The following is a 56,824-nucleotide window of genomic DNA, read 5'->3' on the forward strand; positions in this document are numbered from 1 at the left end:
CCAGTTCAGCGCTCATGTCCGCGATCTCGACGCCCTGGTAGGGCCGCGTGGCGATGGCCGCGAACCAGGTGGCCACCTTGTCCGCGCCGACGACGGGACGCATCGCCTGGCGCACCTTGCCGCCGCCGTCCGTCCACAGTGTCACGTCCGGCGCGAGCAGCTGCATCAGGGTGTTGATGTCACCGCCGGTCGCGGCCGCGAAGAACCGTTCGGTCACCTCGCGCTGCCGGGTGCGGTCGGTGTGGAAACGGGGGCGCCGGGCCTGCACGTGCTCGCGGGCCCGGTGCGCCGCCTGCCGCACCGAGGCCTCCGACCGTTCGACGGCGTCGGCGATCTCGCCGTAGCTGAAGCCGAACGCCTCCTTCAACACGAACACCGCGCGTTCGAGAGGACTCAACGTCTCCAGCACCACGAGCACCGCCATCGACACCGTGTCCGAAAGGTCCACAGTGGACGCATCCGCGGTGTTCGTCAGGATCGGCTCCGGCAGCCACGGACCGACGTAGGTCTCCCTCCGGACCTGGGCCGAACGCAGCCGGTCCATCGCCACGTTCGACACGATCCGCACCAGGTACGCCTTGGGGTCGGCCACCTGGGACCTGTCCGAAGAGGACCACTTCACCCAGGCGTCCTGCACCGCGTCCTCCGCGTCGGCCGCGGTGCCGAGAATGCGGTACGCCACCGAGAAGAGCAGGTTGCGGTACTCGCCGAAGACGTCGTTCATCGGTTGAACCGGCCACCGCGCGGCCAGACCGAGCCCATGCCGGGCACGCTCATCAGCCGGCGGTACGTGGGCCACGGCGAGGAAGTCACCGTCTCCTTGTACCAGACGGCCCTGCGACCGGTGAGCAGAAACGACCTGGGGCTGCTGTCCGGCCTGGTGAACTGCACCACGGCGTCGTGGCGGCCCAGGCTGACCGGCGTGTGGTAGTAGCCGAACCGGAACGGCTTGGGCTGCTTGCCGTGCAGTTCCCGCACGATCGACTCCGCGGCGTGCACGCCGGTGGGCATGCCGCTCTGGCAGGTGCCGTGCAGGACGCCGTAGCCCTGCCGGATCAGGGCCGCGTCGCCGACGGCGTAGATCTCCGGGTGCGACACCGACCGCAGCGCGGCGTCGGTGACGATGCGCCCGTTCCCGTCGACCTCCAGCCCGGCCGCGGCCGCGAGCGGTGACACCCGCACCCCGCTCGTCCACAACACCACGTCCGCAGCAACGCTTTCGCCGCCCACCAGCTCGACGGAGTCCGGCAGCACCTTGCCGATCTCGGCACCGCTGCGCACCTCCACGCCCAGCCGTTCCAGCGAGGCGTCGAGGTACGCCTTGGCCTTGGCGCCCAGCGTCGCGCCGGGTTCCTGCCTGCCGAGCAGCACCACCCCCAGTTCCGGATGCTGCTCGGCGATCTCGGCCGCCGCCTCCACACCGGTCAGCCCGCTGCCGCACACCGCGACCGTGCGGGTGCCTGCGTCAGCGAGCCGCCGCGCCAACAACTCCGCTTCCTGCCTGCTGTTCAGGGTGTAGGCGTGGTCGTCGGCGCCGGGAACCGCTGCGGTGTCGGCAACCCCGCCCAACGCGTAGACCAGCGTGTCGTACTCCAGCACCTGCTCGTCGTCGACGCGAACGGTGTGCGCGGCGGCGTCGATGCCGGTGACCCAGCCGCGCACGAACTCCACACCGGTGTCCTTCAGCAGCTCCGGGATGCGGAGGTCGGCGACCTCCTGCCCGGACGCGGTCTGGTGCAGCCGCAGCCGCTCGGTGAACCTCTCCGTCGCGTTGACGAGAGTGATCCGCACGTCGTCGCGGCGCTTGGTGCGCGCCGCCGTGATCACCGCCGACATGACGCCCGCATATCCCGCACCGAGAATCACGATCCTGTGCACGGCCGTTGTCCCTTCTCCAGATCAGATGACGACCACGAGACGGGCGTCGGGAGAACGAACGTGACATCGCGTGACGGGCGTCACATCCGACGGTGATCCGGCGTGCTGGACTACTTCGGCGCCTTCACGCGGAGCACGCCCGCGAGCGCCTTCTCCGCCAGGTAGGTGTCGGTGAAGTAGTCGCGGCAGCTGCCGCTGGTGTTGCTGCTGCCACCGCTCAGAACACCCTTGGCGGCGATGCTGCCGTCGCTGCGGATGGTGTAGATCGGGGCACCCGAGTCACCGCCCCGCGTGCACTTGCCGTTGCGATGCGACCTGTGCACGCCCTTGACGATCTCGTTGTCGCCGTACTTCGCGGTGACGTTGGTGGCCATCACCTTGAACCCGCACATCTCGCCGGTGATCTGGCCGCCGACGCAGTAGCGGTCGCTGAGGCCGGACGGCCCCCACTTTGCGGTGACGGTGCGGAAGCTGTTGGAGCCGGGGCCGCCCTTGTAGATCAGGGTCGAGGACGCCTTGCCTGCGGGCATCTTGATGGTCGCCAGGTCACCCGAGTAGTAGGACTGGCCGTTCCACTTCACCGAACCCGTCTTGTTGTTGTAGTTGTCCGCGGTGACCTTGCCCACCGAGCCGGCGTTGGACGAGATGGTCGCGTTCATCGACGTGCAGTGGCCCGCAGTGAGGATGTACGACTTGCCCTGGTGCACCCAGCCGAACGCCTTGGTGCAGTTGCCGCTGTCGATCTCGGACCCACCCGCGAACGGGCTGTCGTCCCAGTGGCGCTCCTTCTTCACCGGCCGGACCAGGTCAGGCTGGTGGTACAGCGCCACGCGGTCCGAGCCGTACCTCGCCGCCAGTGCCTGCCGCAGTTCGAGGGACGCGGTCGACGACTCGACCAGCACGCGGTTGTTCGGTGCGTCGACGTAGGCCGACACCAGGGACGCGGCACCGGGCAGGTCGTTCAGCGTCAGCACCTCGTCCCGCGCCGCCTCCAGCTGCGCGGCGCTGTACTTCACGGTGGTGAAGTTCGGTGAGATGGCGGTGGTGGCCTGCACGGACAGAGCGGCGGCACCCGACTCTTCGACCGGGTTCGGCTCGACCGGCTCCTTCACCACCGGAGGCCCTTCGATCGTGCCGTCGTCCGAGCCCAGGTCCGGCTCCGACGTGGGCACGTTGTACGGCTCACGTCCCACTCTGACCGACTCGGCCGACGCAGTGGCCGTGGCTGTGGCGACGACCTTGCCGCCGGCGACGTACGGGACCGAGAGGTCAGCCGGGTACGCCCCGGCGCGGTCGGACGCCGCCGCCAGTGCCATGCGCTGGGCGTGGGTCAACGGTGCGTCGTTCTCGTGCGGGTCCTGCGTGATGACCGCGACGGCGGTCGCAGTGGCCGGCACGTCGACCGCCACGTCGGCCGTGGCCGGGCTGGACAGGACCACCGAGGCGGTGGCGACGGCGAGGCTGATCCTCGCCACTCTGGCTCCAGTTCTCACGAACACCCTTTCCGAACCACGTAGAAATGTGGGGCGAACGGTCGCACCGGCGTCCAAAACAAAACCAGGACGGATCTTGAATCGGCTGTTGGGCGCGCTGCCGTGAACCCGATCGGGGCGTTCTGCTGATAACAGGGCGAAGACCCTTCGCTCGAAAGGCCACCATGACAGCAACCGACGCGGAGCTCATCGAGGCGTCGCTGCGCGTGCCGGAGAAGTTCGCCGTGATCTTCGACCGGCACGCGCCCCACATCCAGCGCTACCTCGCCCGGCGCCTCGGTCAGCAGGTCGCCGACGACCTGCTCGCCGAGACGTTCCTCGCGGCGTTCACGAAGCGCGACCGCTACGACTCCTCCCGCCAGGACGCCCGGCCGTGGTTGTACGGCATCGCCACCAACCTGGTCGGTCAGCACCGGCGGGAGGAGGTGCGCCGGCACCGCCCGCCGTCCGCGGGGCCGCCCGTCGACGACCACGCCGACCGCGTGGCCGCGGACGTCACCGCGCAGGCCATGCGGTCGATCCTGACCGGCGCGCTGGCGGCGTTGTCCGCCGAGGACAGGGACGTGCTGCTGCTGGTCGCGTGGGAGCAGCTCAGCTATCTCGAGGTCGCGGAGGCGCTGACGATTCCGGTGGGCACGGTGCGGTCCCGGCTGAACCGCGCGCGCCGGAAGGTCCGGGAAGCGTTGGGAACCAACAACCACAGCGAGGTCGAGGAGCTGCTCAACAATGGATGACCTTCAGCTCGTCCGGGAACTGGACGACACCCCCCTCAAGTCCGCGGACCAGCTCGCGTCCGCCCGCGCACAGCTCGTGGCGGGCATGAAGCCGCGTGGACGCAGCCGCGCCGGAATCATCGCCATCGCCACGATCGCCGTGGCGGCAACGGTGACCGGCGTGGCGATGGTGCTGCCGTCCACCACGCAGCACGCGCCCTACCCCGAGGCCGCACCACCCACCACCACGACCCCGGTGGACACGGCCGTGCAGCTGCTGAACCACGCCGCGGCGACAGCCCGTTCGAAGCCCGACGTGGTGCCCCGGCCAGACCAGTTCTACTACGTGCGCGACGGCGACTGGGAAGCCTGGTTCTCCGTCGACGGCACCCGCGACGGCCGGGTCGGCAGCGGCAAGAACGAGGCGCCGACCACCTTGCCCGGCTGCGTCGGCGGCCGCAAGAAGGTGTACGACAAGTTCGACAAGCCGACGGGCGACTTCGAGCCGTGCACGCCGTCCCGCGCGTACCGGGACGACCTGCCCACCACGGCCGACGGCATGCTGGAGTTCTTGCAGGGCAACGACAAGAACCGACCCGTCAACTCGTACGGCAAGGACGTGCAGTCCATGTTCGCCCAGTCGTACCTGCCAGGGCCGCAGCGGGCCGCACTGTTCGAGGCGGCGACCCAGGTCCCGGGCCTGACGGTGGTGCAGAACGTCTCGTCCGGCCGTCCCGGCATCGGGATCACCTGGCCGTTGCCGGCGGGCTCGGCGTCGTGGGCCAAGCCGAACGTGATGGTGTTCGACAAGGAGACCTACGTGTACCTCGGCACGAAGGACGAGCCGCAGGACGCGGCCGGGTTCGTCGACGCGGTGGGGGACCGCCTCTAGCCCGCGCCGGGGGAACGTTCGCCTGGTCGGTGAGCGTTCCCCCGCTCTCGAGGCGGTGGTGTCGATCTCACACCACGGCCTGCCGCAGCGCCTCCAGCAACTCGGGCGCGCGAACTCCGGCCGGCAGATCAACAGGTCCTTGAGGTAGGGCCTCTCGTTGCCGTAGGTCAACGGCGTCCCGCGCTCCTCCCCGCGGACCGAGTCCGGCTGCTCGCCGTCGCTGTCACCACCCGGCGGCGCCAGGCCCGCCCCTTCCCGACAGACCAAACCCAGCCGCCTACCAACCGACGACACCAGGCCCGCACCCCTCCCGACAGACCGAATCCGGCCGCTCGCTCCAGAGATCACCATCAGGCGGCGGCGCTAGGATTCCCTGCGCAGACGCGGCGAAGGGCTGGCATGGCACTGACCGACGAGGCGATCACGAAGATCCGGGCCATGATCCGGTCCGGCGAGTTGCCTCCCGGTGCGCGTCTGCCACCCGAACCCCAGCTGGCCGCCCAGATCGGGTTGTCCCGCAGCGGCGTGCGCGAAGCGGTCAAGGTCCTGGAGGCGGCACGCGTGCTCGACGTGCGCCGCGGGGACGGCACGTACGTCACCAGCCTCGGGCCGGGCCTGCTGCTCGAAGGGGTCGGCCTCGCGGTGGAACTGCTGCGCGACGACACCCTGCTGGAGGTCATGGAGGTTCGCCGCCTGCTGGAGCCGATGGCGACCGGACTGGCGGCGATCCGCATGTCGGCGGAGGACCTCGACGCCCTCGGCAAGAACCTCGAGGACATGCGGGCCGCCCAGGACGACGCCGAGCTGCTGATCCGGTACGACATGGCGTTCCACCGGACCGTCGTCACCGCGACCGGCAACGAGACGCTCGCCTCCCTGCTGGAAGGGCTTTCCACCCGGACCGTCCGGGCGCGGGTGTGGCGCGGTCTCATCGAGGCCAACGCCTCGCACATCACGCTCGCCGAGCACGAGGCGATCTACCGGGCCCTGCTCGCGCGCGACCAGCTGCTCGCGCAGTCCACCGCCATGGTGCACGTCAACACCTCGGAGGCCTGGCTGCGCGCGATCCTCTCGAACTCCTGATACATCGGATCAATCTTCGCCCTCACCACCTCCGGCCCGCGGACGCAGTCGATCAACGACAACGATGTCCTGCCGTGTCACCGCGAGGGCAAGACCAGCGATAACCGTTGTAGTAAAAGAAGTTTACCGAGCGGACACCTGCCCACAGCGCGGTCATCCGATCGACCCGAACCGCGGAGCCTGTAGAGACGCTGCCGTTGACGGTTCATGTTTCCTCCCCCTAACGTCAGATGTCTCGCGTGTTACGGCTACCGCGCCGATCGGGAGGAACCGTCATGTCACCAGCTCCTCACAACCGTCGAAAGTTCCTCACCGCGTTAGGAGCGGCCGGAGCGGCAACAGCCCTGTCCGGCACGTTCGACGTGCTGCGTTCCGCCCCGGCCGGCGCCGTGATTCCCGGGCCGACGAGCTACTCGCCGACCTGGGCGTCGGTCGACCAGCACCCGCCGGCACCGGAGTGGTTCCAGGACGCGAAGTTCGGCATCTACTTCCACTGGGGTGTCTTCAGCGTCCCGGCGTACGACAACGAGTGGTACCCGCGCAACATGCACATCGACGGGCAGGCGGCGAACACCCACCACAAGAGCGTGTTCGGTGACCCGGCCGCCTGGCCGTACCACAACTTCATCGACGGAGCGCGGGACAAGAACGGCAACTTCCACCAGTTCGCGCCGAAGCTCAAGTCCGCGGGCGGCAACTTCGACCCCGTCGAGTGGGCACAGCTGTTCGCCGACGCCGGTGCGAAGTTCGCGGGGCCGGTCGCCGAGCACCACGACGGGTACTCGATGTGGAACAGCACCGTCAACGAGTGGAACTCCGCGGCGCGCGGCCCCCGGCTGGACCTCGTGCGGCTGCACGCCGACGCGATCCGGGCCAAGGGCATGAAGCTGATGGTGGCGATGCACCACGCGTACAACTTCACGGGCTTCTACGACCACGTGCCCACGCAGTCCACCAACACGTTGAAGAAGCTCTACGGGCAGCTCGGCACGGCCGCGGAGAACCAGCTCTGGTACGACAAGCTCAAGGAAGTGATCGACAACTTCCAGCCCGACATCCTGTGGCAGGACTTCAACCTGTCCGCTGTGGACGAAGCGCAACGGCTCAAGTTCCTCGCGTACTACTACAACAAGGCCGTGGCGTGGGACAAGGAAGTCGTCGCCACCTACAAGGACGGCTTCAACAACAGGGGCGAGGTCTTCGACTTCGAGCGCGGCGGCCCCGCCGACATCCAGAACCCGTTCTGGCTGACCGACGACAGCATCTCCAGCTCCAGCTGGTGCTACACCGTCGGCATCGGTTACTACTCGCTCAACGCCATGCTGCACTCGCTGATCGACCGCGTGAGCAAGAACGGCAACATGGTCCTCAACATCGCGCCGATGGCGGACGGCACGATCCCCGCCGAACAGCGCACGATCCTGCTGGGCATGGGCGACTACCTCAGGCGCTTCGGTGAGTCGGTCTACGGCACCCGCGCGTGGGCCGCGTACGGCGAGGGACCCACCAAGATGGGCGGCGGCTCCTTCACCACACCGCGCGCCGGCACCAACACCGACATCCGCTTCACCCGCAACAAGGCCGGCAACGCCCTCTACGCCACCGTGCTCGGCTGGCCCGGCAGCACCCTGAACATCACCACGCTGTCCTCCTCGCGGATCAACCTCGGCACGCTGACCTCGGTGCAGCTGCTCGGATCCACCGCGGGCACGTACACGAACCTGCCGAACCGCACCCAGGACAGCTCGGGCCTGCACATCGCCATGCCGTCCTCCAGCGCACCGTTCACCGCCTCCGCGTACGTCGTGAAACTGACGTTCTCCGGCCAGATCCCCGCGTTGGGCGCGGCACCGCTGCCCACCGGCTGGGCCAGGATCAGCAACGTGACCAGCAACCTCGCGCTCGACGGCGGCGGCAGCGTCGCGGCGGGGTCGGTCGTCAAGCAGTGGACGTGGGACGGCAGCCCGAACCTCCAGTGGCAGCTGGTCGACGTCGGCGGCGGCTACTACCGCCTCGTGAACCGCACCAACGGCCTGGTGGCCGACAGCGCGGGCGCGACGGCCAACGGCGCCAACGCGGTGCAGACCGCGTGGAACGGCAGCCTCAACCAGCAGTGGCGCCTCAACCACCTCGGCAACGGCCGCTACCAGATCATCAACCGCGGTACCGGCACCGCGCTCGACGGCGCGGGCAACACGACCTCCGGCTCCACGGTGATCCTGTGGACCCCCAACGGGAGCACCAACAACCACTGGACGATCTCGGCGGTCTGACCGCTCGACGACATCGACCACGGCCTTCCGCCCTACAAGCCGGGAGTGCTGACCCTGCAACGCTGACCGGTGTGCGGACGTTGGTATCCCAGCGCCCGCACGCCGCACCTTTCCTGCGACGGAAAGGAAACGTCCGATGCGGGAAATCGCGGCGAAGGACCTGCGGCGGGTGCTCGACCTCGTCCACGCGGTGCACGAGAACACCACGTCAACCGTTCTGCCACAACAGGTTCTCGCCGGTGTCGCGTCGCTGGTCGGGTGCGACTCGGCCTGCTACGTGCGGCTCGACCCCGCCACCGAGCAGGTGACGATCCTCGCCGACGAGCCGTTCGGCGGCGACATCGGGCGGCGCCCGGAGTTCGCCCAGGTCGTCCGCGAGCACCCGGTGTTGCACGCCTACCAGGCGGGGCTGATCGCCAGGAACACCTCGGTCGCCCTGAGCGACCTGGCGGACCGGCACCAGCTCTCCCGGCTCCGGCTGTACCAGGACTTCCAGAGACCGGCCCGCATCGCCGAGCAGCTCTTCAGCGTCGTCGTCACGGGCCGGTCGCACTCCACCGCGCTGGCGTTCCACCGCGGACGGCGTGGCGTGCGGGCCCGTGACCGGTCACTGGCCGACCTCTTCTCCCGCCACCTCGCTCACGCGGAACGCCAGCGCGACCGGGTCGGCAGGCTCACCGCGGCACTGCGCACCCTGACCAGGCACGACGAAGGCCTGGCCAGGGCACGACCACTGCTCGACGACCTCACCGCACGGGAACGCGACGTGGTCGAACACCTGGCCGCCGGTCTCACCGACCGCGAGATCGCCGGCAGCCTCGGCATCAGTCCCCGCACCGCCGGCAAACACCTGCAGAGCATCTACGCGAAGCTCGGCGTCGTGAACCGGGCCAGCCTCATCGCCGCGATCCACCGGCAGCGGTGACCGTCAGGCGAACGCGCAGACCGCGATCGTGGTGGCCCGCCAGTCGGCGTTGTACCCGTCGTCGTACTCGTGCGCCGTCACGAGGGTGGCGTTGGTGTTGGGCACCGAACCGGTGATCAGCACCTGGCCGAGCGAGTTGATGAAGTCCCACCCGGTGGAGATCAGCCGTTTGCCCGCCGGGCACTGCTGGAACTCGAACGACGAGGTCGGCGAACCGGGCACCGACGAGTTCTGCGGAAACACGACCTGCAGCCCGCCGGGGTCGGACGCGCAGATCGCGAACGCCGTGATCGACCAGGCTCCGGCGTTCCCGGTCTGGTCGGCGAACCCCTTGGTGTGGCTGGAAGTCTCGCCGGGGAACACGTCGTCGATGCTCACCTCCCCGAGCCCGCCGGTGATCTGCGCACCACCGCCGAGCGCCCGCCGCCCTGTCGGGCAGGTCGCGCTGAGCTCCGTCTCGAACCGCACCGCGGTGGTGGAGATGGCGTTGGTGATGATGTAACCGGACGGCCGGTTGGCGCACACCGCGAACGCCGTCACGCTCCAGTTCGCGGTCGTGCCGTCCTCGTCTTCGTACGCACCGACGAAAACACTGCCCTCGCGCGGCACGACTTCGTCGAGCACGACATCGCCGCCGCCACCGTTGATCCGCGCGCCGGTCCCCACCACGACCTTGCCCGCCGGGCAGGAGGCCGTGGCGGACTTGAACTCCGCGGAGTTCGAGGCGCTCGTGGCTGGCGGCGCGATCTCCAGGCCGGGCACCGCCGCCGAGGCCGGACTCACCAGTCCGACCTGGACGGTCAGCAGCACCAGCAGTCCTGCCACCACACGACGTCTGTGACGTCCGTTCATCCGTTGACTCCCCCGCTTGCTCGATCAGCCGGCACGTCCTTCGTGCCACCAAGATGAGCGCACGTGGGCCCGCACCGCCGCCATACGCAGTTGTGCGCAGGTTCAGCGGAGCTGGTCGTCCGTGTAGTACCCGGACTCCACCAGAACCTTGTGGTAGTTGGACTTGTTGACGCTCACGGGGTTCAGCAGGAACGCCGGCACGACCTTGACGCCGTTGTCGTAGTCGTTGAGGTTGTTGAGCTGCGGCGGCGTCCGCCCCTTGAGCACGGCGTCGGCCATCAGCGCCGTGACGGTGGCCAGCTCGCGGGTGTCCTTGTAGATCGTCGAGTACTGCTCGTCGGCGATGATGGACTTCACGGAGGCGAGTTCGGCGTCCTGGCCGGTCACGATCGGGAAGACGGGCCCGTAGCCGTTCTTGTTCAGCGCGGAGAGGATGCCGAGAGAGATGCCGTCGTACGGCGAGAGCACGCCGTTCACCTTGTTGCGGCGGTACGACGAGGCGAGGATCTCCTCCATGCGTTTGCGGGCGGTCTCGCCGTCCCACCGCAGCGTCGTCACGGCCTGGAATTCCGTCTGACCGCTGCGCACCACCAACGTGCCGTCGTCGAGGTACGGCTTGAGCACGGACATGGCGCCGTTGAAGAAGAACGTGGCGTTGTTGTCGTCCGGCGAACCGGCGAACAGCTCGATGTTGAACGGTCCCTTGGCCGCGATCGGCTGCCCGTCGGCGGAACGCAGTCCCAGCCCGGTCAGCAGCGACTCGGCCTGGTACACACCGACCCGGAAGTTCTCGAACGTGGCGTAGAAGTCGACGTAGGGGCTACCGCGCAACAACCGGTCGTAGGCGATCACCGGAATCCTGGCGTCCGCGGCCTTCTGAAGCGGCTGCGACAGCGCGGACCCGTCCACCGAAGCGATGATCAGCAGCTTCGCGCCGGCGGCGATCTGGTCCTCGATCTGCTTGGCCTGCTTGGGCACGTCGTTCTCGGCGTACCGCAGGTCGACCCGGTGTCCCTGCTTCTCCAGGTCGCGCTTGATGTTCTGGCCGTCGTGGTTCCAGCGCTCCGACGAGGTGGTGGGCATGGTGACGCCCACGAGCGCCCCCTGATCGGCCTGAACTCGCGGCTCTGCGGGCGAGCCGCACGCCGCCACCAGCAGCGCGACCACCGGCACCACTGATCTGGACAACCTCATCCTGGCTCCTACTGCCGGATCAACACCGTTGTTGACGATCACCGCCGGGCACGCCGGAACACGCTGGACGTGTGATCCGGGCCACGAGCGGCTGTGAACGTTAACAAGCAAAGGGTGGCCGATCAAGCGGTGAGAGTGGATCCCGATCGATGTAGCCGAAGGCAGTGGAACACGGACGCTTCGCCCACCGATTGCGGGTTCAGTCGGCCTGCCCAGTTGCGATCATGTGACCGTACTGCCGCTTCGCCTCCAGATACGCCCGAGCGAACTCACTCACCGGCACGGTCCACGTCTCCCGTTTGACCTCGATGCCGTTCTCCTGAAGCGCATGCACCTTCGCCGGATTGTTGGTCAGCAGCCGGACGCTCGTCAGGCCCAACCTGCGCAGCAGTTCCGCCGCCGCCTCGTACGATCGCGAGTCGTCGGGCAGGCCGAGGGCACGATAGCTGGTGAACGTGTCCGTGTGGTGCTCTTGGCTGTAGGCATAGCCACGCGCCTTGTTGCGCAGCCCTTCCCCGCGACCCTCCTGGTCGAGGTAGATCACGACACCGGCACCCTCAGCGTCGATCATCTGGAGCGCGGTGCGCAGCTGCTCCCTGCAGTCGCAGTCGTCGGACTCGAACACTTCGCCGTAGACGCACCGAGAATGTACGCGAACCAGGCAGTCGTTCTGCGGATTGCCGTACACGGCAGCGGTCGCGGGGCTGTGACCAGAAGGGTCCTCGGCTCCGAGCACCTTGACCGCGAACTTGTTTCCCTTCCGCCACAAGGTGTGTTCGAACATTTGCTCAGTCATGAAGTTTTTGCTCCAGGGATGCCGACCACCCGGTCCACCTTCTCTTGCGCAGGCATCGAGTCAGCGACTCCGCCGTAGGACTGCGAGGCCGCCATCGCGGCAGTGGCCCATTTGAGGTCTTTTTCGTCGATCTTGCGGTTCTTCTCCAGCAGCTTGAGGATCAGCGCAGCGCTGAAGGCCTCTCGTGCGCCGGGGGTGTCCCTCATCGCGGCCGGGAACTGGGCGATGTTCGCCTGGATGTACTCCGACCGGATCAGGCAGCCGAACTCCTCCGTGATGCAGACTCCGTGCACTCCAAGGGTGAGCAGGCTTTGCGCGAGTTCTTCCACGGTGATCTCCCGTTTGGCACTGGGAAGCAGATCGCGCAGTTCCGCCTGGGTGCCGATGAGGTAGTCGATCTTGGAGAAGTGTTCGTAGAGCACCTGAGGGTTGGGGAGAGCCGGCGAAGGGCGCACCACGACGAGAGGCTTGCGGTCCTGGTCGCCGATCGACTCCAGCGCGGACGACACGACCTCCGCCTGCGCCTCGAACGTCAGCACGACCGCGTCCGTCGACTCCAGGACGGCGCGCACCGCGCTCGCACCCACGTCCAGCGGGTCCAGCCTCACTTCCGCGGAGTTCATCCACGGGACGTTGGCCGATCCTCCGTTGCGCAGCAGGAAGACCGCGACGACCGGGTTGCGACCGGCGGCGATCTTGATCAGGTTGACCCGCACGCCCTCGCGGACGAGGTACTCCAGCAGCTGACGACCGCGAGCGTCGTCACCGACAGCCGCGATCAGCTGCACGTCCATGCCCAGGCGCGCACTGGCGATGGCGTGGTTGAGCCCCTTGCCTCCGGGGCTTTCCTCGAACACGTCGGTCGGCGCTGCGCTGCTCGCGGTGGGCAGGTGGTCAACCAGGAAGATGAAGTCCATGACAGCGGAGCCGATCACCGCCACGGTGGGGCGGGAGTGGTCGGGCTCGGCGACGGTGGCGTCCAGCACCGAGCTGCCGACGCAGAGCTCGGCGAGCCTGCCCAGCGACTCTTCCTCCAGAGTCAGACGCAACGTGCGCACGGTCGGAGGCTTCGGAGGACGGCTCTCCCCGAGCAGTTCGTGCAGTTCCGCCCAGCGCGCGACGAGGAGGTTTCTCCGCACACCGACGTCGGCGGCGTAGAGATCCTCCAGCTCGGGGTGATCGGGGAACCTCGCAGAGAGGATCCCGAGCGAAAGCGCCACGTCCACGACCACCAGGTCGGTCACCTCGAGCTGACCTGTGATCACACGGACGGCTTCGACAGCGGCCTCGGCCGCAGGCGTGTCGGTGGTGCGGACGACCTGACGGACGATCGGCAGGTCGAGCAACGGCGCCACGTCGACCTCGGTCGAGTGCAGCCTGTCCGCGTTCAAGCCGGACCGCGTCCGCAGCCGCACCAGCACGCTGCGCACTCCGTCGACACCTGACATGGGACCGACCATCGCGACAGGTTACTCCATTCGTGGCGCAGTTGTCGCCAAGTTCCGGCAGTTGCCGGTCACAGTCTGACACCTGCTCTAACAGCATGCCCACCAGAGGTAGCTACCGACTCTTGTTGCACTCGAAAGGCGATTGCCCGACAACTGTCGTCCACTTTTTGACAATTGACTGCCTGAATCGGCAACTGTCAAACTCACGGTGCAGGAGTGCCGACGTCGGGGAGGCCACCATGCGGCAGCTGCGCACCATCTCAACGACGTTCGCGATCACCGCGACCGCAGTTCTGACCCTCCCGGCGTGCGGTACCGATACGGCCCAGTCCCCGCACGGGCAAGGAGATCAGATCGTCATCGTCGCCACGGCGACCGCACACGAACCGAGGCCGTCACTCACCCCGCGCGGCACTGAACTCCTGGAATCCGTCGCGCAGAGCCGCAACATCACGGACGGCCGCAGCGGCAGGAGCAGCGTCGCAGTGGTCGCCTCAGCCGATGGCGAGGTGCACGAGACGATCACGCTCACCCCCAGACGGGCCAACGGCGCGATCGAGCACGGACTGCAGCGCGACGCTCTCATCGAGCGGAACCTGGAGCGGGTCTCGAGTGCCGTGCACGCGATCGGGGCGCGGAAACCGGTGGATCTGTTGGAGGGAACCGGCGACGCGGTCCGCGGCCGCGCCCCTGGCCACCTGATGCTCATCACCAGCGGACTGAGCACGAACGGCGGGTTCGACCTCCGCCAGGTCGGCTGGGAAGCAGATCCGGCAGCGATCGCAGAGCAGCTGCGGTCTCGCGGACTCCTGCCCGACCTCACCGGGTGGCGCGTCCTGTTCACCGGTATCGGGGAGACCGCCGGCACGCAGCCTCCGCTGACAATTCCTTCCCGCGAACGCCTGAACGCCTACTGGACAGCCATGTGCAAGGCGGCGGGTGCCGCGTCATGCGACATGGACGAGAGCCGGACCGACCACACCGCACCGAACTCGGAGGTGGCCGTCCCGATCGTGCCGGTACCCGGCATCACCTCCGTCACCGGACCGGAAGGGACGGAGCGCACAACACTGCTGAACGACGTGCTGGGCTTCGCCGGTGACTCGGCTGAGCTCTCACAGCCCGCACGCGAACTCCTCCGGGAGTACGCCGCACGGATCGCCGCGAAGCTCGCGTCACAGCCGAACGCCGTCGTGACGGTGCTCGGCTACACCGCAGACCCACCGGATTCGACGGAGTGGGGACGAGCCGAGCTGTCGAGCCGGCGCGCCCGCGTGGTCGCGGAGGCGTTGCGCGACGGCGGTGTCCGTCACCGCATCGATCACTCCGGCGGTGGCAGCGCTCCGGGAATGACCGCGATGGCCACGGGCACGTTCGACGAGGCGATCGCCGGCCAGATGCGCAGGGTCGAGATCACCTGCTGATCCACACCGATCATCAACTCAGACGGGAGGCACGTCATGCACGACAACGACAGCACGCCCAACCTTCCGGTTCCGCGTGACACGGTCAGCGGGTACCACCGCTCCGAGATCGCCACGCGTGCCCGCCTCGCCGTCCGGATCGAACAGCTGCACGCCATGGCCGACGCGGTCATGGATCGGCAGGTGATCGGACCCCGCGGTCACGTGCTGACCATCAGCGAGGTCCAGCAGCGCGCCGACTGGGCCGCTGAACGAGTCGACATGGACGAGGTGCGTGGCAGCCGCCGTCACTTCCCCGTGTCCCGTTCGGCCAAGCTGCTGTCGCTGGGTCTCGTGGTGGTCGTGGACTTCCCGATCATGTTGTGGCTCGCCAGTTCCGTCTTCAACGTCGACTGGTCGGACCCTCTCGGGCTGCCACTCGCAATCAGCTTCGTGATCTCCGTGCTCGCGACGGGAGGTGCCGCGGCGGCGCTCTACCACCTCGGCCACGACCAGCGGGAGAACAAGGACGACCACCGGCAGCTGACGTGGTCGAAGATGTCGGCCGGGTCCAAGATCAGCCTCGTCGCGGCCATCGCGCTCGTCCTGCTCATCGCGGTCGTCATGTTCGTCCGTGTGTACTCCGAAGGCGTGTTGAGCGGACTCGACGGACTGGCGGTGCTTCTGGCCGTGCTCGTGGCGTTCGTCATGCTGATCTCGGCGGGGCTCGTCTTCTGGACGGCTTTTCTCGACGGCTCACTGGACCGCGACGATCTCGAACGCTACAGCCAGATCGTGCTGACCCACGACAACATGAGGAGGAAGCTCGTGGACGAGGCGGACAACCTCGAAGCACAGTACAAACGGCTGCTCTACAGCGGAGAGGACCTCAAGACCTGAAGCCGTGCCGGTGGTCCGCGCCAGGCGGGCCACCGGCCCGCCATCCACAATAGACATTTCATCGCAGGCATCACTCTTCCCGACCAGGTGCTTTGTGGACCACTCACAGTTCAGGCGAGCGTGACGTCAGCGCCTCCGCAGGCGCTCCTCAGGTCACCGTTCGGCCACTTGTCGGATCGTTGCCGCCGGTAAGCCAGAAGATCAGATCCGCGCGGCGGCAGGTACAACACAGAGGCGGGCGGCCAGATCGCGCACCGTCCATGAACGTTCTCCGCGTAACCGCAACCTGTCCACTAGCCATCGCCACCACCGATACACCGACGCATCGGATACACTTGTGTATCGAGAGGTGGTGGGCCGTGGCGGAGAAGCGGGTGACCAAGCGACGGGCCGAGACGCGGCAACGACTCCTCCAGGCAGCGCTGGAAGTGTTCGCCCAGGAAGGTTTCGGCCGCTCCACCGTCGACCAGGTGTGCGCACGTGCCGGATACACGCGCGGCGCGTTCTACTCGAACTTCGCGACCCTGGACGAGCTGTTCCTCGCCGCGTGGGAGCACCGGTCGGCCGAACTGATCACCGGCATGCGGGAGGCGCTCGAAGTCTTCGAGCAGGCCGCGGTCAAGGACGTCCACGGCGTCGTCACCCACCTGCTGCGGGCCGTGCCGCTGGACGAGGACTGGTACCGCGTGAGCACCGAGTTCACCGCTCACGCGCTGCGCAACCCGCAGCTGCGCCGGACGATCGTCGAACGCGAGCAGGCCATCGCTGCGTCCTCGATGCCCTTCCTGCTGGCGGCTCTGGCCGAGATCGGGCGCACGGTGCCGGATCCCGAGGCGCTCGGCCAGGCTCTCATCGCCGTGCACGACGGCACGGCGCTGCAGTGCTTCAGCGAACCCGGCAACGTCGTCGTCCAGCAGCGCCGGACCTCCTTGTTCGCCAACGTCATCACCGCGTACAGCATCGAAAGCAGGCAGCCATGAGTGACGAAGCAGACGTGATCGTGGTCGGGGCCGGGCTCGCCGGCCTGGTGGCGACCTACGAGCTCGCCAGGGCGGGACGCCGGGTGCTGGTGCTCGACCAGGAGAACCGCGCGAACCTGGGCGGTCAGGCGTTCTGGTCGCTCGGCGGCCTGTTCCTCGTCGACAGCCCCGAACAGCGCCGCAACGGCATCAAGGACTCCTACGAGCTGGCTTTGCAGGACTGGCTGGGCTCGGCCGGGTTCGACCGCGACGACGAGGACCACTGGGCCCGGCAGTGGGCACAGGCCTACGTCCGGTTCGCCGCCACGGAGAAGCGGCAGTACCTGCACGACCTCGGGCTGCGGTTCACTCCCGTGGTCGGCTGGGCCGAGCGCGGTGGCGGTGTCGCGGACGGCCACGGCAACTCGGTGCCGCGCTTCCACCTCACCTGGGGCACGGGTCCGGAGGTGGTGCGGGTGTTCGCCGAGCCGGTGCTCGACGCCGAACGCCGCGGGCTGGTCCGGTTCGCCTTCCGCCACCAGGTCGACGAGCTGGTCGTCGAGGACGGCGCCGCGGTCGGCGTGCGGGGCACGGTGCTCGAACCGTCCGATGTGGAGCGTGGCAAGGCGTCGTCGCGGGTGGCCGTGGACAGCTTCGAGCTGCGCGCCAAGGCCGTGATCGTCACGTCCGGCGGGATCGGCCACAACCACGACCTCATCCGCACCAACTGGCCGGTCGACCGCCTCGGCCCGTGCCCGGAGACGATGATCGCCGGTGTGCCCGCGCACGTCGACGGACGGATGCTCGCGATCAGCGAGACCGCGGGCGCCACCCTGGTCAACCGCGACCGCATGTGGCACTACACCGAGGGCCTGCACAACTGGGACCCGATCTGGCCGAACCACGCCATCAGGATCATCCCCGGCCCGTCCTCGATGTGGTTCGACGCCACCGGCAAACGCTTGCCCGCGCCGAACTTCCCCGGTTTCGACACCAACGCCTCGATGAAGGCGATCCTCTCGACCGGGTACGACTACTCCTGGTTCGTCCTCGACCAGACCATCCTCGGCCGCGAGTTCGTGCTGTCGGGATCCGAGCAGAACCCCGACATCACCGGCAAGGACATCCGCAAGATGCTGGCCAGCCGCGGCGGCAAGGGTGCTCCCGCCCCGATCGAGGCGTTCAAGAACCACGGCGTCGACTTCGTCGTGGCCCGCACCGTCGAAGAGCTCGTCGCCGGCATGAACAAGATCGCGCGCGGCCCGCAGCTCGACGCCGCGCAGATCGAACGGCAGATCGTCGCCCGCGACCGCGAGGTGGCCAACAGGTTCTCCAAGGACCTCCAGCTGATGGCCATCGCCAACGCCCGCCGCAGCTGGGGCGACCGCCTCGTGCGGACCACGAAGCCCCACCGGATCCTCGACCCCGCCCACGGCCCGCTGATCGCCGTGCGGCTCAACATCCTCACCCGCAAGACGCTGGGCGGAATCCAGACCACCCTCGACTCCCAGGCGGTGCGGGCCGACGGAACCCCGTTCCCCGGCCTGTACGCCGCGGGCGAGGTCGCCGGATTCGGCGGCGGTGGCGTGCACGGCTACAACGCGCTCGAGGGAACGTTCCTGGGCGGCTGCATCTTCTCCGGACGCGCCGCCGGCCGCGCCCTCGCGCGCACGCTGGGCTGAGCTCAGCCGAGGATCTCGATCTGCCGGGTGCGGGTGGTGTCGTGCCACCCGCACCGCTCCGGCGAACACCGGGTTTCCACGTGCAGCCCGTGGTGGGCGACGTCCTCGCGATCAGCTGTGGACAGCGGCGCGACCGGTCTCGTTCCTGGTGATCAGCCGGAGGAGGGAGAGCCTGGTGACCACGCCGACGACCTGTCCCTCGTCGAGCACGGGCACGCTCAGGACCTCGTACCGGCTCATCGCGTCGAACAACGCCGCCGCGGGCGTGTCCGTCGTGGCCACGAGCACCGGCTGCGACATGACGTCCTGCACGTGCGGTGAGGCCACGCCTTCCTTGCCCCGCAACACGTCCACCGCCGTGACGACGCCCAGGAACACGCGCTGGTCGGCGACGGGGAGCATGGTGAGGCCGAAGTCGTCCATGAGACCGGCGGCGTGGCGGGCGAAGTCACGCGGCCCCACCGTGATGAGCGGGCGGACCATCGCGTCGGCGGCCTTCATCGCGCGGTCTCCGCGAGCTCGCGGTCGGTCACCGGGATCACGACGATCGGCGCGTGGGCGTGCCGCACCACGTGCATGCTCGTCGAGCCCAGGACGATCTGCCGGATCCGGTGCCCGGTGTGCGAGGCGACGACGAGCATCGCGGCACCTTCGGACGCACGTTCGAGCGTCTCGGCGGCGTCACCGCGCAGGCTCTTGCGGACGATCTCGGGCATGTTCTGCCGCCGCGACCCGGCCGCCTGCAACGCCTTCTCGACGACGGCCTCGGACTCGGCCTGGGCCCGTTGCGCGGTCGTCTCGGCCCAGTCCGTGAGCGCCTCGAAGTTCCAGGCGTTCACGACGTGCAGCGGGCATCCCCGCACGACGGCCTCTTCGAGTGCCCATTCGAGGGCTCGGTCGGACGCGGGTGTTCCGTCGACACCCACCACGATCGGCTTGCTGCTCATGACCTTTCCTCCTCGGTGTTGTCAGCTGGTCCGCAGGCGGCGGAGGAAGGGGTCCGCGGGCTCGGCCGGTGCGACGCGCACTCGCGCGTCCACGACCACGCATCCCTCGTCCGTCAGCACGAGCGGGTTGATGTCGAGTTCCTGGACCTCCGGCAGGGCGCCGGCGAGCTCCGCCACTCGCAGCAGGACGTCCCGCACGGCCTGCTCGTCGGTCTGCGCGAGCACGTGACCCGCGGTGCGGAAGCCGTGCATCAGGTCGTCGGCGTCCGCTGTGGACAGTGGCGCCAGTGCCGCGGCACGGTCGTCGAGCAGGTCGGTGTCCACACCACCGAGCCCGGTGACCACGAGCGGCCCGAACTTCTCGTCGGTCACCACGCCGACCAGCAACTCCCTGCCGCCGGACGCCATCGGTTGCACGAACACACCGCGCAACCGGTCGCCGAACCGTTGCCGGAACGCGTTGAACGCTGCCGCCACACCACTCGCGTCGGTCACGTTCAGCTCCACGCCGCCGCCCTTGCTCTTGTGCAGCAGGTCGTCGGCCACCGCCTTGAGGGCGACGGGGGTGTCGTAGGCCTGTTGTGCCGCAACGGCGTGCTCTTCGGTCGTCGTGAGCGTCCCGCCCAGCACCGGCAGCCCGAACGCGGTCAGCAGCGCGACCACGTCGTCCGGCGCCAGCCAGCCCTCCTCTCCGGCCACGACCGCCTTCGCGGCGTCGAGGTCGATCCGGTTCAGGCGCGCGAACTCCGTCGGCCGGGACAGCCATTCGGTGCGGTCCACCAGCCGCGCGAGTGCCGCGGCGGCACGGGCCGGCTCGGCGTAACAGGGCACGTCGCCCGCGAGCCGTTCGGTCTGGCCGGTGCGCACGGCGAGCACGGGCTTGCCGTCGACGCCGTGCACGCCCCCGGTGGGGTCGCCGAGCGCGGTCGGCACCGTCACGGTGATCACCGCGTCGACCGCGGGATCGGCACCGACGACGTCGAGGCAGCGGGCGAAGGTCTCCTCGTCGACGACCGCGGTGGTGTCGACCGGGTTGTGCACGCTGGCCGTCGCGGGAACCAGCCGTGCCAGGGCCTCGCGGGTTTCCTCACCGAGCGCGGCGAGGATCAGTCCGTTGTGGACGCAGGCGTCCGCGGCCAGCACACCGAGTCCACCGGCGTTGCTCAGCACCGCCACCGACCGTCCACTCGGGAGCGGTTGCCAGCTCAGCGCCATCACGGCGTCGGTCAGTTCCGGCACGCTGTCGACCGCGATCACGCCCGCCTGGCGGAACAGCGCGTCCCTGGTGACCGAGGGCGTCGCGGTGGAGGCGGTGTGCGACGCCGCGGCACGTTGTCCGGCCTCGCTGGTCGCCGCACGGATGGCGAGCACCGGTTTGCTCGCGGCGACCCGGCGGGCGATGCGCGCGAACTTGCGCGGGTTGCCGAACGATTCCAGGTACAGCGCGATGATCCGGGTGTCCTGGTCGTGCTCCCACCACATGAGCAGGTCGTTGCTGCTGATGTCGAGCTTGTCGCCAGTGGAGACCAGGTTCGACAACCCGAGGCCGAGCCGCCGCAGCTCCTCCTGCACGCCGATCGCGACACCGCCGGACTGGGTGACGAGCCCGACGGCACCCGCGTGGTCGCGCTCGCCCGCGAACGTGGCGTTCATCCGCACGTCGGACGAGCTCGTCGACACACCGAGGCAGTTCGGGCCGACGAGCCGCATGCCGTGCCCGCGGACCGCGTCCAGCAGGGCCTCGGCGTCGACACCGGACGAGATGACCACCAGCGCCCGCACACCGCGCCGGCCGCATTCCTCCGCGACGGCGGGAACGGCCTTCGCGGGCACGCACAACACCGCCAGCTCGGGCGCTTCCGGCAGCTCGCTCACCGAGCCGTAGCAGTCGACACCGGCCACGGACTTGGCGTGCGGGTTCACCGCGTACAGATCACCGGTGTAGCAGCCCTTCACGAGGTTGCGCAGGACCGCGTGCCCCACCGAGGCCGCCGACCTGCCCGCGCCGACGACGGCGATCGAGGCGGGACGCAGCACGTGGTTCAGGCTCGCGACGTCGGCGACCGACTCGCGTTCTCCCACGGCGTCGAGGTACCGGTCGCCGGGTTCCAGCACGAGCTCGACGTAGACCACCTCGCCGTCGGGCACGATCGAGGTGACCAGGCCCATGTCGGTGAACACGCGCAGCATCCGGCCGTTGATCGTGAGCACCTCGGCGGTGAACCGGCGCACGCCCCGGCCGCGCGCCAGCGACGCGAGGTGTTCGAGCAGGAGGGTTCCCACGCCGTGGGCCTGCTCGGTGTGGGAGACGACCAGCGCGACCTCCGCGAAGTCCGTCCGCCGCACCACCACGTAGCTCGCGGCACCCAGCAACCGGTCCTCGCGGAACGCGCCGAGCACCACGTGCCGGGGCGCGTCCGGCGAGACCATCCGCTCGACGAACTCCTCCAGCTGGTGCGGCGACGTGCTGAAGAACCTCAGGTACCGGTCCTCGACCGGCAGGCCGCGGTGCAGCGCGAGCAGCGCCGGCACGTCACCCGGCCCCAGCTCGCGCACCGTGACGACCGAACCGTCCGTCAGCAGCGCCGCCGCGTTCACAGCAGCGGTCCAGGAGTCAGCGGTGCGGCGGCGGCAGCGGGTGCGTGTTCCCGTTCCCGTTCGGCCTTCGGCTCACGGATCACGACGACCGGGCACGAGGCGTGGTGCACGCAGTGGGCGCTGACCGAGCCGAGGATCGCCCCGACGACCGTGCCGTGGCCGCGGCTGCCGACCACGAGCAGCTCGGCGTCCTTCGACGCGGCGGTGAGCACGTCCCTGGCGTCGCCCTCGACCAGGATCCGGCGGATCTCCACGCCCTCGAACCCCTGCGTCACGGCGTCCAGGGACTTGCGCGCCGCGGCTTCGAGTGCCGGCGGCGAGATCTCCATCATGATCTCGGCGGGCACCTGCCCGATCATCACGCCGTAGTCCCGGTGCCACGCCGAGATCACGTCGACCCGGCACCCGCGCCGCCGCGCGTCCTCCACGGCCCACCGCAGCGCCGCACGGGCGGCGGGCGATCCGTCCACTCCGACCACCACGGGCCGGGACTCGTTCTCGCTCATGCACCTCAGGCTTCCGCCCGGTGCCGCGGCGGGTGAGTGCCCGCGGTCCCCCGCCGTCCGGGACCTTCGTCCCCGGCCCGGCCGGGCCGGGGCGGATGGGCTCACCCGGCTCGTGACGTTGGCCCCTCCCACCGGTCCAGGCCCGCGCTGGACGCTGGTCCGGAGCGATGGGAGCGGTCATGAGGGCACCTGTGATCCTGGTCGGCGTCGACGGTTCGGCGGAGTCGCGCACGGCTCTGCGTTGGGCGCTGGAGGAGGCGTCCCACCGGGGTGCGCGGGTGGAGGCCGTGCTGGCCCACCACCAGGAACCGGTCGTCGTCCCGGCGGTGCCGATGGGCCTCAACCCGTACGGCGAGATGCCGCAACGACGGCACCCCGCCCGCGAGCTCCACGACACCGTGCGGCAGGTGCGCTCCACGATGCGCAACGCGCCCGACGTCGCCGAGTGCGTCGTCGTGGGTGACGCGGCGGACCACCTGGTGGAGGCCTCCAAGCACGCCGACCTGCTGGTGATCGGCACCCGCGGCCGTGGCGCGATCCGTGAGCTCCTCTCGCACGGCGTCGCCGCGCGCTGCCTGCGCCACGCCGAATGCCCGGTCGTGGTCGTTCCCGCGACGGCGACCTCACGAACGCCGGGGAGGCGATGAAGATGCACTGGTACTACGGCACTCCGATGGGCTGGGGCGGGTTCGCGATGATGGCGCTGACCACGGTGTTGTTCTGGGGCGGGCTCGTGGCCCTGGTCGTCGTGCTGCTGCGCCGGCACCCGCAGGCTCCGCAGATCGGCTCCGCGACCCGCATACTGGAGGAGCGGCTGGCCAGGGGCGAGATCGACACCGACGAGTTCGAACGGGTCAGGAGGACCCTCGATTCCCGGTGACAGGGCCTTTGGTCCCTGGGTACCACCGGCCGTCCCGCGAGATCGTGTCGACGCAACGGTTGAGGAGAGGTGGTCGCAAGTGGTGTCGCGTGTCTTCCTGGTGGACGATCACGAGGTCGTCCGGGTCGGGATCAGGGAGCTGCTCAGCGCCTCCCCCGACCTGGAAGTCGTCGGCGAGGCGTCGTCGGTGACCGAGGCGCTCACGATGGTCCCGGCGACCAACCCGGACGTGGCGGTGCTGGACGTGCGGCTCCCCGACGGCAACGGCATCGAGCTGTGCCGCGAGCTGCGGTCGCGCCTGCCCGAGCTGAACGTCCTGATGCTCACCTCGTTCACCGACGACGAGGCGTTGTTCGACGCGATCATGGCGGGCGCGTCCGGTTTCGTGCTCAAGCGCATCGTCGGCACCGACCTCACGGCGGCGGTGCGGACGGTCGCGGCCGGACAGTCCCTTTTGGACGCCCGCTCCACCGCGGCGCTGCTCAACCGCATCCGCCGGGAACGCGAGCAGGGCGACCCCGTCCGCGCGCTCACCGAGCAGGAACGCACCGTGTTCGACTACATCGGCGACGGGCTCACGAACCGGCAGATCGCGGAGAAGATGTTCCTCGCGGAGAAGACCGTGAAGAACTACGTCTCGCACCTGCTCGCGAAGCTCGGGCTCGAGCGCCGCACCCAGGCCGCCGTGCTGTCGTCCCAGCTGCGCAGCAAGCCGACGCAGCACGACAACGAGACGGGCTGAGCGCCGCTAGCGCCTGTATCGAAGTCCGATCCGCGACAGCCGGGTCGGACTTCGATACAGGCGCTAGTCCAACGGGACCCTCCACGTCACGCGCGTCCCGCCACCAGGCTCCCCGGTGACGGTGAGGGCCCCGTTCAGCGCGGCCGCCCGCTGTTCGAGGTTGCGCAGCCCGCTGCGCGCCACCTCGGGCGGCATGCCCAGCCCGTTGTCGACCATCGTGATGATCAACGCGTCGCCCGCCTCGACGGTGAGCGTCAGCTCGGTCGCACGGGCGTGGCGCAGCGCGTTCGTGACGGTCTCGCGCACCACGGCCTCGGCGTGTTCGCCGATGTGGTCGGGCACGAGGCTGTCGATGGTCCCCGACATCCGGATCGCCGGGCTCACCGGCGCACCCTCGGTGATCTCGGCGACGATGTTGAGCAGCCGGCGCCGCAGACCGGTGTCGCCGGAGTCGGCCTGCAGGTCGAAGATCGACGTGCGGATCTCCAGCACGGTCTGGTCGAGCTGGTTGACCGCCTTCGTCACCCGTCTGCGCGCCTCGGGGTGGGTCACCCAGGTCAACGCGCCCTGCAGGCTCATGCCGGTGGCGAACAGCCGCTGGATCACGTGGTCGTGCAGGTCGCGGGCGATCCGGTCGCGGTCCTCCAGCACGTCGACCAGGCGCTTGGCGCTCTGGTTCTCGGCGAACTCGATCGCCACCACGGCCTGGTCGGCGAACGACGCCAGCAACGGCATCAGGTCCGCGCCGAACGCGGCCGCGTCCTTGTCCCGGACGGCGAGCAGCACACCGGTCACGTTCGTGCCCGCCCGCAACGGCAGCACCACGGCGGCGCCCGCCTGGGCGGACAGGTCCCCGAGATGATCGTCCACCTGCTCGACCAGCGCGGGAGCCGAGGTCTCCAGGACCTGCGCGAGCAGCGGGACGTCGGCGGTGAACTGGACGGCGGGGACGTCGGTGCCCGCCAGCGCCGCCGCACGGAGCTCATCGCCCTCACGCAGCAGCACGACCGCCCACGACGCCGACGCGAGCTCGACGGACCGTTGGGCGATGAGCTGCAGGGCGTCCTGCGCCGAGGCCCCCGCGAGCAGCTGGGCGTTGATCTCCGCGGTCGCCTCCAGCCACCGCTCGCGCATCCGGGACCGTTCGAACAGCCGGGCGTTCTCCACCGCGACACCGGCGGCCGCGGCGAGCGCCTCCAGCACGACCTCGTCGTCGGGGGTGAAGTCGCCGCCGTCCTTCTTCTCGGTCATGTAGAGGTTGCCGAACACCTCGTCGCGCACCCGCACGGGAGTGCCGAGGAAGCTGTGCATCGGCGGGTGGTTGGGCGGGAAGCCGACGGACGCGGCGTGCTCGCTCAGGTCGTGCAGCCGGATGGCCCTCGGGTCCTTGATCAGCAGGCCGAGCAGGCCCTTGCCCTGGGGCAGGTGCCCCATCTGCGCGCGGGTCGCGGGGTCGATGCCGACGTAGACGAACTGCGACAGGTTGTGCTTCGACCCGAGCACGCCCAGCGCGCCGTAGCGGGCGCCCACCAGCTCCACGGCGGCCTGCACGATGCGCTGCAGCGTCGAGTCCAGCTCCAGGCCGGCGCCGACCGCGAGCACCGCGTCCAGCAGGCTCTGCATCTTGTCCCTGGTCGACCCGATCTCGGCGAGCCGGTCGCGCATCTCGTCGAGCAGCTCGTCCAGACGCAGCCCACCGAGCAGGCTGCGTGACGGCGTCTCATCGGGATCCAGCATGGATCAAGCTTTTCACGTGACCGCAGAGCCGCCAAGCGGTCCCGGTCAGGTCGGGACCTTCGACAGTGGGTCCCGGTCCTCGCGGCACGGACAGTGAACGGACACAACGTTCGAGCGGCAACACGATGGAGTGAAGGACATGGCTGAGGTGACCGCGGCTCTGGGGCTGGAGCCCGACCAGATCGAGGGCGCGCTCACGGCCGCTTCGCTCGCGCCGTCCGTGCACAACACGCAACCGTGGCGGTTCCGCGTGCGACCGGACCGCATCGAGCTGCACCCGGACCCGGCCCGCCGGCTCGCCGCGACCGACCCCGAGGACCGCGAGCTGCGACTGTCGTGCGGCGCCGCCCTGTTCAACCTGCGGCTGGCGCTGCAGTGCCACGGCGTGCGCCCGCTGGTGACGATGCTGCCCGGCGCGGACGCACCCGGTGCTCTCGCGGTCGTTCGCCGAGGTGGGACGTTCAAGGCCGAGAACGAGCACCGCGCGTTGCTCGCGGCGGTGCCTCACCGCCGCACGAACCGCCGCCCGTTCCTCGACGCGGCCATCGATCCCCGGCAACGACACGCGCTCGTCCGCGCCGCCGAACTGGAACGGTCCTGGCTGCACGTCGTCGCCACGCCGGAAGACCGCGCCCAGCTCAAGCGGTTCGTCCAGCGGGCCCACGAGATCCAGCTCGCCGACGAGAGGGTGCAGGCGGAGTTCGCCGCGTTCACCGGCCACCGTCCCGGCGCGACCGACGGCGTGCCGCCCGCGTCGGCGGGAGTCCGCCCGGAGATGCAGGACGAGTGGGTGTTCCGCGACTTCCACGGCCCGCAGCGCCAGGCGGGCAAGGACTACGAGTCCGACCCGCTCGTCGTGGTCCTGTGCTCGTTCTACGACGGCCCGCTGGGCGACCTGCAGGCAGGACAGGCGATGCAACGCGTCCTGCTCACCGCGACCACGCACGGGCTGTCCGCGTCGTTCATGTCCCAGCCGGTCGAGGTCCGGCGCGTCCGCGAGGAACTGCGCCGCGCGCTCGGCGGCGTGCTCGTCCCGCAGACCGTGCTGCGCCTGGGCTTCAGCACCCCCGTGCCGCCGACCCCGCGGCGTGCCGTCGCCGACCTGCTGCTCAACTCCGACGAGCACGCGCCCTGCTAGGCGGTCGTCACACCGCGAAGTGACTGATCTCAGCTGGATGAACGGCGCGTTCGCCCACCTCAGGTGAGCGAACGCGCCGTTCATCCGCGTCTGACAGGGCCCTGTGACGACAGGACTTTGGTCCCGGCGCAGTCGCCTCTTCCCGCCCTGCTCCAGACGGCGCAAAAACTCCATCGTTGTCCCATGGAACCAGTCGTGCTCATCCAAGACGGTCCCGGACGCGACGAGAACGCGCTGCGCTGGGCCGCCGCCCACGCCCGGCTCGTCGGCGCCGACCTCGAGATCCACCACCCCCGGGACGACTTCCGCGCCCAGCTCGTGGTCGTCGGCTACCGGGGTCCGGGGAGCTCGGCGCTCGGTCTGGGTGGCCACGTCCTGCCGCTGCTGGCCGCCACGCACTGCGACGCGGTCGTCGTGCGCGGCACGCCCGCGGCCGTCGACGGCCGGCACTCCCACGTCACCGCCCTGGTCAGCGGTGGCTCCGGTGATGGCCGAGTGCTGCGCCACGCCGCCGACTTCGCCCGGCGACGTGGCGCCGCACTGCGCGTCCTGCACGCGGCACCACAACTTCCGGCCCGGTGCGCCGCCGACCCGGACCACACGTACGTCCTCGACCGCGCGGCCGCGGCGCTCGGCACCGTCGCGCACCACGCCGTCCTGGTGCGCGCGCAACCGCACGAGGCGATCGCCCGCTGCACCGACACGGATCTGGTCGTCGTCGGTTCCGGGGACTCGCACGACAGCGGCACCGTCACCAAGGCGGCACTCCACCACGCGCCGTGCCCCGTTCTCGTGGTGCACCAGCCCGTTCTGGAGCAGCACCACGGCCGGATCGTCGTCCCCGCTCCCCGCCGGCCGGTTCACTCCCAGGCGTGAACGCCCACCGTCACGCCATCTCGGCCGCGCACGTCGCACCCCAGTTCCGCGCCCGGTCGAGCTCGCCGTCCACCAACGGGCCCTTCGTGCCGCCGACGTAGAAGTTCTCCGCCGGCTTCACCGTCCGGAAGCCTGCTCGTCGCAGCCTCGTGAGGGCGGCGCGGGCGGCGGAACCGGGCAGCCTCGGCCGCTTGACCTTCGTGTCGAACGCCACGACCACAGGACGTGCCGTGCCCTTGCCGACCTGGTCCACCCACTCGCGCAGCCCGGCACCGGCCGCCGCCCGCGCGTCGGCTCCCTGCCGTGCCGCGTCGGCACGCGTGCCCGGCTTGCTCATGCTGAACGCGTGGGTCGGACCGCCGACCACCAGGAGCTCGACCTCCTCACCCAGCACGGGCGGGGCCGAGCCGACCTCGACGAGGTCGACGGTCATCCCGGTCCGCAGCCCTTCCGCCACCGCCTCGGCCACCAGCCCGGTGTTGCCGAACATCGACTCGTACACGACCAGAGCTCGCTTCATCGTCACGCTCAGCAGAACACCGTCACGACCCGGGAGGCGACCAGGGCCCGAGGAACCGGTGCGGGCAGGACCTCGGTCCCGCCAGATGCGGACCCCGCGCCCTGGGAGGTGACCGAGCGGCACGGCAGCGTGGCAGGTAACGATTCAGAGTGAGGAGCGCGAGATGCCGAACGTGGACCTGTCGCTGGTCGACGCGTACTGGCGAGCCGCCAACTACCTGTCGGCCGGCCAGATCTACCTGATGGACAACCCGCTGCTGACCGAGCCGCTGGCGCCCGAGCACGTCAAGCCGCGCCTGCTCGGCCACTGGGGCACGACCCCCGGCCTCAACTTCATCTACGCCCACCTGAACCGGATCATCCGCGAGCGCGACCTCGACGTGCTCTTCGTGACGGGTCCCGGCCACGGCGGACCGGCCCTCCTGGCGAACACGTGGCTGGAGGGCACGTACAGCGAGACCTACCCGGACGTGCCGCGCGACGCGGAGGGCATGCGCCGGCTGTTCCGCCAGTTCTCCTTCCCCGGTGGCGTGCCGAGCCACGTCGCTCCCGAGGTGCCCGGTTCGATCCACGAAGGCGGGGAGCTGGGGTACTCGCTGGCGCACGCGTTCGGCGCGGCGTTCGACAACCCCGGTCTCATCGTGGCGTGCGTGGTCGGCGACGGCGAGGCGGAGACCGGGCCGCTCGCGACCAGCTGGCACGCCGGCAGGTTCCTCAACCCCGCCACCGACGGCGCCGTGCTGCCGATCCTGCACCTCAACGGCTACAAGATCGCCAACCCGAGCCTGCTGGCGCGCATCCCGCACGAGGAGCTCGATTCGCTGTTGCGCGGCTACGGTTACGTGCCGTTCTACGTCGAGGGCCACGAGCCCGCGGCGATGCACGCGCGCATGGCGGAGGTGCTCGACCAGGTCGTCGACAAGATCCAGCTGGGCGAACGGCCGATGATCGTGCTGCGCAGCCCGAAGGGCTGGACCGGGCCGTCCGAAGTGGACGGTGTGCCGATCGAGAACACGTGGCGCGCCCACCAGGTTCCGCTGTCGGGCGTGCGGACCGATCCCGGCCACCTGAGGCAGCTGGAGTCGTGGCTGCGCGGCTACCGGCCGGAGGAGCTCTTCGACGCCGACGGCGCGCCACGACCGGAACTCGCCGCCCTCGTGCCGGACGGGACGCGCCGGATGGGCGCGACACCGCACGCCAACGGCGGATTGCTGTTGCGCGCGTTGAAGATGCCGGAGATTCGCGCGCACGCCGTGGAGGTCGTCAAACACGGCAGCACGCACTCGGAGCCCACCAGGGTGCTCGGGCGGATGCTGCGCGACGTCGTCACGCTCAACGCCGAGGCCCGCGACTTCCGGATCTTCGGGCCCGACGAGACGGCCTCGAACCGGCTCGACGCCGTGTACGACGTCACCGGGAAGCAGTGGCAGGCGCAGACGTTGCCGGTCGACGAGCACCTCACCCACGACGGCCGGGTCGTCGAGGTGCTGTCCGAGCACCTCTGCCAGGGCATGCTGGAGGGGTACCTGCTCACCGGCAGGCACGGGCTCTTCAACTGCTACGAGGCGTTCATCCACATCATCGACTCGATGTTCAACCAGCACGCCAAGTGGCTCAAGACGCATCAGAAACTGGTGTGGCGCAGGCCGATCGCGTCGCTCAACTACCTGCTGAGCTCGCACGTGTGGCGGCAGGACCACAACGGTTTCTCCCACCAGGACCCCGGCTTCATCGACCACGTGATGAACAAGAAGGCCGAGGTCGTGCGCGTCTACCTGCCGCCGGACACCAACACGCTGCTGTCGGTCGCGGACCACTGCCTGCGCAGCAGGGACTACGTCAACGTGATCGTGGCCGGCAAGAACGAGACCCCGGACTGGCTCTCCGCCGACGAGGCCGCGTTGCACTGCGCCCGCGGCGCCGGGATCTGGGACTGGGCGGGCAACGAGGAGGACGAACCCGACGTCGTGCTGGCGTGCGCGGGCGACGCGCCGACCGTCGAGGTGCTGGCGGCGGCGAAACTGCTGCGCGAGCACCTGCCGTCGCTGCGGGTGCGGGTGGTGAACGTGGTGGACCTGATGCGGTTGCAGCCGGACACCGAGCACCCGCACGGCATGCCGGACCGCGAGTTCGACGCGCTGTTCACGGCGGACCGCCCGGTGATCTTCGCCTACCACGGCTACCCCTGGCTCATCCACCGCCTGACCTACCGCCGCACCAACCACCACAACCTGCACGTCCGCGGCTACAAGGAAGAAGGCACCACCACGACCCCGTTCGACATGCTGGTGCTCAACGACATGGACCGCTACCGGCTCGTCATCGACGTCGTCGACCGGGTGCCGGGACTCGGCCAGAAGGCGGCCGGGCTGCGGCAGCTCATGCAGGACCAGCGCACCCGCCACCACAGCTGGATCCGCGAGCACGGCGAGGACATGCCCGAGGTGCGCGACTGGACCTGGCAGTGAACGTGCTGGTGGTGAACGCGGGCTCGTCGAGCCTCAAGCTCCGCGTGCTCGGCGAGGACGACACCGTTCTCGCCGAGCACCACGCCGAGCGCTGGACCGGCGAAACCGGTCCCCTGGAGGACTTCCTGAGCACCGCGCCGCCCGTCCACGCGGTGGGGCACCGAGTCGTGCACGGCGGCGCGGCCTTCACCAGCGCCACCGCGATCGACGACGACACCCGCACCCGGATCGAGGCTCTCACCGCGCTCGCACCGTTGCACCAGCCCCGTGCACTGGCCGGCATCGACGCGGTGACGCGGTTGCTGCCCGGAGTGCCGCAGGTCGCGTGCTTCGACACTTCGTTCCACACCACCATGCCCGCGGCCGCGGCGACCTACGCCCTGCCCTCGTCGTGGCGGCGCAGGTGGGATCTGCGCAGACACGGCTTCCACGGACTGTCGCACGGCTACGCCTCCCGCAGAGCCACCGAACTGGCCGGGCGGCCCGGCGCTCGCGTGGTGAGCTGTCACCTGGGCTCCGGGGCGTCACTGGCCGCAGTCGCGAATGGACGGTCCGTGGACACCACGATGGGCTTCACCCCGCTGGCGGGCCTGGTGATGGCCACCCGCAGCGGAGACGTCGACCCGGGCCTGCTCGTGTGGCTGCAACGCGCGGGTCTCTCCCTCGACGACCTCGAAGACGGCCTGGAACACCACTCCGGTCTCGCCGGCCTGTCCGAAACCGGCGGAGACCTGCGCGACGTCCGCGAGGCGGCGGAGAGCGGGGACGAACGCGCCGTGCTCGCACTCCAGGTGCACGGACACCACCTGCGCCAGGGCATCGCGGCCATGACGGCGTCACTGGGCGGCATCGACCTGCTCGTGTTCACCGGCGGCGCGGGCGAACACGACCCGGTGCTGCGCGCGGAAACCGTTGCCGGCCTCGCGTTCCTGGGCCTCGAACTCGACCCCGGCCGCAACGCGGAGGTCTCGGGGGACACCCGCGTCAGCACCTCGCCCACCGAGGTGTGGGTGATCGAGGCGCGAGAGGACGTCGAGATCGCGGCGCAGACCCGCGAGCTGCTGAACCACCGCGTTCGCCCTGCGCCGCAGCCTTGTGCACCTGGCAGATGAGGACGTCGGCCCCACACCGGCGCCGTGGCGTGGGGCCGCCGAACTGCTGGAGTTCTTCGCCGTCACCACTCCCCTGTGGCAGCCAGGTCAACCGCCGGTGCTCATCGCACTCATCGGCCTGCTGATAGGCACTGCCCCGGCTCGTCCGTCCAGGGACTTAGGTCCCGTCCCACATCCGTCGTTGACACCTACGCCGCACCAGCACGCCACCGGAGGCTGGTGGTGCTCACAGAGTCGTGAGCACCGGGCAGATCGACGGACCGAGGTTGACGATGGCCGCGACACGACGTGAAACAGGCAAGGAGCCACCGCTCGGCGCCACGACCACGCCGAACCGGCGGTGGGTGATGCTGACCGTCGCGACGGTCGGGTTCGCGGTGAACTTCTGGGCGTGGGCGCTGCTCAGCCCGCTCGGCCCGCTGTTCAAGGACTCGCTGTCGCTGACCTCGTTCCAGCAGGCGCTGCTCGTCGCGGTGCCCGTCGTGGTCGGCTCGGTCGGCCGGATCCCGGTGGGCGCGCTGACCGACAGGTTCGGCGGGCGCGTGATGTTCCCGCTGGTCTCGGTCATCACCATCGTGCCGGTGCTGTTCCTCGGCCTGGCCGGGCACTCGTCCCTCGCCGCACTGCTCGTCGGAGGCTTCTTCCTCGGCGTCGGCGGCACGGCGTTCGCGGTGGGCGTGCCGTTCGTCAACGCCTGGTTCCCGCCCGAGCGCCGGGGCCTCGCGATCGGCGTCTTCGGGGCGGGCATGGGCGGCACGGCGATCAGCGCGCTGACGACCGTCAACCTGGTGAAGTCGTGGAGCGTCGAGATGCCGTTCGTCGTCACCGCGGTCGTGCTCGCCGGGTACGCGGTGGTGGCGTGGTTCGTGCTCAGCGACGCGCCCGGCAGGCCGGTGCCCTCCGAGTCGGTCGGCAGGCGGCTCGCGGCGACGTCGCGCCTGGCAGTGACGTGGCAGGCAGCGGCGCTGTACGCGGTGGCGTTCGGCGGGTACGTGGCGTTCTCCGTGTACCTGCCCGCGTATCTCAAGACCGCGTACGGGCTGACGCAGGCGGACGCGGCGAACCGGATGGCGGGTTTCGTGTTGCTGGCGGTCGTGATGCGGCCACTGGGCGGGTGGCTGTCCGACCGGTTCGGTCCCGTCCGGGTCCTCACCGCCTCGTTCGGCGTGGTCGCGGCCGGAGCGCTGGTGCAGGCCTTCACACCGCCGCTGATGCCGCTGGGCACGTTCGCGTTCCTGTCCATGGCCGCCGCGCTCGGTGCGGGCAGCGGCGCGGTGTTCGCGCTGGTCGCGTTGCTGGCGCCGGCGAGCAAGGTCGGCTCGGTCACGGGTGTGGTCGGGGCGGCGGGCGGACTCGGTGGCTTCGTGCCACCGTTGGTGATGGGCGCGCTGTACGGGGCTTTTTCCTCCTACGCCCTGGGCCTCGGCGCACTGGCGTTGGTCGCTTTCGGAACGCTGCTGTTCACCGCAACCGTGGTCCGCAAGGCCGTTGAGGAGGCTTGAGCATGGACAACGAGCTCACTGACGCGCTCATCGGCACCCGCCGGTTCTTCACCCGCGCCGAGGTCTCGGACGACCGCCGCACACTGCACCAGATCGGCGGGCGGCAGGCCGACGAGTTCTACCGGGACCGCTGGAGCCACGACAAGGTGGTGCGGTCGACCCACGGCGTGAACTGCACCGGCTCGTGCTCCTGGAAGGTCTACGTCAAGGACGGGATCATCACCTGGGAGACGCAGCAGACCGACTACCCGTCCGCGGGCCCGGACCGTCCCGAGTACGAACCGCGCGGGTGTCCGCGCGGGGCCGCGTTCTCCTGGTACACCTACTCCCCCACCCGCGTGCGCTACCCGTACGTCCGCGGCGTTCTGCTGGAGATGTACCGGGAAGCCAAGCAGCGCACCGGAGATCCGGTCCTGGCGTGGCAGGAGATCGTCGAGGACCCGGAGCGCGCCCGCCGGTACAAGGCGGCGCGCGGCAAGGGCGGACTGGTCCGGTCCACTTGGGACGAGGCGACCGAGATGATCGCCGCGGCACACGTCCACACGATCAAGAAGTACGGGCCCGACCGCGTCGCCGGGTTCTCCCCCATCCCCGCGATGTCGATGGTGTCGCACGCGTCCGGAGCCAGGTTCGTGTCGCTGCTCGGCGGGTCGATGCTGTCGTTCTACGACTGGTACGCCGACCTGCCGGTGGCGTCGCCGCAGATGTTCGGGGACCAGACCGACGTGCCGGAGTCCGGCGACTGGTGGGACGCGGGCTACCTGATCATGTGGGGCTCGAACGTGCCCGTGACCCGGACGCCGGACGCGCACTGGATGACCGAGGCCCGGTACCGCGGCCAGAAGGTCGTCGCGGTCTCGCCCGACTACGCGGACAACGTCAAGTTCGCCGACGAGTGGCTCGCCGCCGCGCCCGGCACCGACGGCGCGCTCGCGATGGCGATGGGTCACGTCGTGCTGCGCGAGTTCTTCGTCGACCGGCAGGTCCCGTACTTCACCGACTACGTCAAGCGCTACACGGACCTGCCGTTCCTGGTGCGACTGGAGAAGCGCGGAAACACCTACGCGCCGGGGAAGTTCCTGACGGCCGAGGACCTGTACGGGGCGCTCGCCGGTGAGCACGCCGCGTTCAAGACCGTGGTGATGGACTCGGTCACCGGCGTGCCGGTCGTCCCGAACGGCTCGCTGGGCTTCCGCTACGGCGACCAGGGCGAGGGCAGGTGGAACCTCGACCTCGGCGACACCGATCCCCAGTTGTCGTTGTACGGCAACGACTCGGTGCTCGTCGACCTGCCGCGGTTCGACGCGGACGGCACCATGTCACGCGGGGTGCCGGCGCTGCAGGTCAACGGCGAGCTGGTCACCACGGTGTTCGACCTGATGCTCGCCCAGTACGGGGTGCACCGGGCGGGCCTGCCGGGCACGTGGCCGACCGGGTACGACGACGCGGCGGAGCCGTACACGCCGGCGTGGCAGGAAGGCGTCACGGGCGTGCCGGCCCAGGCCGCCGAGCGGATCGCGCGGGAGTTCGCCGCCAACGCCGAGGAGTCGCGCGGCAGGTCGATGATCCTCATGGGCGCGGGCACGAACCACTGGTTCCACTCCGACACGATCTACCGGGCTTTCCTCGCGCTCACCACGCTGACCGGCTGCCAGGGCGTCAACGGCGGCGGCTGGGCGCACTACGTGGGGCAGGAGAAGTGCCGTCCGATCACCGGCTGGTCGCAGCTCGCGTTCGGCCTGGACTGGTCGCGGCCGCCGCGGCAGATGATCCAGACCGCCTACTGGTACCTGCACACCGACCAGTTCCGCTACGACAGGTTCGACTCGTTGGGCGGCAAGAGCACGCACGAGCTGATCTCACAGTCCGCGCGGATGGGCTGGATGCCGTCCTACCCGACCTTCGACCGCAACCCCCTGGACCTGGCCGACGATGCCGAAGCCTCCGGTATGTCCACTCCGGACTACGTCGTCGACCAGCTGAAGTCGGAACAGCTCAGGTTCGCCTGTGAGGAACCGGATCGGCCGGAGAACTTCCCGCGCGTGCTGACCGTCTGGCGCGCGAACCTGCTCGGCTCCTCGGCCAAGGGCAACGAGTACTTCCTCAAGCACCTGCTCGGCACGGACTCGAACCTGCGCGAGGACGACGTCGGCGCACCGACCGGCAAGCTGGACCTGTTGCTGTCACTGGACTTCCGGATGACCAGCACCACGATCTACTCCGACGTGGTGCTGCCCGCCGCGACCTGGTACGAGAAGCACGACCTCAACACCACCGACATGCACCCGTTCGTGCACTCGTTCAACCCGGCGATCGCACCGCCGTGGCAGACCCGCACCGACTGGGCGGCGTTCCAGGCCATCGCCGAGGTCTTCAGCAGCCTCGCGGAGAAGCACCTGGGCGTGCGCAAGGACGTCGTCGCGACACCGCTGCTGCACGACACCCCGGACGAGCTCGCCACCCCGCGCGGTGTGGTCCGCGACTGGAAGGCCGGCGAGTGCGAACCGGTGCCCGGCGTCACGATGCCGCGGCTCACGGTGGTGGAACGCGACTACACCGCGATCGCGGCCAAGATGGGTGCTCTCGGACCGTTGGCGGAGAAGCTCGGCGCCACCACGAAAGGCATCACCTACTCGCTCGAACGCGAGGTCGAGTACCTGCGGCACAAGAACGGCACCGTGCACGGAGGCCCCGCCGACGGACGACCGTCGCTGGTCCGCGACGTGCACGCGTGCGAGACGATCCTCGCGCTGTCGGGCACCACGAACGGCCACCTCGCCACGCAGGGCTTCCGCACGCTGGAGAAGCGCACCGGCACGAAGCTCGCCGACCTGGCCGCCGAGCACGAGGGCAAGCAGATCACGTTCGCCGACACCCAGGCCGCGCCGGTTCCGGTGATCACCTCACCGGAGTGGTCGGGTTCGGAGACCGGTGGCCGCCGGTACTCGCCGTTCACCATCAACGTCGAACGGCTCAAGCCGTGGCACACGCTCACCGGCAGGCAGCACTTCTTCCTCGACCACGACTGGATGTCCGAGATGGGCGAGCAGCTGCCCGTGTTCCGGCCTCCGCTGAACATGACCGCGTTGTTCGACGAGCCCGCTGTCGGCGAGCAGGGCGAGCTCGGCATCACCGTCCGGTACCTGACGCCGCACTCGAAGTGGTCCATCCACTCCGAGTACCAGGACAACCTGTTCATGCTCAGCCTGTCGCGCGGCGGCCAGACCATCTGGATGTCCACGGAGGACGCGGCGAAGATCGGCGTCGCGGACAACGACTGGATCGAGGCGGTCAACCGCAACGGCGTCGTGGTGGCGCGTGCGATCGTGTCGCACCGGATGCCCGAGGGCACCGTCTACATGCACCACGCCCAGGACCGGCTGATCGACGTGCCGCGCAGCGAGACCACGGGAAAGCGCGGCGGCATCCACAACTCGCTGACCCGCCTGCTCATCAAGCCCAGCCACCTCATCGGCGGCTACGCCCAGCTGTCGTTCGCGTTCAACTACCTGGGCCCGACCGGCAACCAGCGCGACGAGGTCACCGTGATCCGCCGCCGCGGCCAGGAGGTGACGTACTGATGCGAGTCATGGCGCAGATGGCGATGGTCATGAACCTCGACAAGTGCATCGGCTGCCACACCTGCTCGGTGACCTGCAAGCAGACGTGGACCAACCGCTCCGGCGTCGAGTACGTGTGGTTCAACAACGTCGAGACCCGCCCGGGACAGGGCTACCCGCGCACCTACGAGGACCAGGACCGCTGGCTCGGCGGCTGGACCGTCAACCGCCGAGGACGGCTCACGCTCAAGGGCGGCGGCAGGCTGCGCAAACTCCTCAGCATCTTCAGCAACCCCAAACTGCCGAGCATCCAGGACTACTACGAACCCTGGACCTACGACTACGACACGCTCATCAGCTCACCGCTGCAGGAGCACACCCCGGTCGCGCGGCCGCGGTCGCTGATCACCGGCGAGCACACGAAGATCCGCTGGTCGGCCAACTGGGACGACAACCTCGCCGGTGCACCGGAACTCGCGGCGAAGGACCCGTTGATCAAGGGGATCGAGGACAAGGTCCGCTTCGAGTTCGAGCAGACCTTCATGTTCTACCTGCCCCGCATCTGCGAGCACTGCCTCAACCCGTCCTGCGCGGCCTCCTGCCCGTCCGGCGCGATCTACAAGCGCTCCGAGGACGGCATCGTGCTCGTCGACCAGGACCGCTGCCGCGGCTGGCGCATGTGCGTGTCCGGCTGCCCGTACAAGAAGGTCTACTTCAACCACCGCACCGGCAAGGCGGAGAAGTGCACCTTCTGCTTCCCCCGCGTCGAGGTCGGCCTCCCCACCGTGTGCGCGGAGACGTGCGTCGGCAGGCTGCGCTACATCGGCCTGGTCCTCTACGACGCCGACAGGGTCCTCGCCGCAGCGTCCACACAGGACGAACACGATCTGCTCGAAGCCCAGCGCCAGGTGTTCCTGGACCCCGACGACCCCGAGGTCGTGCAGGCCGCCACCGCAGCGGGCATCCCGCAGGACTGGATCGAGGCGGCCCAACGCTCCCCGATCCACGCCCTGATCAACACCTACCGCGTGGCCCTGCCGCTGCACCCGGAGTACCGCACCATGCCGATGGTCTGGTACATCCCGCCGCTCTCCCCGGTCGTGGACGTCCTGCGCGACACCGGCCACGACGCCGAGGACCACGGCAACCTCTTCGCCGCGATCGAGGCGTTGCGCATCCCGGTCGAGTACCTGGCCCGCCTGTTCACCGCTGGAGATCCCGCGCCGGTGAACGAGGTTTTGCGCAAGCTGGCGGCGATGCGCAGCTACATGCGCGACATCAACCTCGGCCGCGAACCCCGCGAGGAGATCGCCGCCAGGGCCGGCATGACCGGCGAGCAGGTCTACGAGATGTACCGGCTGCTGGCGATCGCGAAGTACGAGGACCGCTACGTCATCCCGCCCGCGCACGCGGAACAGGCGCACGGTCTGGAGGAACTGGCCACCGAGTGCAGCCTCGACTACGAAGGCGGCCCGGGCATGGGTGGCTCCGGCCCGTTCGGCGAGAGCTCCGGTGGCGTCTCCCCCATCGCCGTGGAGAACTTCCGCATGCTGCAGAACCGCCAGTCCACCGACACCATGGCCGCACCGGCGGACAAGGCGCAGCGGGTGAACCTGCTCAACTGGGACGGCAAAGGCCGCCCGGAGGGACTCTTCCCGCCGAGGAGGCAGTCGTGATCGCCTGGCAGATCCAGTCACTGCTCATGAGCTACCCGGACCACCAGCTGCTGAGCCGCACACCCCTGCTGCGCACCGCGGTGAACACCCTGCCCGGCCCGATCGCCGCTCCCCTGCGCGACTTCCTCGACCACCTCGACCGAACTCCCCTGGTCGACCTGGAAGCCGACTACGTGGCCACTTTCGACCACCGCAAGAAGTTCAGCCCGTACCTCACCTACTTCGCGTACGGCGACACCCGCAAGCGCGGCATGGCACTGCTGCGGTTCAAACACGCCTACCGCGCCGCGGGCCTGGAACTGGACGACAGCGAGCTCCCCGACCACCTGGCCGTCGTGCTCGAGTTCGCGGCGACCGGCGATCCCGTTGCCGGACAACGACTCCTGATCGAACACCGGGCGGGCCTGGAACTGATGCGCCTGGGCCTGCGCGAGGCGGGCTCACCGTGGGCGTCCGTCCTCACGTCGATCTCCGCGACCCTGCCACCCCTGCACGGCCGCGACCACGACGCCGTCGCCCGCCTGGCCGCGGCAGGACCACCGGAAGAGGAAGTCGGTCTGGCCCCGTACCTGCTGGGAGGAACACGATGACCACGATGCTCTGGGTCGTGGTGCCCTACATGGCCATCACCGTCTTCGTCGTGGGCCACGTCTGGCGCTACCGCTACGACAAGTTCGGCTGGACCACCCGCTCCTCCCAGCTCTACGAGAACAGGCTCCTGCGCCTGGGCAGCCCGCTGTTCCACTTCGGCATCCTGCTCGTCGCACTGGGCCACGTCGGCGGCGTCCTGATCCCCAAGTCCTGGACGGAAGCCGCGGGCATCAGCGAGTCGGTGTACCACTTCCTGGCGGTGGTGCTGGGCGTCCTGGCCGGCGCGATGACCCTCGCGGGCGCGGCGATCCTGGTCTACCGCCGCCGCACCGTGGGCCCGGTCTTCTCCGCCACCACCCGCAACGACAAAATCATGTACGTCCTGCTGGTCGGCACCATCGTCCTCGGCCTCGGCACCACCGTCCTCGGCAACCTGACCGATCACCCCCACGACTACCGCGAGACCGTCGCACCGTGGTTCCGGTCGATCTTCTACCTCCAGCCGAAGCCGGACCTGATGGCCGCGGCACCCCTCGGCTTCCAGCTGCACGCGCTCTCCGCCTGGGCACTGGTCGCGTTCTGGCCTTTCAGCCGCCTGGTGCACGTCTTCTCGGCCCCGATCGGCTACCTGACCAGGCCCTACATCGTCTACCGCAGCCGCGACCCCAAGCACGGCACCCGCGCACCGCGCCGCGGCTGGGAAAGCCTGAACCAGCGCTGACCTCGGTCAGAGCACCGGCTGGCCGGCGCGGTGCAATCACGGCGGACCAACCGTCCGCACTCCTGGCGCAACGAGCCCGGCCCACCCCGGCCGGGCTCCCGCTCACCCCGTCACCGAGCCACGAGATCCGGCCGCAGCGCCGACGCCCCGTGCAGGTACACGTGCCGGATCTCCGACCGCGGCAAGGGCGTCTCGACGTGCGCCATGACCCGCACCACGCGTGCCAGCCCTGTCGGGACGGCGATCTCGGTGGCGCACATCATGGGCACGTCGTCGAGCCAGCCGCCCCGCGCGGCCGCCGCGGGGAACGTGCTGCGCAGGTCCGGGGTCGTCGTGAACAGCAGGCTGATCACGTCCTCGGCGTCGACGCCGTTGCGGTCGAGCAGCTCGGCCATCAGCTCCTTCGTGGCGGCCACGACCAGTGCCGGGTCGTCGGCGTCCACCTGGGTGGCGCCGCGGATAGCTCGGATCACCGCTCACTCCTCGAGGAGATCGGGCTGCTCCAGGGTGATCTCGTCGTACAGCAGCTGGAAGCTGAACCAGCCGAGCTGCGCGTCGCCGAAACCGTCCTGTGCCGCGAGGGCCTGCTCGTGCGACATCGGCACGGGCTTGCCGGCCGACATCGCCAGCAGCTGCACGTGTGCGCAGCTGTCGAACGTGAAGAACCAGTGCACGGCTTCTTCCAGTGAGCCGCCGACGGTGATGAGTCCGTGGTGGCGCAACAGGATCGCGCGCTTGTCGCCGAGCTTCTCGGCGATGTCCTGGCCCTGCTCGACCGCGATGGACGGGCCGCGGTAGTCGTCGTAGAGAACCTGGTCCTGGTAGAACGCGGCCGACTCCTGGTCGAGCGGCTCCAGCAGCTGGCCGAGTGCGCCGAGCGCCCGCGAGGGCGCGGTGTGCGCGTGGGCTGCGGCCTCGGCCTTCGGGTTCAGGCTGTGGATCTTCGAGTGGATGACGAACGCGCTCGGGTTGACCGGGTGGTTGCCCTCGACGACGGTGCCGTCCTCGTCGACGCAGATGAGGTCGCGGACCTTCACCAGGTTGAACGACACGCCGAACGGGTTCACCCAGAACCTGTCGTCGTGCTCGGGGTCGCGCACCGAGATGTGACCGGAGATCCCTTCCCCGAAGCCGTACTTGCCGAACAGCCGCAGCGCCGCGGCGAGTCGCTGCTTGCGGTGCCTGCGTTCCTGGGCGATGTCGGCGAACTCCGGCGCGTGCGGCATGGGCAGCCCGGTGTGCGTGTCGGCGAGGTAGCCCGGCCGCACGGGTTCGACGGTGGAAAGTTCCACAGTGGACATTTCGTTGAACTCCTCGATGATGATCAGGCGGACTGCAGGACGTCGTGCCCGGGGGTCAGCACCGCACTGTCCTCGCGGATGGCGCGGACGATGTCGACCGCTCTGTCCACGAGGGACTGAACGCCGAACGTGAAGAACAGGCTGCCCGCCGCGGGGTCGCCGAGCGCGTAGAGCCTCGGGTTCGGCGTGGCACCGACGGTGAGCCTGCTGGTGGCGCGCTCGACGTGCACACCGCCGCGCGGGTGCGGTTCGGCGAGGCCTGCCCCGACGAGCGAGTTGACGAGCGGTGCGGCGAGCTCGTTGACCCTGCGCATCCGCGCGTTGGTCGCGTTGATCACCACGGCCGCGCGGTGGTCGCCGCGTGCCGTGCCGATGCGGAAACCGTCTCCTGGCACGGATTCGACGCCTTCGAGTCCGTTGACCAGCTCGACCTGTCCGGACTCGACGAGCGAGAGCAGCACCGCCGCGTTGCCGGGCGGCATCGGGCAGCACAGGCTCATCAGCGCGCGGTCGTACCGCTGCAGCAACGCGTTCTTGTCCTGCTCGGTCAGCAACGGCCACACGTCCGGGCCGGCGTCGGGAACGGCCTGCTGCAGAATGCGCAGGCCGGTGCTCGGCGAGTCGACCTCGCCGAGCTGCCTGCGCAGCCGCGCGATCGGGTCTTCGGTGCGCAACGCGTCGATCTCCGCGCGCACCGCCTCGACGCTCTCCCCCGCCGCGGCGAGCTCGGCGCTCATGAGCGTCACGAGGTCCTGCAGCGTCCTCGTCTCGCCTCGCGCGGCCACCCCGCGGAAGTGCGCGGGGGTGAAGTACCGCAGCCGGTGGTGGATCTGCTTCTGCCGCACGCCGGGGAGCACACCGCGGCGGGAGAACAGCCTGATCTTGCCCTGGTGCCCTGTCGCGTTCAGCGCGAGCACCACGTCCACCGCGGTCAGCCCGCTGCCGATCACGGCGACGTCGGCCTCGGAGTCCACAGCGGACAGCGTCCGGCCGACCGGATAGGGCTCCATCAGGTAACCCTCTTGTCCTGCAAGCGAATAGTGGTCAGCAGGCCGTCCCGCACCGACGCTGAGCACCGCGTAGTCCACTTCGTGCACGTCTCCGCGTGCGGTGTGCAGCTTCAGCCCGCCGTTCGCGGCCGGCGTGGCGTACTCCGCGCGTTGCCGCACCAGCTCGACGCGCCAGTCCCGTTGCAGGAGCGTCATGAGCGCCGCCCGTGCGGACTGTTCCAAGTAGTCGCCGTAGACGGCACGCGGCACGAAGTGCGACCCCGAAAGGGGATCGGTGTAGGCGGCCGCTCCGCCCACGAACAACTGGCGCGTGGTCAACCACTCGGCGAGGTGCTGGTTGTCGCCGGCGCGCACGGACATGTCGTCCGGCGTCGCGTTGACCCGAACCACTTCGAGGTCCGGCTGATAGGGCCTGCCGCGCCACAGGTGACGCGACGGCTCGAAAACCGTGATGACACCGGGCCGCAGATCGCGTTCCTGCACCAGCGCGTCCAGTAAACACACCGCGGACGCGCCGCCACCGATCACGGCGATTCTCGGTAAAGACGACATGTCCCACCCTTGACTCTGACTTGCCGAAAGTTCGAAACACAACCCGATGCCACACTTGTGCATTCAGGGAATGGGCGAGATTGTCACTCGCTGATCGAAGGCTACCGTCCGGCTTAACCACCCGGTTTGCGCACCAGCGCGCGGAGAGTTGCGGATTAGCGCATCAATGCAGTCCAGATGGCCTCACGCGCCTGCCCCGCAAGCGACTGTGATCGAGGTCACCATAAGGTTCTTCAATAGGTCGTTCGACATTCCCGAGAACGTGCTACTCGGCCGGACGCGACCCCGTGTTACATCGGACGCACATGAAGTCATGCCCGCGTGATCATTCCTGTTTGCCCTCACAACCATTTCAAATAATGACTCCATGCGCATCACTCGAACGGGTAGAGTGAGGGTTCCGCGCAGCGTGGCGTGGTCGGTCTGGCGCATTTCGTCACAAACTCAGGGGGAGTCGACAGTGGCCATCGCGTCCGTCGTGGAGGTTGTCAGCACGACCACCGCCGATCCGGCGTGCAGGTTCGACCAGTGGGAGGACCAGGTCAAGCGAACCTGCGGCACGCTCCAGGTCCTCGGCGACCGCGACCGCTTCGACGGCGGATGCATCATGACCTGCAGCCTCGGTGACGTCCGGGTGTCCATGATCTCGGCCGACCCGCACACGGTCATCAGGCAGGAACACGTTGCCAGCAGGGAAGGTGGCCACGTCTACGTTGCCGCGCCGTTGCAGGGCAGCACGAAGCTGAGCCAGGACGGCACGGACGTCACCGTAGAAACGGGTGACGTCGTCGCGTTCGACAGCAGCAGGCCGTACACGCTGTGCATGCCGGAGCGGTTCCAGATGGTCGCGGTCCGCGCGCCGCACCGCTCACTCGGCCTCACACCGCAAAGCACCCAGGCCGTCACCGCCTCGCCGTGGAACGGCAAGACCGGCGTCGGTGCGCTGGCGGTCCACACGTTCGCGGCACTCGGCGCACACCTGCTCGAACTGGAAGCCGCGGCGATCGAACCGCTCGGCGTGACGATCAACGGACTGATCACCACGCTCTTCGCGGAACGACTGCGTTCCGCCGCGGTGGACCCGCTGGCGGCGCGCCGCCTGCTGATGCTGCGGATCTGCAGCTTCGCCAAGGAACACCTCGGCGACTGCGGACTCAGCCCGGCCACGCTCGCCAGGCGGTACAACATCTCACTGCGCTATCTGCAGGTCCTCTTCGCCGAGCAGGGCACGAGTCCCGCCAAGTGGATCAGGGACGAACGTCTCGCGCGCCTGCGCGCCGACCTCACCGAACCGCGCTACGACCACCTGACCGTCGCCGCTCTGGGCGAGCGCTGGGGCCTGGTCGACGCGTCACAGGTCAGCAGGCTGTTCCGGATGAAGTACGGCGTGACGCCGCGCGACTTCCGCCGGATGCGCAACGAGGCCGTCGCCGCCTGAAAGAGCCGTTGGTGCTGCGACGTCGCAGCACCAACGGCACGGCGATCAGTCTTCCCGGTCGTGCGGCGTCGGGTTCGAGCTGAACTTCTGCGGCGTGACGAACACCGCCGCACGCCGGTCAGCCAGCATTTCCCGGTCGTACTCCTCGAGATCGGGGTGCGTTCCCCCGGCCGCCGCGTAGATGTCCCGCAGCAGCTGCGGCACGCGATCGGCCGGCAGTCCGGGCAATTCGTCATCCGGACCGGCGATCTGCACCGGGCCCGTCACCGCGATCCAGTCCCAGCCCGACCGGAACACCAACGTCGCCTGCGGGGTCTTGCGCAGGTTGCGCAGTTTGGTCGTCCCACCACGTGAGACCAGCGCGAGGACCTGCTCGCCGGTCACCGGGTGCGCCACGACGCCGGCGTTCACGACGGACACCGCCGGTTCACCGTTCGTTCGCATCGTCACCAGAACCGCCAGCCAGTCCTGAGTGGACGCGAGCTCGGCGACCCTCTTCAGGCCGTTCTCGGTCGAGATCATCTGGTTCTTCGCTCCCTCACCCGTGCGCGAAATGCCGAAAACGTGTGCGCGGACCGGACAGGCCCGTCCCGCACGGCTCGATACTATCGGTGTCATCACGCGAAAGTCCTTGCGTTCAAAGGGATGAAAGCAAATCCCGAACCCAACCTCACTCGACAAGGGGAGACCCGTGGGCGTCGATCTACGCATGGCGATGCGCAACTTCGCCACCGGCGTCTGCGTGATGACCACGTACGCCGATGGCCCGAACGGACGAACACACGACGGCGTAACGGTCAACTCGCTGACATCCGTCTCGCTCGATCCGCCGCTGGTGTCGGTGTGCCTGCGCCGCGACTCCACCTTCCTGGCCGACCTGCTGGACACCAAGGTCTGGGCTCTGTCCATTTTGGACATCAGCGCGACCGACGTCGCCAGGGCGTTCGCGCAGAAGCGGGAGGTCCGCGCGGCGGCGCTGCACACCCTGTCCGCGACGCCGGGCGACGACACCGGCGCACTGGTGCTCGACTCCCCGGCCTGGCTGGAGTGCCGGCTGCGGCAGCACGTCGACGTCGGCGACCACACCGTCGTGGTGGGCGACGTGATCGCCACCGGGGCACAACGCGGAAGGCGGCCACCACTGGTCTTCCTGCACGGCGAGTACCACGCGGGCCGCTGCCAGCAACAGACGGAAGAGGCAGTCAAGTGATGAGCGAAACGCCCGACACCGACACGATCGGCATCGCCGCGGACATCGTCGGCGCGGACCGCGTGTCACCAGAGGGACCCGGCGCCAACACCGGTTTGTTCCGGCAGCGCAAGGTGTTCGGCACCGTCCGGCCGCGCACGCCCGACGAGGTGCGCAGGCTGGTCACCGCGTACGCGGCGCGATCGGTGTCGCTGCACGCGTACAGCACCGGCCGCAACTGGGGCCTCGGCTCCCGCGAACCGGCCGACGACGACGTGGTGGTGCTCGACCTCGGCTCACTCGACGAGATCAGGGAGATCGACGTCGACGCGGGCTGGGCCGTCGTCGAACCCGGTGTGACACAGGGGCAACTGGCCGCCCGGCTGGACGGCACCGGCCGGATGCTCAACGTGACCGTGTCGTCCGCGCACTCCAGCGTGATCGGCAACGCCCTCGACCGCGGCGTGGGACTGCGCCACCAGCGGGTGGAAGACCTGATGGGGCTCGAGGTCGTGCTGCCGGACGGCGAGGTCGTGCGCGTCGGCTGGTGGCCGGACGCGCAGCGGCAGACCCCGGTGTACCCGCACGGGCTCGGCCCGTCGCTGGTGCAGCTGTTCGTCCAGGGCAACTTCGGCATCGTGACCGGTGCCGTCGTCCGGTTGCTGCCGCGTCCCGAGGCGCTGCGCGTGGTGCGGCTGAACTTCCAGCCCGCCAAGCTCGGCGAGGCGACCGCGCACCTGCGCCGCTGGCAGGCGCAGGGTCTGGTCAGCGGCGTGCTCAAGTTCTACAACCCCGCCGCCGCACGCGGTTACGGCAGCACACCGGGCGAATGGCTCGCGCACGTCTGCGTGGACGGCACCCCTGCCGCCGTCGCCGCGCTCAGCGGGATCATCGTCGACGAAGCGGTGCGCAGCGGCGTCTTCACCGACGTCTCCAACACCGACGCGACCGACCCGGCCAGTCCGCACCACGAGGTGACGGCGCTGGTCGAGCGTTCCTACCTCGGCGACCCGGACGTCACGGACACCGTGTTCGAGGCGAAGATGGGCATGCCGGCCGACCAGCTCGACGAACGCATCGGGTTCCTCTTCTTCCTGCCGCTGCTGCCGTTCACCCCGGAGGCCGTCGTGACGGCGGACGGGTTGCTCGAACGGGTGCGCAGGGAGACGGGAATCGCCTGCGGTGCGACCGGGAACGTGCTCGGGCCCGACGTCGTCGACCTCGTCGTCACCCTCAAGTTCGACCGGAGCGACGCCGAGGTCGCGCACCGGGCGCTGGACCTGGTGTACGAGAGCTTCACCGAGGCCGGCTTCCTGCCGTACCGCCTCGACGTCGACCACCGCGAGTGGTTCGACCGCTGCGGCGGGCAGCCGGGCGAACGGGCGTTCACCAGGCGCCTCAAGGACTCCATCGACCCGGCCGGGACCATCGCACCCGGTCGCTACTTCTGAAGGCCAGGAGAAGGCTGCAATGACCATTTTGGACTCTGTTGAGGCGGCGCCGCTCACGGCGGAGGACGTGCTCGCCCGCGCACGGGCGGCGGCACCCCTGCTGCGCGAGCGTTCGGCCGAGATCGAGCAGGCGCGATGTCTGCCTGCCGACGTCGTAGACCTGTTGCGCGGCACCGGTGTCTTCCGGATGGCCCTGCCGCGCAGCTGGGGCGGCCCCGAGCTGAACCCGATCCAGCAGACCGAGGTCATCGAGGCGCTCGCCACCGGTGACACCTCGGCCGGGTGGTGCGCCATGATCGGCATGGACACCCCGCTGTACGCGGGTTTCCTCGACGAGCAGGTCGCCCGCGAGCTGTTCACCGACCCGGACATGATCACCGCCGGTCTCATCCTGCCGAGCGGTCGCGCCGACCGCGTGCCCGGCGGGTACCGGGTGACCGGTCGCTGGCAGTTCGGCAGCGGCATCACCCACGCCGACTGGGTCGTCGCCGGCTGTTTCGTCTACCACGACGGTGAACCGGAGCAGAGCCCGAGCGGCCAGCCGATGCACTGGCGCATCGTGATCGCGCGCCAGGAGCAGTTCGAGATCCACGACACGTGGCACACCACGGGTCTCGCCGGCAGCGGCAGCCGCGACTACTCGGCCACCGACCTGTTCGTGCCCGAGGAGCAGACGTTCAGCTTCGCGGCGCCGCGCAGACCCGGCCCGATGTCCACTCCGGACGCGATCCTCGCCAACATGCCCGGCGTGCCGCTGGGGGTGGCGCGCGCCGCCCTGGACTTCGTCCGCGACCTCGCCGCGGGCCGCGTCGACCGGCCGACACAGTCGCCGTGGGCGGAGACCTACCGCGTGCAGATGGCGATCGCCGAGGCGGAGATGGAGCTCGGCGCCGCCCGTGCGGCCGTGTACAGCAGCCTGCACCGCCAGTGGGAGCTGGCGCAGGCGGGCGTGGCGCAGGACGCGGACCAGCGCGTGGCCGCCGTTCTCGCGCGGGTCAACTCGTTCCGCGCGGCGCGGTCGGTCGTGTCCAAGCTGTTCGACCTGATCGCGACGACCGCGATCTACAAGCCGTCGCCGATGGACCGGTGGCTGCGCGACGTGCAGACCATGCGTCAGCACGTGATCGCACAGGACCAGGTGATCCAGTCCGCCGGTGCGCACCTGCTCGGCGGAACGCCGCACAACCCGTTCAGCATCGGGATCGTCAACTGACGTTCCACTTCGACGGGCGGGGCCTCGGCCCCGCCCCTTTTTCTTGGAGAGCAACCAGATGGTCATCGTGATGGCGTTGGACGCGACCGAGGCCGACGTCGCGGCCGTGGTGGACCTCGTCGAGGCCGCGGGCGGTGAAGCGTTCGTGAGCCGCGGCCTCGACCGCACGATCGTCGGGCTGATCGGCGACGTCGACCTGTTCGCGACGCTCAACCTGCGCAGCCTGACCGGCGTCGCGGACGTCGTGCGGATCTCCGTTCCCTACAAGCTCATCAGCCGCGAGCACCACCCCGACCGCTCGACCGTCCACGTCGGCGGAGTGCCGATCGGCCCGGACACGGTGACACTGATCGCCGGTCCGTGCGCGGTCGAGACTTACGAGCAGACGCTGGCCGCCGCGCACATGGCACAAGCGGCGGGCGCGACCGTGTTGCGCGGTGGCGCGTACAAGCCGCGCACGTCGCCCTACGCGTTCCAGGGCCTCGGCGAGGCGGGGCTGAAGATCCTCGCCGACGTCCGCGAGGAGACGGGCCTGCCCGTCGTCACCGAGGTGGTCAGCGCCGACGACGTCGACACCGTCGCCGCGTACGCCGACATGCTCCAGGTCGGCACGCGCAACATGCAGAACTTCCCGCTGCTGCAGGCGGTCGGCCGCGCCGGCAAGCCGGTGATGCTCAAGCGCGGGATGAGCGCCACCATCGAGGAGTGGCTGATGGCGGCCGAGTACATCGCGCAGCGCGGCAACCTCGACATCGTGCTCTGCGAACGCGGCATCCGCACGTTCGAGAAGGCGACCCGCAACACGCTCGACATCGCCGCAGTCCCTGTCGCGCAACGACTCTCGCACCTGCCGGTGATCATCGACCCCTCGCACTCGGGTGGCCGTCGCGACCTGGTGCTCCCGCTCACCAAGGCGGCGATCGCGGTCGGCGCCGACGGTGTCATCGTCGACGTGCACCCGCACCCGGAGACCGCGCTGTGCGACGGGCCTCAGGCGCTCATCACGTCCGACCTGCCGAAGCTCGCCGAGGCGGTCAGCACCCTCACCGAGGTCACCGGGCGCACGCAGGCCCGTTCCCTGACCCCTGCCTGATCCAGTGCAAGAAGGCCGCCTTCCCGACGGGGAGGCGGCCTTTGCGCGTCGTTTCAGTTGCCGACGACGACCTGCGGGTCGCCGGTGAACCAGATGTTGTCGATGTGCACCTTGCTCATCAGCCAGCGCTCACCGTCCCGGACCAGCTCCACGGCGTAGACGTTCTTCAGCAGCGCGTGCCTGCTGTGGTCGTGGGCGGGAAGGTGCTGCGCCTCGACCAGCGCGGTGAGGCGGGCGGTGTCGGCGTCGAGCTCCACCCGGCAGTTGCCGACGGTGTGCGTTGTGTGCAGGCGCGGGTCGAGCACGATCCCGGCGATCATGTCGATGCCGGTCATCAACGGCACCTCGAGACCGCACTTCGTCGCGGCGGGCCGGAAGTCGAACTCCGCGTCAGGAGTAAACGCCGAGCGGAACAGCTCGTGGTCGCCGAGGTCGCGGCCGAACGCGAACCGGTGCAGGGCGTCCACGATCTCGTGCCGGTCGGCGATCTCGCGGAGCACGGACTCCACGCCGGTGGAACGCAGGGCGTGGTCAGTTGTGACGTACACGGCTCTCCTCGAAGGATGTGGTGATCTCCCGCAGCTGGGCGCGCTGCGGCTTTCCGGTGCGGGTCTTGGGAAACGCGTCCGGAGGGAGCAGGACGACGCGGTCCACGTGCAGCCCGTGCGCGGCCAGAACCGCTTCGCGCACAACGGGTTCGTTCTCCTCGGTGCCGTGGTAGGCGACGGTCAACGCGCCGTCGGCCAGAAAGGCTCCGACGAACCTCCGGTCGACGAACGGGAGTTCACCGACGGTCGTCTCGATCTCGTGGGCGTGGTGCAGCTCGCCGTCGATCCACAACGCGTCGGCGGTGCTGCCCGTGACCGTCAGCAGCCCGCCGCAGACGCGCGCGAAGTCACCGGTGTCGAGCCAGCCGTCGGAGGTGAAAGCAGTGACGTTGTCAGGATGTCCGTCCGCGTAGCCGGTGGTGACCGACGCTCCGCGCACCTGCAGCCTGCCGGCCACGTTCTCGCCGGCGAGGTCGCCGCGCAGGTCGACGACGCGAACGGCCACACCGGCATGCGGCCTGCCCACCGGCACGTACCGGTCGTCGTGCAGTTCGGCGCGGGAGAGCCGGTGGTCGACGACACCGGCCGCCGTCTCGGACATGCCCCAGCCCGGCCGCACCGCGTCGCCGGGCAGACCGAACGGCGCGAGTGCCGTCAGGAAGCGGTTGATCGTGCGCGCCTTCACCGGTTCGCCGCCGTTCATGACGTAGGCGAGCCCGCGCAGGTCCCACAACCCGGCCGACGCCCGTGCCGCGATCGCGTCCAGCGCGGAGGTCGTGCCCCAGGCGACGGTCGCACGGAAGTGGTCGGCGATGTCCAGCCACCGCGCCGGATCGCCGAGGATCCAGTCGCGGTGGGCGTGCACCTGGGTGCACGCGAGCTGCACGTCGCGCAGGTGGAACATGACCAGCCCGCCCACGTGGTCGAGCGGCATGGAGTTGAAGGTCACGGCCGTCGCGTCGAGATCGTTGTCCTCGATCGTGGCCGCCGAGCGGCTGAGGATGTTGCCGTGGCTCAGCCGCACCGTCTTGGGCGCGCCGGTGCTGCCGGCCGTGGTGGCCAGCAGCGCGACGTCGTCGAGCTCGCCGCGGAACCACCGGCGGTCCGGCGCTCCCGCGTCGAGGCCGCGCACCGTCCCGATCCACTGTGGACCGGACCTGGCCGGAGCGTCGGCCACGAGCCACAGGTAGCCCTGGTCGGGTCGCAGCCCGGACGGGTCGGTACTCGTCGGCACGGCGATGAACCCGCCGAGCACGCAGGCCCAGAACGCCGGCAGGAAATCACGGTTGTCCCGCAGGTGCAGCACGACGCGGTCGCCGGTTCGCACGCCCGCGAGGCGCAGTCCGCCGAGAACTCGTGAGGCGGCGTCGAGCAGGTCCGAATAGGACAGTGAGGTGGTGACGCCGTCCGCGGCGATCAGGTGGACGGCGGTCCCCCGGTTGCGGCTCGCGGCACGCGGCAGGAGGTCGGCCAGGGTCGGCACGTCGAGTGCCGGTGCCGGTCCCCCGTCGATCACGGACGTTGTCATCGCTCGCTCCGAAGTTCCTCGCGCAGGGTGCAGGGGCGGCGGCCGCGGCCGCCGCCCCTGCGGGGGTGAATCAGACGGTGGCCTTCTGCCGGGAGCGCAGAGCCACGACCAGTGTGGCCACCAGGGTCAGCACGGAGAAACCGGTCACCACGTACATGCCGTTGTGGTAGCTCTCCAGCGTGTTGGCCGCCCCGCCGTCCTGACCGAACGCCATCGTCGCGGTGACGATCGCCAGCAGCAACGCGGCACCGACCTGGTAACCGGTCTGCAGCACGCCGGCCGCGAGTCCCTGCTCCGCGTCCGCCACACCGCTGGTGGCCTGCACGTAGGCACCGGTGAAGGACAGCGGGAACGCGACACCGATCAGCAGCATCGTCGGCAGGATCGTCGTGTAGTAGTTCGAGTCCGCGTCGATGCGCAGGAACGACAGGTACGCGAGCGTGTAGGCGAGGAAGCCCGCGAACATCATCCACTTCGGACCGAACTTGCCGATCAGGCCACCGGCGCGCGGGGCGATCAGCGCGATCAGGATGCCGCACGGCAGGAAGCCGAGCGCCATCTCGAGCGGCGACCAGCCGCGCGAGGCCTGCAGGTACAGCGAGCCGATGAACTGGAAGCTCATGTACGTGCCGAGGATCGCCGCCGCGACCAGCGCGGCACCGACGAGTGCCGGGTTGCGCAGGAAGTCGAGGCGGATCAACGGCTGGGCCGTCTTGCGCTCGATCAGCACGAACGCGATCACCAGCACGACGAAGCCCGCGAACCCGCCGAGCGTGCGGCCGGACGTCCAGCCGGCGGCCGGCGCCTCGACGATCGTGAAGACCAGCAACAACATCGCGGTGGTGATGCTGAACGCGCCGGGGATGTCGTAGCTGCGCTTGGCGTCCGAGGGCGCGTCCTTGCCGACGAGGATGCTCACACCGACCAGCACGGCCAGCGCGATCGGAACCGGCAGCAGGAACGTCCAGCGCCAGCCGATCTCCGTGAGCAGCCCGCCCGCGACCAGACCGAGCGAGAATCCCGTTGCGCCACAAGCGGTGTAGATGGCGACAGCCCGGTTGCGGACGGCGCCCTCCGGAAACGTCGTCATGATGATCGCGAGACCGGCCGGCGCGCTGAACGCCGCGCTGACCCCCATGACGAACCGGGCGACGACGACCGTCACGCCGTTGTCGGCGATACCACCGACGAGCGAGGCGATCGCGAACACCGAGACCGCGACGAGCAGCAGCTTGCGGCGTCCGACCAGGTCGGCCGTCCTGCCGCCCAGCAGCAGGAACCCGCCGAACCCGAGCACGTAGGCGCTGACCACCCACTGCACAGCCGAGGTCGTCATGCCGAGCTCGGCCTGGATCGGCGGCACCGCGATGCCGACCATCGCGTTGTCGAGCGCGTCGAGGAACATCGCGCTGCACAGCACGATCAACGTGGCCCAGAGGCGTCCGCCCCAGCCCTTCGTCTCGTCGGGCAGCTGCGCGGCCGCCTTGGTTTCCTGGGACGTCGTCATGCCTTCCCCACTCCAGAGTATTTGACCTTGAGGTACAAAATTCACCCAGAAATACGCCCGACGAGCAGATGTCGGGTTTTGAACTCAGATCGCCGCGACCGCGGCGTCGATGATCGACCCCAGCCGATCACGGTCGGACGTCGTCTTGACCAGCACTCGCAATCCGATCATCGAGCTCTGCACCAGTCCCGCAAGCGCTTTCGGGTCGCGATCGGCGTCGATCTCACCCGCGTGCTGTGCGGCGATGAAAGCCAGGTGCAGCACCGACTCCGTCGCCTCGAAGGACCTGCCGAGCAACTTCACCGCCGGTTCGTCACTGGCGCGCAACTCCACCGCGGTGTTGACCACGAGGCAGCCGCACCGGTCCGGGTCGTTGAGGTCGGCCTCGACGAACCCGGTCAGGAGCTCACGCACCCGTTCCCGGATCGGCCTCCCCTCGTCCATGACCGCCTTCAGATCCGCGAGCTGCGTGTCCGTGTACCGCTCGAGACTCTTGAGGAACAACTCGTGCTTGCTGCCGAACGCGTGGTAGAGGCTGCCTTTGCCGATGCCGAGGCTGTCCGCGAGGCTCTGCGGAGACGTCTCGGCGTAGCCGTGCACGCGGAAGGTCTCCGCGGCCTGCTCCACCGCTTTCTCCGGATCGAACTTCTTGGGCCTGCCCACGACGGGAACAGTAGGTTATTTTGGACCTCCAGGTCAAGTATTGAACGTGAGGAGCTCGGATGTTCGGCAACCGCCCAGGTTTCGCCTCGATGTTCCGCGAGAACGAGCTGACGCTGGGACTGCTGTTCCCGCTGGAGTCCTACGCGGGCCCAGTACCGCGGATGAACGTGGAAGAGCAGGCCACAGAAGCGATCCTGGCCGAGGAACGCGGTTTCGCTGCCCTGTGGGCGCGCGATGTCCCGCTGCTCGACCCGGCGTTCGGCGACGGCGGCCAGCTCTTCGACCCGTGGGTCTGGCTGACGTTCATCGCCTCCCGCACCTCCCGCATCGCCCTGGCGACCGGCTCGACCGTGCTCCCCCTGCGCAACCCGATCGACACCGCGAAAGCCGCCGCGTCACTGGACCTCCTGTGCGGCGAACGGCTGGTGCTGGGCGCCGCGACCGGCGACCGCGGCATCGAGTTCCCCGCGTACGGCCTGAACCGCGACGACAGCGGCGAGCTGTACCGCGCCTCCGTGGAGTCCATCAGACGGTTGTGGGCAGAGGACTTCCCCGAGCTCGACTCGCGCTACGGCACCCTGCGCGGCGCCGACCTGCTGCCCAAACCACGCGGCGGGCGAATCCCGTTGCTGGTCACCGGGAACAGCCGCCAGGACCTGTCCTGGATCGCCGCCAACGGCGACGGCTGGCTGATGTACCCGAAACCCGTGGCTGCCCAGCGTCAACTCACCACCGCGTGGCGCGACACCACCGACGACTGGAAGCCGTTCTCCCAGTCCCTGTACATCGACCTCGACGCCAACCCCGGCGCCTCCCCGACCCCGATGCACCTGGGCTACCGCACCGGCAGGAACTTCCTGGTCGACCACATCGGCGAACTGCGCGACATCGGCGTCAACCACGTGATCCTGAACCTCAAGTACGGCCGCCGCCCGGCACCCGAGGTGCTCCAGGAACTGGGCGAGCACGTGGTCCCGCACTTCCCCGCCCACCACCTCGCCGCACAGCCGGCCTCGGCGACGTGACAGCCGGGCTGACTGAATAGGTATGCAGCTCGATCGTTCGACGAGCGATATAGCTAGAGTAGAAGGGCATCCGTATGCATCGACGTGGATGATGGGACGACATTGACTGCGCACACTGCTCCGCGTGGCTTTCGGGGTACGACCGCGAACCTCGGGTTGAAGGACGGCGACGACGACTTCATGGTTGTCGTCTCGGAGGTGCCCGCGACGTCGGCCGCGGTGTACACCCGATCCCGGTTCGCGGGACCGAGCGTCCTGCTGAGCAGGCAGTCGAGCGCGGACTGCCGGGGAGTCGTGGTCCTGTCGCGCAACGCGAACGTCGCAACCGGCCAGATCGGCATGGACAACGCCGTGGAGGTGCGGCGGCGGGCGGCGGAACTCGCGGGTGTGCCGGAGCAGCAGCTGTTGATCGCGTCCACCGGCGTGATCGGCAGGCCCTATCCGATGGACACCATCCGCTCCGGTCTGAACGCGGTGGCCACGCCGCTTCCGCCAGCGGACTTCGCGGCGGCGGCGCGGGCGATCATGACCACCGACACCCGGTCCAAGACCGTGTGCCTGCGCGCCGGTGACGCGACCGTCGTCGGCATCGCCAAGGGCGTCGGCATGATCGAGCCGAACATGGCGACCCTGCTGACGTTCTTCTTCACCGACGCGCAGGTCGACGCTCACGATCTCGACGCCGTCTTCCGACGGGTGGTCGACCGCACCTTCAACGCGCTGAGCATCGACACCGACACGTCGACCAGCGACACGGCGGCGGTGTTCGCCAACGGTCTCGCGGGCACGGTCGACCTCGCCGAGTTCGAGTCGGTCCTCCACCAGGCGGCACTCGCACTGGTGCGCGACATCGCCTCGGACGGTGAAGGTGCCTCGAAACTCATCGAGGTCCGGGTCACCGGCGCCCGTGACGACGCGCAGGCGAAGCGCGTCGGCAAGAGCATCGTCAACTCGCCTCTCGTCAAGACCGCCGTGCACGGAGCCGACCCGAACTGGGGCCGGGTGGCCATGGCGATCGGCAAGCTCGAGGACGAGACCGACATCGATCCCGCCGGGGTCAGCATCCACTTCGGCGACCTGGAGCTGTACCCGACGCTGACCGACGACGCCGGACTCGCCAGGGCCTCCGCGTACATGAAGGGCACCGAGGTAGTGATCTCGGTCGACCTCCACATCGCCGCGGGCACGTTCACCGTCTACGGCTGTGACCTCACCGACGGCTACGTGCGGATCAACGCCGACTACACGACCTGACTCGGCGCGGACCGGTCAGACCCGGCTGACAGCCGAGGCGTCCGGCAGCGGCGCCGTCGCGATCTCCCGTGCTTCGTCCAGCGGGACTCCGAGCATGCGCAGCAACTGCTCGGCCAGCTCGTCGCACGTCGCGTCGGTGACTCGCTCCGGGTTCGCCAGCGACAGGTGCAACACGGCCAGCAGCGCTCCGGCGGAGGTGGCCAGCGCCAGCCTCGGTTCACCGACCCGGAAGCGGCCGGACGCGACCCCCGCCTCGATGTCGCGCAGGGCACGCGGGGCCAGTCCCGCGTCGGCGTCGATGAACGCCATCCCGTGTCGCACCAGCACCTGCGCCGTCTCCGGCCGCGCCACCGCGAGCCGCACGGCCAGCCGCATCGACTGCGCGAAGGCCATCGCCGGATCGTCGACGTCGCTGCTGAGGTCGTCCAGAAGCCGGCCGACCTCCTCCATCACCTGCGACACGGCCGCTTCGAACAACTCCGCCTTGGTGGCGAAGTGGTTGTAGAACGAGCCGAAACCCACGTCCGCCTCGTCGGTGATGTCCTGGATGCTCACCGTCGCGTGCTTGTCGCCTGCCAGGAAACCGCGCGCCGCGTCGATCAGCTTCTGACGCGTCTGGGCTTTGCGCCGTTCTGTGCGCGTGGCGGGTTCGGCGCTGCGGGAACGCGGTGTGGCCATACCTGAAAGGTACTGCATGACAGCACTGATGAATCGATCAGTGCTGGAGTTCCCGCAGCGCCGCCACGGGACAGACGTTGACGGCGGCGCGGGCTGCCGCGAGGTGCTCGGGTGGCACGGTCCCGCCTTCGAACAGGTAGACGACCTGCGCGTCGTCGTCGAGGTCGAAGACGTCAGGGGCCTGGCCGGCGCACAGGCCGTGGCCCTCGCAGCGGGCGTGGTCGACGGAGATCCGCACGGGTCTCCCCTTTCCTCAGGCGGGAACGAGTTCGAGCGGCAGCCGCTGGAGACGGCGGATGATGTTGTTCAG

General features: G+C 69.4%; 52 protein-coding genes (2 of these 52 cut by a window edge). 28 read left to right on the forward strand and 24 right to left on the reverse strand.

All coding sequences use genetic code 11. The features are described from left to right. From AOM45_RS35940 to AOM45_RS35950, 3 genes are all read right to left on the reverse strand, one after another. On the reverse strand, positions 1–724 hold the 5' portion of the coding sequence (locus tag AOM45_RS35940; RefSeq protein WP_035912385.1) for an RNA polymerase sigma-70 factor. It extends 164 nt beyond the left edge of the window; 724 of the gene's 888 nt are visible here — the first part of the coding sequence; the start codon lies at positions 722–724; its stop codon lies beyond the left edge, outside the window. Then, the gene (locus AOM45_RS35945) at positions 721–1,878 is read right to left on the reverse strand and encodes an NAD(P)/FAD-dependent oxidoreductase (RefSeq protein ID WP_174517951.1); all 1,158 of its coding nucleotides are present in this window, start codon (positions 1,876–1,878) and stop codon (positions 721–723) included. The genes AOM45_RS35940 and AOM45_RS35945 overlap by 4 nt, the downstream gene beginning before the upstream one ends. A gap of 110 nt (positions 1,879–1,988) precedes the next feature. Next, positions 1,989–3,353 carry a chymotrypsin family serine protease gene (locus AOM45_RS35950; RefSeq protein ID WP_030471119.1) on the reverse strand — a complete coding sequence of 455 codons (1,365 nt, stop codon included), beginning with the start codon at positions 3,351–3,353 and terminating at the stop codon, positions 1,989–1,991. A gap of 182 nt (positions 3,354–3,535) precedes the next feature. Here AOM45_RS35950 and AOM45_RS35955 point away from each other — a divergent pair, with 182 nt between their 5' ends. From AOM45_RS35955 to AOM45_RS50050, 5 genes are all read left to right on the forward strand, one after another. Further along, on the forward strand, positions 3,536–4,105 hold the full coding sequence (locus tag AOM45_RS35955; RefSeq protein ID WP_030471118.1) for an RNA polymerase sigma factor: 570 nt from the start codon (positions 3,536–3,538) through the stop codon (positions 4,103–4,105). Beyond that, the gene (locus AOM45_RS35960) at positions 4,098–4,976 is read left to right on the forward strand and encodes a CU044_5270 family protein (protein WP_030471117.1); all 879 of its coding nucleotides are present in this window, start codon (positions 4,098–4,100) and stop codon (positions 4,974–4,976) included. Before AOM45_RS35955 ends, AOM45_RS35960 begins: the two co-directional genes overlap by 8 nt. A gap of 399 nt (positions 4,977–5,375) precedes the next feature. Beyond that, the gene (locus AOM45_RS35965; RefSeq protein WP_030471116.1) at positions 5,376–6,059 is read left to right on the forward strand and encodes a FadR/GntR family transcriptional regulator; all 684 of its coding nucleotides are present in this window, start codon (positions 5,376–5,378) and stop codon (positions 6,057–6,059) included. Between the two features lie 275 nt (positions 6,060–6,334). Beyond that, the gene (locus AOM45_RS35970; protein ID WP_030471115.1) at positions 6,335–8,332 is read left to right on the forward strand and encodes an alpha-L-fucosidase; all 1,998 of its coding nucleotides are present in this window, start codon (positions 6,335–6,337) and stop codon (positions 8,330–8,332) included. Between the two features lie 136 nt (positions 8,333–8,468). Further along, a complete protein-coding gene (locus AOM45_RS50050) occupies positions 8,469–9,257 on the forward strand; it encodes a helix-turn-helix transcriptional regulator (RefSeq protein ID WP_051784299.1) in 789 nt (262 codons plus the stop codon). Positions 9,258–9,260: 3 nt separating this feature from the next. Here the strand turns inward: AOM45_RS50050 and AOM45_RS35980 are convergent, their stop codons facing one another. From AOM45_RS35980 to AOM45_RS35995, 4 genes are all read right to left on the reverse strand, one after another. Next, positions 9,261–10,109 carry a hypothetical protein gene (locus AOM45_RS35980; RefSeq protein WP_156094184.1) on the reverse strand — a complete coding sequence of 283 codons (849 nt, stop codon included), beginning with the start codon at positions 10,107–10,109 and terminating at the stop codon, positions 9,261–9,263. Between the two features lie 102 nt (positions 10,110–10,211). Further along, positions 10,212–11,303, reverse strand: coding sequence for a multiple monosaccharide ABC transporter substrate-binding protein (gene chvE, locus AOM45_RS35985; RefSeq protein WP_030471112.1), 1,092 nt, complete (start codon positions 11,301–11,303; stop codon positions 10,212–10,214). 199 nt (positions 11,304–11,502) lie between these two features. After that, entirely contained in the window at positions 11,503–12,099 is a 597-nt protein-coding gene (locus AOM45_RS35990) for a GTP cyclohydrolase II (RefSeq protein ID WP_156094183.1), read from the reverse strand. Then, positions 12,096–13,547 carry a PfkB family carbohydrate kinase gene (locus AOM45_RS35995; RefSeq protein ID WP_236703946.1) on the reverse strand — a complete coding sequence of 484 codons (1,452 nt, stop codon included), beginning with the start codon at positions 13,545–13,547 and terminating at the stop codon, positions 12,096–12,098. Before AOM45_RS35995 ends, AOM45_RS35990 begins: the two co-directional genes overlap by 4 nt. A 239-nt stretch (positions 13,548–13,786) precedes the next feature. On the opposite strand from AOM45_RS35995, the gene AOM45_RS36000 reads away from it, so the two are divergent. The 4 genes from AOM45_RS36000 (at position 13,787) to AOM45_RS36015 (ending at position 18,491) form a co-directional block, all read left to right on the forward strand. Next, complete coding sequence (locus tag AOM45_RS36000) at positions 13,787–14,971, forward strand: OmpA family protein (protein WP_081902504.1); 1,185 nt, start codon at positions 13,787–13,789, stop codon at positions 14,969–14,971. A 36-nt stretch (positions 14,972–15,007) separates the two neighbouring features. Continuing rightward, complete coding sequence (locus AOM45_RS36005) at positions 15,008–15,850, forward strand: hypothetical protein (RefSeq protein WP_051784297.1); 843 nt, start codon at positions 15,008–15,010, stop codon at positions 15,848–15,850. A 359-nt stretch (positions 15,851–16,209) separates the two neighbouring features. Then, a complete protein-coding gene (locus tag AOM45_RS36010) occupies positions 16,210–16,830 on the forward strand; it encodes a TetR/AcrR family transcriptional regulator (RefSeq protein ID WP_236703947.1) in 621 nt (206 codons plus the stop codon). Then, on the forward strand, positions 16,827–18,491 hold the full coding sequence (locus AOM45_RS36015; protein ID WP_030471106.1) for an FAD-binding dehydrogenase: 1,665 nt from the start codon (positions 16,827–16,829) through the stop codon (positions 18,489–18,491). The genes AOM45_RS36010 and AOM45_RS36015 overlap by 4 nt, the downstream gene beginning before the upstream one ends. Before the next feature lie 111 nt (positions 18,492–18,602). On the opposite strand, the gene AOM45_RS36020 is transcribed toward AOM45_RS36015, so the two are convergent. The 4 genes from AOM45_RS36020 to AOM45_RS36035 are packed head-to-tail and all read right to left on the reverse strand — an operon-like array spanning position 18,603 to position 22,542. Continuing rightward, a complete protein-coding gene (locus AOM45_RS36020) occupies positions 18,603–18,992 on the reverse strand; it encodes a CBS domain-containing protein (protein ID WP_030471105.1) in 390 nt (129 codons plus the stop codon). Further along, positions 18,989–19,438: a universal stress protein gene (locus AOM45_RS36025; protein ID WP_051784296.1), complete on the reverse strand. Its 450-nt coding sequence runs from the start codon at positions 19,436–19,438 to the stop codon at positions 18,989–18,991. Before AOM45_RS36025 ends, AOM45_RS36020 begins: the two co-directional genes overlap by 4 nt. A 21-nt stretch (positions 19,439–19,459) precedes the next feature. Next, the gene (locus tag AOM45_RS36030; RefSeq protein WP_030471103.1) at positions 19,460–22,036 is read right to left on the reverse strand and encodes a bifunctional acetate--CoA ligase family protein/GNAT family N-acetyltransferase; all 2,577 of its coding nucleotides are present in this window, start codon (positions 22,034–22,036) and stop codon (positions 19,460–19,462) included. Continuing rightward, positions 22,033–22,542 carry a universal stress protein gene (locus AOM45_RS36035; RefSeq protein WP_035912382.1) on the reverse strand — a complete coding sequence of 170 codons (510 nt, stop codon included), beginning with the start codon at positions 22,540–22,542 and terminating at the stop codon, positions 22,033–22,035. Before AOM45_RS36035 ends, AOM45_RS36030 begins: the two co-directional genes overlap by 4 nt. Positions 22,543–22,721: 179 nt before the next feature. Between AOM45_RS36035 and AOM45_RS36040 the strand changes: the two genes are divergently transcribed. The 3 genes from AOM45_RS36040 (at position 22,722) to AOM45_RS36050 (ending at position 24,164) form a co-directional block, all read left to right on the forward strand. After that, a complete protein-coding gene (locus tag AOM45_RS36040; protein ID WP_030471101.1) occupies positions 22,722–23,189 on the forward strand; it encodes a universal stress protein in 468 nt (155 codons plus the stop codon). Continuing rightward, complete coding sequence (locus AOM45_RS36045) at positions 23,186–23,422, forward strand: SHOCT domain-containing protein (RefSeq protein WP_236703948.1); 237 nt, start codon at positions 23,186–23,188, stop codon at positions 23,420–23,422. The genes AOM45_RS36040 and AOM45_RS36045 overlap by 4 nt, the downstream gene beginning before the upstream one ends. A gap of 79 nt (positions 23,423–23,501) precedes the next feature. Further along, the gene (locus tag AOM45_RS36050) at positions 23,502–24,164 is read left to right on the forward strand and encodes a response regulator (protein ID WP_030471099.1); all 663 of its coding nucleotides are present in this window, start codon (positions 23,502–23,504) and stop codon (positions 24,162–24,164) included. 63 nt (positions 24,165–24,227) lie between these two features. Here the strand turns inward: AOM45_RS36050 and AOM45_RS36055 are convergent, their stop codons facing one another. Continuing rightward, entirely contained in the window at positions 24,228–25,901 is a 1,674-nt protein-coding gene (locus tag AOM45_RS36055) for a sensor histidine kinase (protein WP_030471098.1), read from the reverse strand. Positions 25,902–26,040: 139 nt separating this feature from the next. Between AOM45_RS36055 and AOM45_RS36060 the strand changes: the two genes are divergently transcribed. After that, positions 26,041–27,039 (forward strand): Acg family FMN-binding oxidoreductase, encoded by a 999-nt coding sequence (locus AOM45_RS36060; RefSeq protein ID WP_030471097.1) that lies wholly within the window; start codon positions 26,041–26,043, stop codon positions 27,037–27,039. Positions 27,040–27,222: 183 nt separating this feature from the next. Beyond that, entirely contained in the window at positions 27,223–27,915 is a 693-nt protein-coding gene (locus AOM45_RS36065; RefSeq protein ID WP_030471096.1) for a universal stress protein, read from the forward strand. Between the two features lie 10 nt (positions 27,916–27,925). Here AOM45_RS36065 and AOM45_RS36070 read toward each other — a convergent pair whose 3' ends face one another. After that, a complete protein-coding gene (locus AOM45_RS36070) occupies positions 27,926–28,435 on the reverse strand; it encodes a flavodoxin family protein (RefSeq protein WP_030471095.1) in 510 nt (169 codons plus the stop codon). Positions 28,436–28,598: 163 nt separating this feature from the next. Here AOM45_RS36070 and AOM45_RS36075 point away from each other — a divergent pair, with 163 nt between their 5' ends. The 7 genes from AOM45_RS36075 (at position 28,599) to narI (ending at position 40,064) form a co-directional block, all read left to right on the forward strand. Beyond that, positions 28,599–30,902, forward strand: coding sequence for a phosphoketolase family protein (locus AOM45_RS36075; protein ID WP_030471094.1), 2,304 nt, complete (start codon positions 28,599–28,601; stop codon positions 30,900–30,902). Further along, the gene (locus AOM45_RS36080; RefSeq protein WP_051784294.1) at positions 30,899–32,014 is read left to right on the forward strand and encodes an acetate/propionate family kinase; all 1,116 of its coding nucleotides are present in this window, start codon (positions 30,899–30,901) and stop codon (positions 32,012–32,014) included. The genes AOM45_RS36075 and AOM45_RS36080 overlap by 4 nt, the downstream gene beginning before the upstream one ends. A 347-nt stretch (positions 32,015–32,361) precedes the next feature. Next, on the forward strand, positions 32,362–33,516 hold the full coding sequence (locus AOM45_RS36085) for an MFS transporter (protein WP_030471092.1): 1,155 nt from the start codon (positions 32,362–32,364) through the stop codon (positions 33,514–33,516). A 2-nt stretch (positions 33,517–33,518) separates the two neighbouring features. Further along, complete coding sequence (locus AOM45_RS36090) at positions 33,519–37,097, forward strand: nitrate reductase subunit alpha (RefSeq protein ID WP_030471091.1); 3,579 nt, start codon at positions 33,519–33,521, stop codon at positions 37,095–37,097. Beyond that, complete coding sequence (gene narH, locus AOM45_RS36095; RefSeq protein ID WP_030471090.1) at positions 37,097–38,752, forward strand: nitrate reductase subunit beta; 1,656 nt, start codon at positions 37,097–37,099, stop codon at positions 38,750–38,752. Before AOM45_RS36090 ends, narH begins: the two co-directional genes overlap by 1 nt. Before the next feature lie 26 nt (positions 38,753–38,778). After that, complete coding sequence (gene narJ, locus AOM45_RS36100; RefSeq protein ID WP_081902512.1) at positions 38,779–39,342, forward strand: nitrate reductase molybdenum cofactor assembly chaperone; 564 nt, start codon at positions 38,779–38,781, stop codon at positions 39,340–39,342. Then, on the forward strand, positions 39,339–40,064 hold the full coding sequence (narI, locus tag AOM45_RS36105) for a respiratory nitrate reductase subunit gamma (protein WP_030471088.1): 726 nt from the start codon (positions 39,339–39,341) through the stop codon (positions 40,062–40,064). Before narJ ends, narI begins: the two co-directional genes overlap by 4 nt. A gap of 110 nt (positions 40,065–40,174) precedes the next feature. Here the strand turns inward: narI and aroH are convergent, their stop codons facing one another. From aroH to AOM45_RS36120, 3 genes are read right to left on the reverse strand one after another with little or no spacing between them, the layout of a single operon-like run. Beyond that, entirely contained in the window at positions 40,175–40,537 is a 363-nt protein-coding gene (gene aroH, locus AOM45_RS36110) for a chorismate mutase (protein ID WP_201780129.1), read from the reverse strand. Positions 40,538–40,540: 3 nt separating this feature from the next. Beyond that, positions 40,541–41,365: a class II aldolase/adducin family protein gene (locus AOM45_RS36115; RefSeq protein WP_081902501.1), complete on the reverse strand. Its 825-nt coding sequence runs from the start codon at positions 41,363–41,365 to the stop codon at positions 40,541–40,543. Positions 41,366–41,388: 23 nt separating this feature from the next. Further along, positions 41,389–42,927 carry an FAD/NAD(P)-binding protein gene (locus tag AOM45_RS36120; RefSeq protein ID WP_081902500.1) on the reverse strand — a complete coding sequence of 513 codons (1,539 nt, stop codon included), beginning with the start codon at positions 42,925–42,927 and terminating at the stop codon, positions 41,389–41,391. Positions 42,928–43,387: 460 nt separating this feature from the next. Between AOM45_RS36120 and AOM45_RS36125 the strand changes: the two genes are divergently transcribed. Then, positions 43,388–44,365 (forward strand): AraC-like ligand-binding domain-containing protein, encoded by a 978-nt coding sequence (locus AOM45_RS36125; RefSeq protein ID WP_030471084.1) that lies wholly within the window; start codon positions 43,388–43,390, stop codon positions 44,363–44,365. A 45-nt stretch (positions 44,366–44,410) separates the two neighbouring features. Here the strand turns inward: AOM45_RS36125 and AOM45_RS36130 are convergent, their stop codons facing one another. Continuing rightward, positions 44,411–44,887 carry a pyridoxamine 5'-phosphate oxidase family protein gene (locus AOM45_RS36130; RefSeq protein ID WP_030471083.1) on the reverse strand — a complete coding sequence of 159 codons (477 nt, stop codon included), beginning with the start codon at positions 44,885–44,887 and terminating at the stop codon, positions 44,411–44,413. A 169-nt stretch (positions 44,888–45,056) separates the two neighbouring features. Between AOM45_RS36130 and AOM45_RS36135 the strand changes: the two genes are divergently transcribed. Genes AOM45_RS36135 through aroF form a run of 4 tightly spaced genes read left to right on the forward strand, consistent with a single transcriptional unit; the run spans position 45,057 to position 49,311 of the window. Beyond that, on the forward strand, positions 45,057–45,575 hold the full coding sequence (locus tag AOM45_RS36135) for a flavin reductase family protein (protein WP_156094182.1): 519 nt from the start codon (positions 45,057–45,059) through the stop codon (positions 45,573–45,575). Beyond that, positions 45,575–47,005: an FAD-binding oxidoreductase gene (locus tag AOM45_RS36140; protein WP_030471081.1), complete on the forward strand. Its 1,431-nt coding sequence runs from the start codon at positions 45,575–45,577 to the stop codon at positions 47,003–47,005. Before AOM45_RS36135 ends, AOM45_RS36140 begins: the two co-directional genes overlap by 1 nt. A gap of 19 nt (positions 47,006–47,024) precedes the next feature. Beyond that, complete coding sequence (locus tag AOM45_RS36145) at positions 47,025–48,218, forward strand: acyl-CoA dehydrogenase family protein (RefSeq protein ID WP_030471080.1); 1,194 nt, start codon at positions 47,025–47,027, stop codon at positions 48,216–48,218. Between the two features lie 58 nt (positions 48,219–48,276). After that, complete coding sequence (aroF, locus tag AOM45_RS36150; RefSeq protein ID WP_030471079.1) at positions 48,277–49,311, forward strand: 3-deoxy-7-phosphoheptulonate synthase; 1,035 nt, start codon at positions 48,277–48,279, stop codon at positions 49,309–49,311. Between the two features lie 53 nt (positions 49,312–49,364). Here the strand turns inward: aroF and AOM45_RS36155 are convergent, their stop codons facing one another. The 4 genes from AOM45_RS36155 to AOM45_RS36170 all read right to left on the reverse strand — a co-directional run bounded on the left by AOM45_RS36155 (position 49,365) and on the right by AOM45_RS36170 (position 53,557). Next, positions 49,365–49,859, reverse strand: coding sequence for a nuclear transport factor 2 family protein (locus AOM45_RS36155; RefSeq protein ID WP_035912375.1), 495 nt, complete (start codon positions 49,857–49,859; stop codon positions 49,365–49,367). Then, positions 49,843–51,387 carry an AMP-binding protein gene (locus AOM45_RS36160; protein WP_030471077.1) on the reverse strand — a complete coding sequence of 515 codons (1,545 nt, stop codon included), beginning with the start codon at positions 51,385–51,387 and terminating at the stop codon, positions 49,843–49,845. The genes AOM45_RS36155 and AOM45_RS36160 overlap by 17 nt, the downstream gene beginning before the upstream one ends. Positions 51,388–51,457: 70 nt before the next feature. After that, the gene (locus AOM45_RS36165) at positions 51,458–52,894 is read right to left on the reverse strand and encodes an MFS transporter (protein ID WP_081902498.1); all 1,437 of its coding nucleotides are present in this window, start codon (positions 52,892–52,894) and stop codon (positions 51,458–51,460) included. Between the two features lie 84 nt (positions 52,895–52,978). Then, a complete protein-coding gene (locus AOM45_RS36170; protein WP_030471075.1) occupies positions 52,979–53,557 on the reverse strand; it encodes a TetR/AcrR family transcriptional regulator in 579 nt (192 codons plus the stop codon). 59 nt (positions 53,558–53,616) lie between these two features. Here AOM45_RS36170 and AOM45_RS36175 point away from each other — a divergent pair, with 59 nt between their 5' ends. After that, positions 53,617–54,582 (forward strand): LLM class oxidoreductase, encoded by a 966-nt coding sequence (locus tag AOM45_RS36175; RefSeq protein ID WP_030471074.1) that lies wholly within the window; start codon positions 53,617–53,619, stop codon positions 54,580–54,582. Between the two features lie 84 nt (positions 54,583–54,666). After that, complete coding sequence (argJ, locus tag AOM45_RS36180) at positions 54,667–55,836, forward strand: bifunctional glutamate N-acetyltransferase/amino-acid acetyltransferase ArgJ (RefSeq protein ID WP_236703949.1); 1,170 nt, start codon at positions 54,667–54,669, stop codon at positions 55,834–55,836. Between the two features lie 15 nt (positions 55,837–55,851). Here argJ and AOM45_RS36185 read toward each other — a convergent pair whose 3' ends face one another. The 3 genes in view from AOM45_RS36185 to AOM45_RS36195 are tightly spaced (at most 37 nt apart) and all read right to left on the reverse strand, a layout consistent with a single transcriptional unit that may run on beyond the window. Next, positions 55,852–56,514, reverse strand: coding sequence for a TetR/AcrR family transcriptional regulator (locus AOM45_RS36185; protein WP_030471072.1), 663 nt, complete (start codon positions 56,512–56,514; stop codon positions 55,852–55,854). Positions 56,515–56,551: 37 nt separating this feature from the next. Next, positions 56,552–56,752, reverse strand: a complete 201-nt coding sequence (locus tag AOM45_RS36190) for a ferredoxin (protein ID WP_030471071.1) — start codon at positions 56,750–56,752, stop codon at positions 56,552–56,554. 15 nt (positions 56,753–56,767) lie between these two features. Continuing rightward, positions 56,768–56,824 carry the end of a cytochrome P450 gene (locus AOM45_RS36195; protein WP_030471070.1) on the reverse strand. 1,128 nt of this gene lie beyond the right edge of the window, so 57 of the gene's 1,185 nt are visible here — the last part of the coding sequence; the start codon falls outside the window, past its right edge; the stop codon is at positions 56,768–56,770.

Source organism: Lentzea aerocolonigenes (genome assembly GCF_000974445.1).
In the GTDB taxonomy this organism is placed as follows: domain Bacteria; phylum Actinomycetota; class Actinomycetes; order Mycobacteriales; family Pseudonocardiaceae; genus Lentzea; species Lentzea aerocolonigenes.

What these genes read in the sequence shown, in the direction of transcription:
- AOM45_RS36060 (WP_030471097.1), top strand. Translation starts at nt 26,041, where the DNA reads ATGGCTGAGGTGACCGCGGCTCTGGGGCTGGAGCCCGACCAGATCGAG.
- narJ (WP_081902512.1), top strand. Translation starts at nt 38,779, where the DNA reads ATGAGCTACCCGGACCACCAGCTGCTGAGCCGCACACCCCTGCTGCGC.
- AOM45_RS36015 (WP_030471106.1), top strand. Translation starts at nt 16,827, where the DNA reads ATGAGTGACGAAGCAGACGTGATCGTGGTCGGGGCCGGGCTCGCCGGC.
- chvE (WP_030471112.1), bottom strand. Translation starts at nt 11,303, where the DNA reads ATGAGGTTGTCCAGATCAGTGGTGCCGGTGGTCGCGCTGCTGGTGGCG.
- AOM45_RS36185 (WP_030471072.1), bottom strand. Translation starts at nt 56,514, where the DNA reads ATGGCCACACCGCGTTCCCGCAGCGCCGAACCCGCCACGCGCACAGAA.
- AOM45_RS36070 (WP_030471095.1), bottom strand. Translation starts at nt 28,435, where the DNA reads ATGAAGCGAGCTCTGGTCGTGTACGAGTCGATGTTCGGCAACACCGGG.
- AOM45_RS35995 (WP_236703946.1), bottom strand. Translation starts at nt 13,547, where the DNA reads ATGTCAGGTGTCGACGGAGTGCGCAGCGTGCTGGTGCGGCTGCGGACG.
- narH (WP_030471090.1), top strand. Translation starts at nt 37,097, where the DNA reads ATGCGAGTCATGGCGCAGATGGCGATGGTCATGAACCTCGACAAGTGC.
- narI (WP_030471088.1), top strand. Translation starts at nt 39,339, where the DNA reads ATGACCACGATGCTCTGGGTCGTGGTGCCCTACATGGCCATCACCGTC.
- AOM45_RS36115 (WP_081902501.1), bottom strand. Translation starts at nt 41,365, where the DNA reads ATGTCCACTGTGGAACTTTCCACCGTCGAACCCGTGCGGCCGGGCTAC.
- AOM45_RS35965 (WP_030471116.1), top strand. Translation starts at nt 5,376, where the DNA reads ATGGCACTGACCGACGAGGCGATCACGAAGATCCGGGCCATGATCCGG.
- aroF (WP_030471079.1), top strand. Translation starts at nt 48,277, where the DNA reads ATGGTCATCGTGATGGCGTTGGACGCGACCGAGGCCGACGTCGCGGCC.
- AOM45_RS36000 (WP_081902504.1), top strand. Translation starts at nt 13,787, where the DNA reads ATGCGGCAGCTGCGCACCATCTCAACGACGTTCGCGATCACCGCGACC.
- AOM45_RS36035 (WP_035912382.1), bottom strand. Translation starts at nt 22,542, where the DNA reads ATGAGCGAGAACGAGTCCCGGCCCGTGGTGGTCGGAGTGGACGGATCG.
- AOM45_RS36075 (WP_030471094.1), top strand. Translation starts at nt 28,599, where the DNA reads ATGCCGAACGTGGACCTGTCGCTGGTCGACGCGTACTGGCGAGCCGCC.
- AOM45_RS35955 (WP_030471118.1), top strand. Translation starts at nt 3,536, where the DNA reads ATGACAGCAACCGACGCGGAGCTCATCGAGGCGTCGCTGCGCGTGCCG.
- AOM45_RS36045 (WP_236703948.1), top strand. Translation starts at nt 23,186, where the DNA reads ATGAAGATGCACTGGTACTACGGCACTCCGATGGGCTGGGGCGGGTTC.
- AOM45_RS36065 (WP_030471096.1), top strand. Translation starts at nt 27,223, where the DNA reads ATGGAACCAGTCGTGCTCATCCAAGACGGTCCCGGACGCGACGAGAAC.
- AOM45_RS36055 (WP_030471098.1), bottom strand. Translation starts at nt 25,901, where the DNA reads ATGCTGGATCCCGATGAGACGCCGTCACGCAGCCTGCTCGGTGGGCTG.
- AOM45_RS36165 (WP_081902498.1), bottom strand. Translation starts at nt 52,894, where the DNA reads ATGACGACGTCCCAGGAAACCAAGGCGGCCGCGCAGCTGCCCGACGAG.
- AOM45_RS35960 (WP_030471117.1), top strand. Translation starts at nt 4,098, where the DNA reads ATGGATGACCTTCAGCTCGTCCGGGAACTGGACGACACCCCCCTCAAG.
- AOM45_RS36020 (WP_030471105.1), bottom strand. Translation starts at nt 18,992, where the DNA reads ATGAAGGCCGCCGACGCGATGGTCCGCCCGCTCATCACGGTGGGGCCG.
- AOM45_RS36140 (WP_030471081.1), top strand. Translation starts at nt 45,575, where the DNA reads ATGAGCGAAACGCCCGACACCGACACGATCGGCATCGCCGCGGACATC.
- AOM45_RS36120 (WP_081902500.1), bottom strand. Translation starts at nt 42,927, where the DNA reads ATGTCGTCTTTACCGAGAATCGCCGTGATCGGTGGCGGCGCGTCCGCG.
- AOM45_RS50050 (WP_051784299.1), top strand. Translation starts at nt 8,469, where the DNA reads ATGCGGGAAATCGCGGCGAAGGACCTGCGGCGGGTGCTCGACCTCGTC.
- AOM45_RS36040 (WP_030471101.1), top strand. Translation starts at nt 22,722, where the DNA reads ATGAGGGCACCTGTGATCCTGGTCGGCGTCGACGGTTCGGCGGAGTCG.
- AOM45_RS36175 (WP_030471074.1), top strand. Translation starts at nt 53,617, where the DNA reads ATGTTCGGCAACCGCCCAGGTTTCGCCTCGATGTTCCGCGAGAACGAG.
- AOM45_RS36025 (WP_051784296.1), bottom strand. Translation starts at nt 19,438, where the DNA reads ATGAGCAGCAAGCCGATCGTGGTGGGTGTCGACGGAACACCCGCGTCC.
- AOM45_RS36160 (WP_030471077.1), bottom strand. Translation starts at nt 51,387, where the DNA reads ATGACAACGTCCGTGATCGACGGGGGACCGGCACCGGCACTCGACGTG.
- AOM45_RS35970 (WP_030471115.1), top strand. Translation starts at nt 6,335, where the DNA reads ATGTCACCAGCTCCTCACAACCGTCGAAAGTTCCTCACCGCGTTAGGA.
- AOM45_RS36005 (WP_051784297.1), top strand. Translation starts at nt 15,008, where the DNA reads ATGCACGACAACGACAGCACGCCCAACCTTCCGGTTCCGCGTGACACG.
- AOM45_RS36090 (WP_030471091.1), top strand. Translation starts at nt 33,519, where the DNA reads ATGGACAACGAGCTCACTGACGCGCTCATCGGCACCCGCCGGTTCTTC.
- AOM45_RS35980 (WP_156094184.1), bottom strand. Translation starts at nt 10,109, where the DNA reads ATGAACGGACGTCACAGACGTCGTGTGGTGGCAGGACTGCTGGTGCTG.
- AOM45_RS35990 (WP_156094183.1), bottom strand. Translation starts at nt 12,099, where the DNA reads ATGACTGAGCAAATGTTCGAACACACCTTGTGGCGGAAGGGAAACAAG.
- AOM45_RS36130 (WP_030471083.1), bottom strand. Translation starts at nt 44,887, where the DNA reads ATGATCTCGACCGAGAACGGCCTGAAGAGGGTCGCCGAGCTCGCGTCC.
- AOM45_RS36085 (WP_030471092.1), top strand. Translation starts at nt 32,362, where the DNA reads ATGCTGACCGTCGCGACGGTCGGGTTCGCGGTGAACTTCTGGGCGTGG.
- AOM45_RS36145 (WP_030471080.1), top strand. Translation starts at nt 47,025, where the DNA reads ATGACCATTTTGGACTCTGTTGAGGCGGCGCCGCTCACGGCGGAGGAC.